At 50.5% G+C, this 57,671-nt stretch carries 38 protein-coding genes (2 of these 38 cut by a window edge); 17 read left to right on the forward strand and 21 right to left on the reverse strand.

Features of this window, described 5'->3' with window-relative positions; all coding sequences use genetic code 11:
- Together MKX42_RS26350 and MKX42_RS26355 are read right to left on the reverse strand one after the other, a co-directional pair.
- Nucleotides 1-317, reverse strand: partial view of a cellulase-like family protein gene (locus tag MKX42_RS26350; RefSeq protein ID WP_340755820.1) — the 5' end (the start) only. 970 nt of this gene lie to the left of the window's left edge; the window shows 317 of its 1,287 coding nt (coding positions 1-317); the start codon lies at nt 315-317; its stop codon lies beyond the left edge, outside the window.
- A gap of 28 nt (nt 318-345) precedes the next feature.
- Nucleotides 346-3,825, reverse strand: coding sequence for a tetratricopeptide repeat protein (locus tag MKX42_RS26355; RefSeq protein ID WP_340755822.1), 3,480 nt, complete (start codon nt 3,823-3,825; stop codon nt 346-348).
- 616 nt (nt 3,826-4,441) lie between these two features.
- Here MKX42_RS26355 and MKX42_RS26360 point away from each other — a divergent pair.
- Nucleotides 4,442-5,338, forward strand: coding sequence for an AraC family transcriptional regulator (locus MKX42_RS26360; protein WP_340755824.1), 897 nt, complete (start codon nt 4,442-4,444; stop codon nt 5,336-5,338).
- A 96-nt stretch (nt 5,339-5,434) separates the two neighbouring features.
- Here the strand turns inward: MKX42_RS26360 and MKX42_RS26365 are convergent, their stop codons facing one another.
- The gene (locus MKX42_RS26365; RefSeq protein ID WP_445669345.1) at nt 5,435-7,150 is read right to left on the reverse strand and encodes an ABC transporter substrate-binding protein; all 1,716 of its coding nucleotides are present in this window, start codon (nt 7,148-7,150) and stop codon (nt 5,435-5,437) included.
- Between the two features lie 129 nt (nt 7,151-7,279).
- On the opposite strand from MKX42_RS26365, the gene MKX42_RS26370 reads away from it, so the two are divergent.
- A complete protein-coding gene (locus MKX42_RS26370; RefSeq protein WP_340755829.1) occupies nt 7,280-8,140 on the forward strand; it encodes a helix-turn-helix domain-containing protein in 861 nt (286 codons plus the stop codon).
- A 174-nt stretch (nt 8,141-8,314) separates the two neighbouring features.
- Here the strand turns inward: MKX42_RS26370 and MKX42_RS26375 are convergent, their stop codons facing one another.
- The 4 genes from MKX42_RS26375 to MKX42_RS26390 all read right to left on the reverse strand — a co-directional run bounded on the left by MKX42_RS26375 (nt 8,315) and on the right by MKX42_RS26390 (nt 13,402).
- Nucleotides 8,315-9,838: a glycoside hydrolase family 43 protein gene (locus MKX42_RS26375; RefSeq protein WP_340755830.1), complete on the reverse strand. Its 1,524-nt coding sequence runs from the start codon at nt 9,836-9,838 to the stop codon at nt 8,315-8,317.
- A 147-nt stretch (nt 9,839-9,985) separates the two neighbouring features.
- Nucleotides 9,986-10,651 (reverse strand): serine/threonine protein kinase, encoded by a 666-nt coding sequence (locus MKX42_RS26380; RefSeq protein ID WP_340755832.1) that lies wholly within the window; start codon nt 10,649-10,651, stop codon nt 9,986-9,988.
- A gap of 179 nt (nt 10,652-10,830) precedes the next feature.
- The gene (locus MKX42_RS26385) at nt 10,831-11,868 is read right to left on the reverse strand and encodes a Gfo/Idh/MocA family protein (RefSeq protein ID WP_340755833.1); all 1,038 of its coding nucleotides are present in this window, start codon (nt 11,866-11,868) and stop codon (nt 10,831-10,833) included.
- Nucleotide 11,869: 1 nt separating this feature from the next.
- The gene (locus MKX42_RS26390; protein WP_340755836.1) at nt 11,870-13,402 is read right to left on the reverse strand and encodes a DUF5605 domain-containing protein; all 1,533 of its coding nucleotides are present in this window, start codon (nt 13,400-13,402) and stop codon (nt 11,870-11,872) included.
- A 263-nt stretch (nt 13,403-13,665) separates the two neighbouring features.
- Between MKX42_RS26390 and MKX42_RS26395 the strand changes: the two genes are divergently transcribed.
- Nucleotides 13,666-14,706 carry a LacI family DNA-binding transcriptional regulator gene (locus MKX42_RS26395; RefSeq protein ID WP_340757833.1) on the forward strand — a complete coding sequence of 347 codons (1,041 nt, stop codon included), beginning with the start codon at nt 13,666-13,668 and terminating at the stop codon, nt 14,704-14,706.
- Between the two features lie 124 nt (nt 14,707-14,830).
- On the opposite strand, the gene MKX42_RS26400 is transcribed toward MKX42_RS26395, so the two are convergent.
- From MKX42_RS26400 to MKX42_RS26415, 4 genes are all read right to left on the reverse strand, one after another.
- Nucleotides 14,831-20,539, reverse strand: coding sequence for a HAMP domain-containing protein (locus MKX42_RS26400; RefSeq protein ID WP_340755838.1), 5,709 nt, complete (start codon nt 20,537-20,539; stop codon nt 14,831-14,833).
- A gap of 21 nt (nt 20,540-20,560) precedes the next feature.
- The gene (locus MKX42_RS26405; protein ID WP_340755840.1) at nt 20,561-21,772 is read right to left on the reverse strand and encodes an ATP-binding protein; all 1,212 of its coding nucleotides are present in this window, start codon (nt 21,770-21,772) and stop codon (nt 20,561-20,563) included.
- A gap of 180 nt (nt 21,773-21,952) precedes the next feature.
- A complete protein-coding gene (locus MKX42_RS26410) occupies nt 21,953-23,386 on the reverse strand; it encodes a PAS domain S-box protein (RefSeq protein WP_340755842.1) in 1,434 nt (477 codons plus the stop codon).
- Nucleotides 23,387-23,464: 78 nt separating this feature from the next.
- Nucleotides 23,465-24,754: a DUF1963 domain-containing protein gene (locus MKX42_RS26415; protein WP_340755843.1), complete on the reverse strand. Its 1,290-nt coding sequence runs from the start codon at nt 24,752-24,754 to the stop codon at nt 23,465-23,467.
- 242 nt (nt 24,755-24,996) lie between these two features.
- On the opposite strand from MKX42_RS26415, the gene MKX42_RS26420 reads away from it, so the two are divergent.
- Complete coding sequence (locus MKX42_RS26420) at nt 24,997-26,919, forward strand: ATP-dependent DNA helicase (RefSeq protein WP_340755844.1); 1,923 nt, start codon at nt 24,997-24,999, stop codon at nt 26,917-26,919.
- Nucleotides 26,920-27,214: 295 nt separating this feature from the next.
- Here the strand turns inward: MKX42_RS26420 and MKX42_RS26425 are convergent, their stop codons facing one another.
- Nucleotides 27,215-28,282 carry an SGNH/GDSL hydrolase family protein gene (locus MKX42_RS26425; RefSeq protein WP_340755846.1) on the reverse strand — a complete coding sequence of 356 codons (1,068 nt, stop codon included), beginning with the start codon at nt 28,280-28,282 and terminating at the stop codon, nt 27,215-27,217.
- A 176-nt stretch (nt 28,283-28,458) separates the two neighbouring features.
- On the opposite strand from MKX42_RS26425, the gene MKX42_RS26430 reads away from it, so the two are divergent.
- The gene (locus MKX42_RS26430) at nt 28,459-29,340 is read left to right on the forward strand and encodes an AraC family transcriptional regulator (RefSeq protein ID WP_340755848.1); all 882 of its coding nucleotides are present in this window, start codon (nt 28,459-28,461) and stop codon (nt 29,338-29,340) included.
- A gap of 109 nt (nt 29,341-29,449) precedes the next feature.
- Nucleotides 29,450-30,730 (forward strand): glycoside hydrolase family 27 protein, encoded by a 1,281-nt coding sequence (locus tag MKX42_RS26435; protein WP_340755850.1) that lies wholly within the window; start codon nt 29,450-29,452, stop codon nt 30,728-30,730.
- A gap of 544 nt (nt 30,731-31,274) precedes the next feature.
- On the opposite strand, the gene MKX42_RS26440 is transcribed toward MKX42_RS26435, so the two are convergent.
- Nucleotides 31,275-34,358, reverse strand: a complete 3,084-nt coding sequence (locus MKX42_RS26440) for a glycoside hydrolase family 2 TIM barrel-domain containing protein (RefSeq protein WP_340755852.1) — start codon at nt 34,356-34,358, stop codon at nt 31,275-31,277.
- Nucleotides 34,359-34,497: 139 nt separating this feature from the next.
- Here MKX42_RS26440 and MKX42_RS26445 point away from each other — a divergent pair, with 139 nt between their 5' ends.
- The 5 genes from MKX42_RS26445 to MKX42_RS26465 all read left to right on the forward strand — a co-directional run bounded on the left by MKX42_RS26445 (nt 34,498) and on the right by MKX42_RS26465 (nt 38,983).
- Nucleotides 34,498-35,346, forward strand: a complete 849-nt coding sequence (locus tag MKX42_RS26445; protein WP_340755854.1) for a helix-turn-helix domain-containing protein — start codon at nt 34,498-34,500, stop codon at nt 35,344-35,346.
- A 108-nt stretch (nt 35,347-35,454) separates the two neighbouring features.
- Nucleotides 35,455-36,150, forward strand: a complete 696-nt coding sequence (locus MKX42_RS26450) for a response regulator transcription factor (RefSeq protein WP_340755857.1) — start codon at nt 35,455-35,457, stop codon at nt 36,148-36,150.
- A gap of 1 nt (nt 36,151) precedes the next feature.
- On the forward strand, nt 36,152-37,195 hold the full coding sequence (locus MKX42_RS26455; RefSeq protein ID WP_340755859.1) for a HAMP domain-containing sensor histidine kinase: 1,044 nt from the start codon (nt 36,152-36,154) through the stop codon (nt 37,193-37,195).
- A gap of 121 nt (nt 37,196-37,316) precedes the next feature.
- On the forward strand, nt 37,317-38,267 hold the full coding sequence (locus tag MKX42_RS26460) for an ABC transporter ATP-binding protein (protein WP_340755861.1): 951 nt from the start codon (nt 37,317-37,319) through the stop codon (nt 38,265-38,267).
- Nucleotides 38,267-38,983 carry an ABC transporter permease gene (locus MKX42_RS26465; protein WP_340755863.1) on the forward strand — a complete coding sequence of 239 codons (717 nt, stop codon included), beginning with the start codon at nt 38,267-38,269 and terminating at the stop codon, nt 38,981-38,983. Before MKX42_RS26460 ends, MKX42_RS26465 begins: the two co-directional genes overlap by 1 nt.
- An 11-nt stretch (nt 38,984-38,994) precedes the next feature.
- Here MKX42_RS26465 and MKX42_RS26470 read toward each other — a convergent pair whose 3' ends face one another.
- Nucleotides 38,995-41,319 (reverse strand): helix-turn-helix domain-containing protein, encoded by a 2,325-nt coding sequence (locus tag MKX42_RS26470; RefSeq protein WP_340755865.1) that lies wholly within the window; start codon nt 41,317-41,319, stop codon nt 38,995-38,997.
- 226 nt (nt 41,320-41,545) lie between these two features.
- Between MKX42_RS26470 and MKX42_RS26475 the strand changes: the two genes are divergently transcribed.
- Genes MKX42_RS26475 through MKX42_RS26495 form a run of 5 tightly spaced genes read left to right on the forward strand, consistent with a single transcriptional unit; the run spans nt 41,546 to nt 47,028 of the window.
- Entirely contained in the window at nt 41,546-42,481 is a 936-nt protein-coding gene (locus MKX42_RS26475; RefSeq protein ID WP_340755867.1) for an ABC transporter permease, read from the forward strand.
- A 24-nt stretch (nt 42,482-42,505) separates the two neighbouring features.
- Nucleotides 42,506-43,378, forward strand: coding sequence for a carbohydrate ABC transporter permease (locus MKX42_RS26480; protein WP_340755869.1), 873 nt, complete (start codon nt 42,506-42,508; stop codon nt 43,376-43,378).
- A gap of 58 nt (nt 43,379-43,436) precedes the next feature.
- Nucleotides 43,437-44,999 (forward strand): extracellular solute-binding protein, encoded by a 1,563-nt coding sequence (locus MKX42_RS26485; RefSeq protein WP_340755871.1) that lies wholly within the window; start codon nt 43,437-43,439, stop codon nt 44,997-44,999.
- A 32-nt stretch (nt 45,000-45,031) separates the two neighbouring features.
- A complete protein-coding gene (locus tag MKX42_RS26490) occupies nt 45,032-45,982 on the forward strand; it encodes an MTP-1 family protein (RefSeq protein ID WP_340755872.1) in 951 nt (316 codons plus the stop codon).
- Between the two features lie 35 nt (nt 45,983-46,017).
- Nucleotides 46,018-47,028, forward strand: a complete 1,011-nt coding sequence (locus MKX42_RS26495; RefSeq protein WP_340755874.1) for a glycoside hydrolase family 130 protein — start codon at nt 46,018-46,020, stop codon at nt 47,026-47,028.
- Between the two features lie 75 nt (nt 47,029-47,103).
- On the opposite strand, the gene MKX42_RS26500 is transcribed toward MKX42_RS26495, so the two are convergent.
- Nucleotides 47,104-47,502: a hypothetical protein gene (locus MKX42_RS26500; RefSeq protein ID WP_340755875.1), complete on the reverse strand. Its 399-nt coding sequence runs from the start codon at nt 47,500-47,502 to the stop codon at nt 47,104-47,106.
- A 413-nt stretch (nt 47,503-47,915) separates the two neighbouring features.
- Here MKX42_RS26500 and MKX42_RS26505 point away from each other — a divergent pair, with 413 nt between their 5' ends.
- Nucleotides 47,916-51,023 (forward strand): amidase family protein, encoded by a 3,108-nt coding sequence (locus tag MKX42_RS26505; protein WP_340755876.1) that lies wholly within the window; start codon nt 47,916-47,918, stop codon nt 51,021-51,023.
- A gap of 89 nt (nt 51,024-51,112) precedes the next feature.
- Here MKX42_RS26505 and MKX42_RS26510 read toward each other — a convergent pair whose 3' ends face one another.
- The 6 genes from MKX42_RS26510 to MKX42_RS26535 form a co-directional block, all read right to left on the reverse strand.
- Nucleotides 51,113-52,168, reverse strand: a complete 1,056-nt coding sequence (locus MKX42_RS26510; RefSeq protein ID WP_340755877.1) for a hypothetical protein — start codon at nt 52,166-52,168, stop codon at nt 51,113-51,115.
- Between the two features lie 18 nt (nt 52,169-52,186).
- A complete protein-coding gene (locus MKX42_RS26515; RefSeq protein ID WP_340755878.1) occupies nt 52,187-53,224 on the reverse strand; it encodes a hypothetical protein in 1,038 nt (345 codons plus the stop codon).
- Between the two features lie 178 nt (nt 53,225-53,402).
- The gene (locus MKX42_RS26520; protein WP_340755880.1) at nt 53,403-53,669 is read right to left on the reverse strand and encodes a hypothetical protein; all 267 of its coding nucleotides are present in this window, start codon (nt 53,667-53,669) and stop codon (nt 53,403-53,405) included.
- A gap of 141 nt (nt 53,670-53,810) precedes the next feature.
- Nucleotides 53,811-54,944, reverse strand: coding sequence for a serine hydrolase domain-containing protein (locus MKX42_RS26525; RefSeq protein WP_340755882.1), 1,134 nt, complete (start codon nt 54,942-54,944; stop codon nt 53,811-53,813).
- 57 nt (nt 54,945-55,001) lie between these two features.
- Entirely contained in the window at nt 55,002-56,681 is a 1,680-nt protein-coding gene (locus MKX42_RS26530; protein WP_340757835.1) for an ABC transporter ATP-binding protein, read from the reverse strand.
- A gap of 2 nt (nt 56,682-56,683) precedes the next feature.
- A protein-coding gene (locus MKX42_RS26535) for an ABC transporter ATP-binding protein (RefSeq protein ID WP_340755884.1) crosses the window boundary here: on the reverse strand, nt 56,684-57,671 show its 3' portion. It continues 776 nt past the right edge of the window; the window shows 988 of its 1,764 coding nt (coding positions 777-1,764); the start codon falls outside the window, past its right edge; its stop codon occupies nt 56,684-56,686.

A 57,671-nucleotide genomic window follows, 5' to 3' on the forward strand; every position in this document is an offset into this window, starting at 1 on the left:
TTGGCCTGTCTGAACAGCTCCAGCAGATGCGCATGCCCGTCCAGCTCGGCACCGCCGCGGCAGTTGTACCAGCGGGTACGCTGGCCCACTTCACCCAGACTGCCGAAGTGCAGCGGTCCGGGACGTTTGCCCTCCGCAGTGAATAGCAGGAACGGCATAGCACAGATTCGGATGGTGTTGTACCCTCTGTCCGCCGCTTCCTTACATCTTGCCGCCAGATCATGATAAGGCTCGCCCGGCAAGGTCATCGTGTACCAGGAGAAATCCCACATGGTGAGGGTAAGCTTGCGCGGTAGCCTGCTCAGTACTGCATCCATTCTTTTCACTCCTTTGGATTAGGTTGAATTACCGGGTCAGGGCACTGCTGGCCATACGTCTGTGAATTCCGGCTCCCTGATGATTAGGGTCCAGGGCAAGAGCTAAATCAAGCTCCGCTGCCGCTGCTTCATACCGGCCCAGCCCGAGAAGTCCGAGACCCCGCATATAGCGGCAATGAATGACATTGCGCCGGTTGAGGTCATCCTCAAACACCAGGAAATCCGGCAGCGATACGGCGAAATAGTCCAGCTTGATATCATCGAAAAGATGACGCTCGGCATAATCGATCAATATATTGAAGCGGCGCTTGGCCTCCTTCGGCTGCCGGAGCCTCAGCCAGGCCAGCCCCTGGTAGAAAATCATCTCCGGCGGCTGGTCATTGTAGAACACCGCACTTGCCGGCTCGGCCAGACCTTGTGAAGCTATGGTGTAGCTGGCGACGGCTTCTTGTTCCCGCTGAAGACCTTCATAGGCTACACCCAAATAATAATAGATATTATTCTCCTGGGCGCCTTCCAGCCTCCCTTCGCCCAGGTTCACCGGATATACCAGCGCTTGCTCCAAGTGCTCAGCTGCTGACTTATAGTTGCCTTCTTGCAGCGCCTGCTTGCCAAGCTCGATATGAGCGAATTTATATTGCCCGGTCACCTTCCCCTCTCCGCCCTCCCAGGGATGGAAGGTACGCGAGCTTAATGCCGTAATTGCTTCGTCATAGCGCTCAAGCTGGTTAAGCATCGTTACATATTCGATATACAGATCATCCCGCTGCTCCACCAGGCTGCGCTGTGCTTCAAGATGATCCAGCCGTTCCCCGGCGGACCACGCGAGCTTCTTGCGCAGCTGATCCAGCTCATACAGAATCCGCGCATCCTGCGGCGCACAGGCGAAGGCCTGCTCCAATGAAGCGAGCGCCGCCTCAGGCTTGTTCTGCTTATTGTAATAGGCCAGAGCCAGATTGCGGTGAACGATGGCGAAACCCCCTCTCAGATCACGTGAACGTTCCCAGCTTGCCGCCGCTTCCTCCGGCCGCTTCTTGTCATAATAGAGATTGCCGAGATAGTAATAGGCCTTATCATCCAGGGGATTCGCCCGGATGGCGCTTAACAGCCATTCAAGCTCGGACAGGGTGTTCGGGAAGCAGTGCAGCGGACGGGCCGCTTGCCCCATGCGGCGGGCCTCCCGCGCCTGCTCATCTTGTCCCGTACGCTCATAACATTCGCCAAGGGCATAATGCAGCATTGGATAGACGGATTCGGGTTCGGAGCTGCTCCGCCGGGCCGCCCTCTCCCCTATAGCAAGAGCTTCCGTGTAGAGTCCGCAGTCCATATAATCCTCCATAAGATTAAGGTAGTTGTGTGCGTCACCACGCATAAGCCGCTCTAATTCTGTCAGCGCCTCTTCTGCCGCAGCAGCGTCCTCCAGTGCTGCAAGAGCCAGGACCAGTTCGTTATATGCGCCAAAATCAGCAGGATCAAGCTGCACAGTCTCACTGGCAAATCCTCTCGCCTGCTGCGGCCGGCCAAGTCTGCGCAGGAGAGCAGACTTGAGGTTCCTCACCTTATAGTTACGCGCATTGCGGATCACCGAACGCTCCGCCAGCTCCAGCGCCTCGTCATACCGTCCCTGCTGGCAGGCAATCTGAGCAAGTGAGAAGTACCCCGCATCCTGCCAGGCTGCTGACCATACCGCTTTGTAATAAGCGGTAAAAGCCTCATCCAGGCGGTTCTGGCCGCGCAGGGCAACCCCCAGCTGATAATAGGCTTCGCTGTCATACGGGTTAGGATTACGCGAGGTCAGACGTTCAATGGCGCGGCGGAACAAGGGCTCACTCTGCGCATATTGGCCGCGGCGGAGCAGCAGCGTTCCATACGCTACATTCAGACGGATATCCCCGCTGTCCCGCTTAAGTCCCTCCAGATAATAAGCCTCCGGCTCAAAGGTGGCATGCCGGTACTGCTCCAAATGCAAGCCGGCCAGATACAGCTCCTCTGCTGAGCGCAGCTCCTCCGGCGCTGCCAGCGGCTTCGCCGCCTCAGGGATGCGCCCGATCTCCGGCCGCTCCGGCTGATAGGCGACCAGCAGCCTGCCCTCTGCACTATGGACCGTCAGCTTGAGGTCATGCTCCTGCTCTCCGCCATTCAGCATGACCTTACGCTCTATAGCCTCTGCGGGGGACAGATCTGCAGTCTCCTGCAGATACTCGCCCACGGTTCCGCTTAAGCGGATAACGGCCCGTTCAAGCCGCGAGGTCACGTATACCTTCACCACTGCCTGAGCTGATCCCGCGTCAACCTCCAGATTGACCGCAGCGTCTACCGAGGCATTTTTCACAAGACCGATGCCCTTATACGGCATGAAATACTGGGTGAAGCTCTTCTCCTCATACGGCTGCAGCCAGGTGAAGTCAGGCTGATTATCGGTGTACACGCCCGTCATGAGTTCAATATAAGGTCCGTCCTCATCAGTCAGCTGGCGGTCCCAGGCCTGCCCGAACTCCCCGTTCCCCCAGGTCCATTGCTTCTTTCCCGGTGAGATATGATGATTAGCCACATGCAGCAGCCCCGCCTGGACACCGTGATCATATCCGCCGACGAAATTATAATCCGACTTATAGGCCATATAGGAGGTCGGAACCGGAATATTCTTGTAGCGGGAGATGTCCACGCCTTCCGAATAATCCTGTTTGTAGTAGGTACCGGTAGCCATAGGGAAACGCGATACATCCCTTTTGCCATGGTCGAAGACGGCTGTAACATCAGGCGGAAAAACAGACTGCGTCTGATCATTGACCGCAACCGCCGGGTTGGCCCACCAGAGGAAGGTCTGCGCCTGCGGCGTCCGGTTATAACACTGGGCTTGGACCTCCAGATAGGCTCTCCCTGGATAAAGTCTGAATGCAGCCGTAACCTTCGTCCCGTACATCCGGTCAATCTCGCCCACCCATACGGTAGCGCTTCCATCCACTGCGGCCTCAAGCTTGTATTCTACAGGCCCGAACGTATTGGGGCGGTGATGCTGCGGCCAGTTGAACTCAATGCCCCCGGAGATCCAGGGACCCGCAAGACCGACCAGCGCAGGCTTGATTACACGGTTATAGTAGACAAAATCATAGTTATTCGTCTTGTCGAGCGCCCGGTAGATCCGCCCTCCAAGCTCCGGCATGATCTCTATGCGCAGATATTCATTCTCCAGAATAATCAGCTTGTACGCCCTATCCTGCTTCACATCCGAGATGCTCTCAATCACGGGATGCGGGTATACACGCCCGGAGCTTCCCTGATAGACTCTTTTCTCCAGAAACATAGGATTTGGATCAGCGGCCCCCGCTTCGTAGGTTGGTATAATCACACTGGTCTCCCGTACCTGCACCCGGTCCGCTCTATCCGCATTATCCCTGTTGTCTGCGTTGCCCGCATTGTACGTGTTGTCCGCATTATCTCCATTGCCAGCGTAGTCTGCGTTACCTCCGGCTGCCTCCGGCATCTTACCGCTACCCGCCTGCTTCATGCCTTCACTGCCTCCCTTAACTTGATAGTTCTACTCTAGCCTCTGGCCGGGAAGGTTCCAATTGACGAAATGCGGGAAGTGATGGATTATATTCTTATTCTGTGCAAGCTTGGATTCCCGGCGTCACTGCGATGAGGATACGATTTCCCGACCGATGGTTGGGGTTGGGATAAATCCTGCCCATAATGCAACATTCCGCTCCTGAATTCAGCCTTAAACCGGAATTGTTGCACAAAAATCAACATCTGTCCTCCTTCCTGAGACCAAACGGGGAAATTCCTGCTTTTTGTGCAGCAATCCGCCCTGGCACCACTGTACCAGAGAATCAAAATTGCAAAATGTGCAACATTTTCATCATCTCAGCATCCCAGCACCGAGCACCGAGCACCCAGCACCGAAGCACCTTAGCATTCCAGCACACAAGCATCTCGCATTCCCTATATTCAGCCTTCTGCGCTCCCAAAAAACTCAATTGCACTTCTTTTGGAAGGGGCTATCCCGTTCTAAGCCTTAGGATGAATACGCTGATGCCTGCGAGAAGAGATTGGAAGGTTACTTGTTGGGCCAGGGTGTCTAACGTTTGGTTTATATACGATCTGTCAGGAGGGGAAGCGGCATGAATCAGGGTCATATCCGTAAGCCGGAAGGATTTGTCGAGGAGAAGCTGTATGTGCTGCCGGAATATTGGATGAAGGAATTGGAGCAGGAGGAGCTGACCGCCTCCTTGTTCATTACGGACATTGGTTATTTCCCGAATGCCCGTTATCATTTCAGGGAACGCCTGGAAGGCAGCCCGTCGCATATCTTGATCTTGTGTGAAGCGGGGGAGGGTTGGGTGGAGATGAATCATGGAGAGCAGATGACCATGCAGCCGGGGGACATGATGATTATTCCTCCACACACCCCGCACCGGTACGGGGCCATGCAGGAAGAGCCATGGAGCATATACTGGTTCCATTTCAAAGGAAATCATGCGGACCGGCTGGTGAAGCTGTTCGGATTGTCGGGCGCTCCCCTCGCCCTGGCCCCGAGCGGCAAGGCCCGGCTCATTGAATGGTTCGTCCCTGCCTATGAGCTGCTGGCTGAGCGGACCTACGCCCTGGCTACCCATGTGCACATCGCCCAGACGGCCAGACAGCTGCTCTCCGGCATCGGCATTACGGCAGGCCCGTCCGCGCAGGAGAAGAAACGCGGGACCTATCTGGAACAGGCGATCCAGTATATGAACGGACGGCTGGGCAGCAACCTCACCCTGCCTGAGTTGGCTAAGCAGGTCGGCGTGTCGAAGCAGCATCTGATCTATATCTTCAACGCCGAGACCGGAGTCTCCCCGATCGGGTATTTCCTGCGGCTCAAAATCCAGCGCGCAGGCCATCTGCTCGATCTTACCGAACTCAGCATTAAGGAGGTCGGATCCGCTATAGGGATCAACGACCCTTATTACTTCTCCAGGCTGTTCAAGAAGATTTCGGGGTTCTCTCCTTCAAGCTACCGGAAGATCCCGAAGGGCTGAATCTGTACTCGAACGAAAAGGGCTTTCCAGGCTAATTTCTCAGCCGCAGAAATGCCCTTTTTTGAATATCTCTGCCGCGTAAGCTAAGCGGCTCTGCTACTCAATCTCCTTCCCGGTAAACAGCGAGACTCTCGCTTTAACCAGCTCTGTATATTCCTTCTCCATTTTCTCTGCACCCGCTTTATTCAGCTCCGCAATGAAATCGTCGTAGATTTTATCGAATTCGGCTGTGCTGGAGAGGATGGCTTCGGGAATCCGTTTGTGGACGATATCCTGCGTCTTTTGATAGATTACCTGATAATCCCCATCTGTCGGCACCGGCATATTATACAGCGCGCCCCATTCCTTGACCGGGAATTCATCCTCCGCCGGGAACAGGTCTTTCCAGGTTGTTGCGTTATACGCAGCCAGGCTCGCCTTCTCCGCACCCGAATATTCGGCCAGAATCTGTTCCGGGAAGTTCGTTGTATAGTAATTGCCTGTAGAATCCTTCACACCGTCCCCGTAGCGGACTCCCAGCGTGGAATACAACCCCACCCCTGTCGCCTTGGTGAAACTTGCTGCATCGTTGACCTTCTGATCTAGAATTTCGGCAGGGATGACGCGCTTCCCGTTCTCTACATTATAATGCTTGCCTTCGATCCCCCAGTTTCTCAGCACCTGGCCTTCTTCCGAGGACAGCCAGTCCAGGAATTTAATCGCGCGGACCGGATCTTTACAAGCCGCGGTGATACTGATCCCGTAGCCGTCCACTCCGACAGACTGCATGGCGTGATCCTTGTACTCCTCACTCAGCGTAACCGGGAAGTGGGCGTACGTATATTCATCTTTGCCCGCAGCCTTCAGGGCGTTCTCCGCATCCTGATACTCCCATTCCACTGAGGTAAGCCCCAGCACCCGGCCGCTGGAGATTTTGGATTTGTACTGGTCATCCTTTTGAACAAAGGATTCCTTGTCGAGCAGCCCTTCATTGAACATATGGTTCAGCCAGCGGAAGTACTCCTTCTCTTCAGGCTTCTTATAATGCAGCTTCGTCTCGTACGTCTCAGGGTTCACATAATATTCGCCGTCATTGGTTCCTCCGGTGGTGATATCGCCCTGGTTAGTCACCGTAATCATGATCTTCCAGCCGTCAGCATTGACGGTCAGCGGTATGGTCGGCTGCCCGTCCGTCGTTGGATGCTTAGCCACATACGCCTTGAGGACATTCTCGAAATCCTTCACCGTCCGGACTTCGGGATATCCAAGCTCTTTCAATACGCGGTGCTGAATCTGAAATCCGTTCGTCGCATCGAAGCTCTGTTGATCAATGCCGACATTCGTCGGGATCGAATAGATCGCCTGATTATCCTTGCTGTATTTCATCCGGTTCATGTTCCCGCCCATGACTTTCTTTATATTGGGAGCATATTTATCAATCAGCTCGGTCAGGTCGATAATGGCTTCGGCATCCACCAGCTTGCCCAGCTCTCCCTTGGCATAGATCATATCAGGATACTCTCCGCTGGCTGCCATCATTGAGATTTTGTCCTGTCCCCCTCCGCTGCCCACATCATATTCCGCATTCAGGGTAACACCTGTTTTGGCAATAATCTCCTTGCCGATATCATCCTCCATCTTGTTCCAATTCGGACTGGCATCGGCGCCAAAGAAGGTAAACGTTACGGGAGCTGTATCATTTGCGCTGTTATTTCCGTTCGTTATATTCTTTGTGTTATTTCCGGCACTGCTGCTGTTGCTGCAGCCTGCCGAAATGAGCAGCATACTTGCCAGCAGACCCATCCCTAATCTTCTTGGCATTTGTTTTTTCATCCATCTCATCCCCTTTGATTGAATGCGTTTACAGTTATATTTTAGCGTCACCTTTGGCGGATAACCTTGATTTTCAAGTCGCAGACTAGCATTATATAGACAAATACGTATTTCTGAGGTGGGAGCTTTGTGAGCAATGTATATTTGAACTGGTTCACGACTGACGAGCATTTTCCTTTCTTTATCCAATATGGCGGGCATGAAGAAGACACCTCCCTCCATCAGCATGCAGACTTCTCCGAGCTTGTCATTGTGTTGAACGGACATGCTGCGCATATCGTCAACGACGAAGAGACTTTTATCAAGAAAGGCAATGTATTCGTGATTAACGGCGGCACTCCCCATGCCTATAAGGACCCGTATGATTTCAGAATTTGCAACATTATGTACAAATCAGGCATGCTTAAGCTGGCCGGACCGGACTTAAGAACGCTGAACGGCTATCAGGCGCTGTTTGTCTTAGAACCCTTTTACCGCAGCATTAACGCCTATAAAAGCAAAATGAACCTCCCCATCGTCAGCCTGGAGGCTGTCTCATCGCTTGTGGCCGGCATGATTACCGAATATGAGCAGAAGCAGCACGGCTATCAGACCATGCTCGCCTCCAAATTCATGGAGCTGGTCGTGTATCTGTCCAGACATTATGACATTCAGGAGAAGGGCGTGGACCACAGCCTGATGCACCTTGCCAGTGCGATCTCCTATATTGAGGATCACTATCATGAACCGGTTACTCTTGATGCCATTGCCGCCAAATCGGACATTTCCGTCCGTCATTTGAACAGGATATTCCAGGCGTATTATCTGACTACACCAATTGCTTATATTCAGCGGCTCCGGCTGGAACATGCTTGCTCACTGCTCAAGCACACCAGACACCCTATTACAGACATTTCCTATAGGTGTGGATTTAATGACAGTAACTACTTCGCCCGTCTCTTCAAAAAAACGTACGGTAAGTCCCCGAAAGCCTACCGCAATCAGCAGTAGTTGTGCAGCAGCCAGGTCCATACGCCGCTTAACCAAGTGGAAACGGCTTTGCCGTCCTTTTAAAGGACGGTACCGTTTCAGCGAGAAATAGAAGGTTAAGTTATCGTGTGAAACATATAAATTCTTATATTTGCAAAAAAGAGCAGCATGTCCCAAGGAACTGCTGCTCACACCTTATACCGCCGGCTGATCCAGCGGCTCATAATCGAACCAGTCATACGCTGCCGGAGCGGCCTGTCCTGTCACGGACGTCGCATACATGGCAACGAATACCCCGGTGAACCCTCCTGAGATTTCGGTGCTGAGATAATGTGTCTCTCCAGACCCCAGCCCGATCCCCCCGGAATCCGGTGCCTCAACCGAGGCTTCTATGCTGCCGGGCAGCGCCTTGATTCTCAGGATGACCGGCCCGTCAGGACACTCCTCCACCTGCTCCACCCGGAGTGAACCGACCGTCCGCCGGAACACGGCGACTCTCCGCCCGCTGGCAGAGCGGATCACCAGCTCATAATGATGCTTCTCGTTCTTGTACACTGTAATTCCGGCTTCTTCCCCTTCATGCTGCGGCTCATAATCCAGCTCTGCTGCTATATTGGCCGTGAAGTGGCTGAGGCGTCGGCCCACAAAGGCAGGTGCGGCGGCTTCATTCAGCGTGGCCTCGTGGCCATGCAGAACGAGATACCCCGGCCGTTCTTCGAGCGACCAGCTTCCTTCTGCCGGATTACGCAGAAAAGTCCAGTCCAGCCCCAGCCGGGTATCTTCGAAATGGTCTCTTACAGGCTTCCCCGGCCAGCGGACTTCCGGCAGTAGCGGCGAGTCCATAGCCGGCTCGATGCGGCCGCCGTTCCCGATAACCGGCCAGCCCTCGGATGTCCAGGTTACGGGAGCCAGGAAGGTCTCTCTGCCCAGATGATGGCCCATCGGATAGGAGACCGGACGGATGCCTAAGCACACCGCCCACCAGTTGCCGTCCTGCGCCTCAACCAGGTCTGCATGGCCTGTAGCTTGTATGCTGATTGCCGTACTTCGGTTGGACAGAATCGGGTTATGGGGGCAAGCTGCATACGGGCCGTAAGGCTGGCGGCTTCTGGCGATGGTCTCCATATGTCCATACTCCGTTCCGCCTTCCGCGATCATCAGATAATACCAGCCGTTCTTCCGGTACAGATGCGGAGCCTCGGGATGAGCGCCGCCCGTTCCTGTCCAGATCAGCACGCTCCCGGTCAGCATTTCCCCGGTCCCGATATCAATCTCACACTGGTAGATTCCGTTCCCCTTCCCGCCGTCCATGGCGGACTGGAAATATACGCGCCCGTCCTCATCGAAGTACAGGGAAGGATCAATGCCGCCCTGTGCAATCAGGTAAGGCTCCGACCAGGGGCCTTCCGGATGCTGTGTTTTGACGAAGAAATTGCCCATCCCGCTTACATTCGTGGTCACCATATAGAACCAGCCGTTATGATAACGGAGGGTCGGCGCGAATATTCCGCCTGAGCTCCACGAATTCTCCAGCGGCAACTGGCTGGGCGTGGTAAGGCAATGGCCGATCTGCCGCCAATGAACAAGATCCCTGCTGTGAAAGACAGGGACGCCCGGATAATATTCAAATGTGCTCGTCACCAGATAATAATCATCCCCTACCCTGCAGATGCTGGGATCAGGATGGAAACCGGATATGATGGGATTGGTATAGTGCATAAAGAGGCGCTCCTGTCCATTTTCAATTGAATTCTAGGTTCTATATCGATTATAAATGGAATCGCTCTGCCAAACCTTCACTTTCAAGTCACGGGAATAGCAAAATCCAGACATGGCCGCGCTTAGTTCGGTGCAGATGTTATATAGTTACCTTTTCAAATGATTGAAGCCTCTCCGCCTCTGCTTCCCCCGACGCCATAACCGGTACCCTCTGCGGACCGTCTCCAGAATCAGGCGCGGAACCGGAAATACCCGGCGGGAAGCCACCGGCTGGTACAACCGGTAATACAGCCGCTTGTAATCCTCCCACATGCTGCAGTCGTCATCCTTCAGGAAATCAGAGACATCTACAATCAGTCCCCGCCCGTCCCGGAGCATCACATTCTTGGCATGGATATCATGCGGACGCAGCCCGCGGGACCTTGCATACTGAAGCGCATTGTCAACGTCTTCAATAGCCTGTCCGGTAATGAGAATGCCGCGTTGCATGGAATCATAGAAGGTGACTCCGCCCAGCCTTTTGAGAACCAGGAAATTCGCTCCGGCATAATAACACTCCGAGAAGGCCGGATGCTGCCCGAGGCGGCGGTATACCTCTGCTTCTTCCTCAATGCCCGGCCTGCCCGGCGCGTAGATCTTCACTGCGAATTCCTCAGCTCCCTGCCGGCAGAAGACAGCTGCATAATTTCCGGTTCCGAGTACCCTCCAGAGCTTCGGTACACGACTGACCTTCACCGGCTCCAGCGGATTCACGCTCTCAATACTAACCTGTCCCAGCAGCTCGCCCGTGATCTGCTCCAGCAGCTTGTCCATCCTTCTCACCCCGCAGCTTAAGTTCAGTAATGACTCTATCCCCCCAGTGTACGCTATTCCCCGGCGATCAGCCAATCTTGCCGGTAAGCATGGCGAAGAACCGGACAACAGCTCTCCGGTTCTTCGTATATTTGAACGTACCTGTACACTCGCCCATCATCCACGCCGCCCCCTGGAAGCTATGCCATATGAATGACCTCATGCTCCTCCGCACTTCGGTAGGTCCCGAATACAAGCTCCAGCGTCTTCAAATTATCTTCGCCGCTCGTCTGGAATTCCTCACCCGTGTTCAGGCATTCAATGAAATGCGACTGCAGGCGGTAATGGCTCTCTTCAAAATCAAGACCGTTGCCTTCCGAAATCGTAGTCTCCAGCCCGTCGTTATCAATCAGGCTGAGGGTACCGCTGCTGTACAGCTTGATCGTTGCCTGATCGCCTTCAATAATCAGCTGTTCCTTATGGTCCGGCAGCACAGGCAGCGTGAGCCTGCCCGGCAGATTCTGCCGGGTGGCCCAGCTCATATCCATCAGGCCCATATAATCTTCGTAGCCGAGGGTAATCAGCCCGGCGTCCTCCCCGGCAATATACGGGCTGACCTTCCGGGTCTCCGCATATAGCCGCTTAGGCTCCCCGAACAGGAAGCGCCACGTATCATACCAGTGAACCCCCATCTCATAGAACAGCAGCTTCGGCATCTCCCGGAAGAACGGCTGCGGCAGCTCATTCTCCGGGGCAAACCGTGGTGAATAATAATCCGTGTGGATATAGCGGATCGTCTGGAGCCGTCCTGCCGCTCCCTCATCCAGCAGCTTGCGGATGGCCTGAATCGGCTGCAGCCAGCGCCAGTTCTCTGTAACCATCAGCCGGACGCCCGCAGCACGGGCCGTTTCCACCATCTCACAGGCTTCCTCCATGGAGCGGGCAAAAGGCTTTTGGCACATGATATGCTTCCCGGCCCGTGCGGCCAGTCCGACCAGCTCAGGATGGGTATCCGGCGCGGTAACAATATCTATAATATCCGGCTCCGCAGAAGACAGCATGTCTTCCAGCGTGGAGTACAGCATGTCCCGGGGAATCCCGTATGCCTCACCCTTACTGTGCAGCTTAACCGAATCCAGGTCACACAGGCCTTGAATCTGAACGCCGGGGATACGCTGCCATGCCTGCAAATGCTTGTCTGACCAATACCCGGCACCCACTATACCAATCTTCCACATCCTATTTAGCCTCCAAGTCATGCTGATCGTACAGGCGCGTCATTCTCACCGCCATATATGTCCGTCCCGGCAGATCGACCCTGAAGGTCCCCTGATAGCTACCCGCAAGCTCCTCCACCGTCATGTTCCAGGTATCCAGCAGCTCCACCTTGTAGCGGAACTCCGGGTTCATCGTGAACTGGCGGAAGCCCGGCCGGTTGAATCCGAAATAGTAGAGAACATATTCATCCTCCACTCCGGCTCTGGGCAGATCCCAATCTGAAGGCAACGGATTCAGTCCCTCTGAAGGCCCTTCCTCCAGCACGCGCCGCAGAAAAGCAATCCGCTCAGGACTCGTGCCATACAACCGGCCGCCCTTGGCCCACCAGAGCTTATCCTCCGGGTGCAGGTAGGTTTCCCCATGTCCGACATATCCTCCACGGACCGCGCCTTCCCAGAAGCGCCGGACCATCTCTTCCCCGGTAATATTTCCCCAGCCATGCTCGACATTTCCCTCGTAGGCACATTCATCAATCACGACAGGCTTATTCCAGCGCCGTCTCCATTCGTCTGTATTCTCGGAGGTCTTGTACGCATCCACACGCTGAATACTGCAATGCGTAACCCAGGGCTGGTTGAAGTCATAGAAGGCAATCCCATTGTGATTAGAGATCAGGTGTCCGTAAGGATCATACGACGTTACAATATGTGCGTACCTCTCCCAGTCGGCCAGCAGCTTGTTGCTCATGAAATCATATTCATTAGCCAGCGACCACCAGATATGGCGGTAAGCCGAGAGTCTGGCTACAAGGTACCGGAGATAGCGGTCATCCGCCTCCTTGCCCATATCTGCGAAGCCCCAGCGGTCATACGGGTGGAACAGAATCAGATCAGCCTCGATGCCCAGCTCCCCAAGGTCTGCAATCCGCTCCTCCAGATGCCGGAAGAACGCCGGGTTGAACCGGCTGTAATCCCACCCCGCCTGGACCGAGCCTTCATAAGGATAGTACTCCGGTTCGTTCTCGTTATAGGAGTAGGATTTCGGGAACACGCACATTCTTATTTTGTTAAAAGAAGACGCTTTCAGCGTATCCAGCGTCTGGCGCTCCATCTCATCCCCCTGATGGGTCCAGGCGTAGCAGGTGGTGCCGACAGGAAGATAGGGCGTTCCGTCCGCATAGGCAAAATGAAAGGTATTCCGCACCCGGACCGGACCATGATTCCCCCCTGCCGCAGCCGTGCATTCCAGTTCCCCCTCAAGTCCATGCAGAGCAGGCGCATTACTGCTGGTCCGGAACGTCCACTTCCCCTGATGCTCCGGCATGAAGCGGATGCGGTACACCCCGTCTCCATCATAGAAACCCAGAACCAGAACCGAACGATCTCTCATCGAAAATTCTGCCTGCAGCGCTACCTCCGTAAACGGATTGCCCCCGGCAGGACCTCCGAGCAGTACAATTTCACATACGCCCCACTGTGAAGTCTGGTCAGGCACCGATACGGAGACCCTCCCCTGGAATGCTTCAGCCTGCCCTGCTTCCTTCGGATTAGCCATAAGTCCTGCTCCCTTCTGTATGAATCCTCAGATATACAAATAACAACACCACTAAACAATAACTAAACAAAATCAGATAAAATAACTTTACGTCTATTCTAAAGTAATCCTACATCACCTTATAATTATCGTCAACGTTATTATTTTAACTAAACATCACTAAACAAAAGGACTCAAAACCTGCTTCATTGCTAAAATCCGCACCTTCCCTTACACTAAACATACTTAAGCTACGATACTGAATGGAGGTCTTGTCATTGAATATGGAGGAGCTTGCCCGGCTGGCCGGGGTCTCCAAAGGGGCCGTCTCGCTGGCGCTGAACGGGAAGCCGGGGGTCGGGCCGGAGACACGCGGGCGAATCCTGCGCCTGGCGGAGACCTATGGTTATACCGGCAGGGGAAGAGCGGCCGCCGCTCAGACGAACCCCACCACCCTGCGATTCCTGGTGTTCACCAATGCCGGACTCGTTCATGAGGAGTACTATCAGCAGCCCTTCTTCCGGGAGCTGATTCATCATATTGAGGAATGCTGCCGGATGGGAGGCTACAGTCTGATATTCTCCGCGATTGAAGAGAAGCACTATGAGCAAGGCATTCAATCGGTGATGGAGGAGCCCACCAGCGGCGTGATACTGCTCGGGACCAGCCTGGATGCGGCCAGAATAGCCGATATCGCGGATAAGCTGCCCGGCCTGATTGTGCTGGACACCTGCTTCGATGCGCTGCCTGTCCATTTTGTCGAGATCAATAATTATATGGGGGCTTATCAGGCGGGCTCCTATCTGACCGGACGCGGACACCAGAGGATCGGTTATATCGCATCCGAGGAGCGGATTCATAACTTCGGGGAACGGCAGCGCGGGTTCATGGACGCCATGGCGGAGGCGCAGGTGGAGATCCCCCGGAGCAATATGCTGGCGGTGCCTCCGACCTTATTTTCCTCGCAGGGGCCGTTACGGGACAAGCTGCAGCGATTGAAGGACAGCGGACAGCCTTTTCCCACCGCCTTCTTCTGCGAATGTGATTACATCGCCATCAGCGCGATCAAAGCACTCGGCGAGCTGGGCTTCTCCATCCCGGAGGATGTATCCGTCATCGGCTTCGATAATATCAATGAATCGCAGATTGTAGCCCCGGAGCTGACCACGGTTCATGTGGAGAAAGAACGGATGGCCGCATGGGCAGTGGATCTGTTCACCGCTTCTCTTCACCGGCAGTCCGCAGTCAGCACCAAGGTCAAAGTCGACACCCTCTTTATCGAGAGAGCTTCCTGCCGGCGGCTCGAACCCTCTGCGGATCAGTAAGCTACATTCACAGCCTATTTGCAAAAAAACAGGAGCCAGCCCTAACCGCCTGATCGCGGCTAAGGGGTTGGCTCCTGTTCCTGTTCCATGGACCTGTTTTAGGGTCCGTCCTATTCGTCCTGCTCTATTGGTCCAGCCAGGTACGCATCATCGATAGCAGCTGTCCGCTGTTCACCGGCTTGGTAATATAATCCGAGCAGCCTGCTTCCAGGCACAGCTCCCGGTCCCCCTTCATCGCCTTGGCTGTAAGCGCAAGTATCGGGAGGTCCCTCCATTCCGGCTTCTCCCGGATTGCCCGGGTTGTCTCATAGCCGTCCATTCCCGGCATCATGATGTCCATCAGGACAATGCCGATATCCGGCGTCTGCTCCAGCAGCGTGATCGCATCCTGGCCATTTTCCGCAGGGATCACCTTCATCTGATGACGCTCCAGAATGGAGGTGAGCGCAAAGATGTTACGGATATCATCATCCACTACAAGCACCTTTTTATACTCGATCATCTCATCCGATTGATACAGCTTCACCAGCTTGTCTCTGGAGAGCGGCGGCAGATTCTCTGCCTTGCGGTGCAGGGCGAGGGTCGATTCATCAATCAGCTGGGCATCCGATTTCACCTCTTTGAGCACCGCCATCTTCGCCAGCTCATCCCATTCGGTTTCTTCCTCCGTCGTCAGCTTCCGGTTCATCTGCACCAGGACGGGGATTCTTTTGTTCCTGGCGTTCTTGTACATCTCCCGGAGGAAGCGGATCAGATTCATGTCCGCCAGGCTGCTGTCCAGCACGATCGCATCGAACGTCTTGCTGTTCAACTGGTTCAAAGCTTTGCGCCCGGTCTCTACAAGAGTGAGTGTAAGATCCGGGTTGTCCAGCAGCTCGGCTACATGCTTGCGCTCCTGTTCATCCTGGACGGCGACCAGCAGATTTGCCGTGGTATGATCCGCGAACCGGTTCAACCGCTCCAGCGCATTCTCCAGCTCCTCATTGGTCACGGGCTTGCGGAAATAATCGTAAGCACCCTTCTGCAGCAGCAGCACCTCGTCTTCATCCACAGTCATCACGCAGACCGGAATATGCCGCACCCCGATATCGTTCTTGAGTTGCTGAAGCACCAGCCAGCCGTCCGTATCTCCGCCAAGATGCAGATCCAGCGTGATGGCCGACGGCTGGTATTTCTGAACCAGCTCCAGGACATCCCAGCCGCTGGTGGCGATAACCGCTTTGATTCCTTTTTTGTGGAGCATCCCCAGAATGATCTCGTTGAACTTCTGATCGTCCTCAACGATCAGGAACACCCGGTCTCCAGGTTCAATCCCATCGCGGTCATCCGCGAAGGGCTCCTCTTCCGGCTTGACAAGGCTGCTTCTGCGTTTGGCCGGGGTGATATCAATGACCTCGGGAACATGAGCCTTCGGAGGCTCCGGTTCTGTGAATTCCGCTTCTGTCGGCAGGTACAGGTTAAATACGCTTCCCTTGCCTACTTCACTGTATAAGCTAATCTCCCCGCCGAGCATTTCGGCAATCTCGCGGGAGATGGCAAGCCCAAGACCCGTTCCGCCGTATTCCCGGTTCGTACTGCCATCCGCCTGCTGGAACGCTTCGAAGATAATCTGCTGCTTCTCCGCCGGAATGCCGATCCCCGTGTCACTTACCGAGAAGCAGATTACGGTTGTCGCCCGTTCAAGCGATTCATTATCCGGATGCCAACCGTCGGCCGCTTTGCGGATTTGCAGCATAATTTGCCCCTGCTCGGTGAACTTGAAGGCGTTCGACAGCAGGTTCTTCAGGATTTGCAGCAGACGCTTGGAATCCGTAGCGATGCTGGCCGGTACACCGGGATCAATCTTGATCCGGTAGTCGAGCTTCTTGGCATCCACCATATGGCGGAAAGAACGGTCCAGCCCGTCCGTCAGCTCCGCCAGCGAGACTTCGCTGAAATCCGGCGTGATCGTGCCGGATTCGATTTTGGACAGATCGAGGATATCATTAATCAGGTTCAGCAGTTCCAGCCCGGAGTCCTGAATCGTCTTGGCGAATTTCACCTGCAGCTCATGCAGATTCTCATCCGGGTTCTCGGCCAGCTGTTCTGCCAGGAGCAGCAAGGAATTCAACGGCGTGCGCAGCTCATGGGACATATTGGCCAGGAATTCGGATTTGTATTTGGAGGTCAGGGCAAGCTGCTCTGCCTTCTCCTCCAGGTAACGCTTGGCAACCTCAACCTCATGGTTCTTGCTCTCCACTTCTGCCTTCTGGAGTACAAGCAGCTTCGCCTTATCCTCAAGCTCGTCATTCGTGCTCCGCAGCTCCATCTGCTGCTTCTGGAGCTCCTCGGTAAGCGATTGGGACTGAATCAGCAGCTCCTCCGTCCGCTGGTTCGCCTGCATCGTGTTGATCACACTGCCGATGGATTCAGTAAGCTGATCCAGGAAAGCGATGTCGATATCGCTGTAAGGCCGGAAGGTCGCCAGCTCCAGAATCGCTAGCACCTGATCCTCGAAGATGATCGGCAGCAGAATGATATTCAGCGGGGTCGCTTCTCCCAGTGCGGACGAGATCATCACATAATCGCCCGGAACATTGGTCAGCAGAATCCGCTGCTTCTCAATCAGGCACTGGCCGACCAGCCCCTGCCCCGCCCGGAATTCATTCGCCAGATGCTTGCGGTTCTGATACGCATAGCTGGCGAACAGCTTCAGGACCGCTTCCCCGCCGGAGGGTTCATTAATATAGAAGACGCCATGCTGCATCGATACCAGCGGAGCCAGCTCGGACAGAATCATCCGGCTGACTGCATACAGGTCGCGCTGCCCCTGAAGCATCCGCGAGAACTTGGCCAGATTGGTCTTCAGCCAGTCCTGCTCGGTGTTGATGCGGGTCGTCTCCTTCAGGTTACGGATCATCTCGTTGATGTTATCCTTGAGCGTGGCAACCTCCCCGGAGGCGGACACATCAATCGCCCGTGACAGATCGCCGTTAGTCACCGCTGTCGCCACATTGGTGATGGCCCGCACCTGTGTGGTCAGCGTACTCGCCATGTAATTGACGTTGTCGGTCAGATCACGCCAGGTACCCGCAGCCCCCGGCACACTAGCCTGTCCGCCCAGCTTCCCTTCGGCTCCAACCTCGCGTGCTACAGTAGTCACCTGATCAGCGAAGGTGGCCAGCGTCTCGATCATGTTATTGATCGTATCCGTCAGCTCGGCAATCTCGCCTTTAGCCTCAACGGTCAGCTTCTGCTTCAGGTTACCGTTCGCCACCGCCGTCACGACCTTGGCGATGCCGCGCACCTGATCGGTCAGATTGGTCGCCATGATATTCACGTTGTCAGTCAGATCCTTCCAGATGCCTCCGACACCGCGCACCTGGGCTTGTCCGCCCAGCTTGCCGTCCGTGCCAACCTCGCTCGCTACCCGCGTCACCTCGGAGGCGAACGAATTCAGCTGATCCACCATCGTGTTGATCGTGTTCTTCAGCTCAAGTAATTCGCCTTTGACATCCACCGTAATCTTCTTGGACAGATCCCCGTTCGCTACCGCCGTGGTTACACCGGCAATGTTGCGCATCTGAATCGTCAGGTTGCTCGCCATGAAGTTCACCGTATCGGTCAGATCCTTCCAGGTGCCGGAGACATCCTTCACCTCGGCCTGCGCGCCCAGCTTGCCGTCCGTACCCACCTCGCGCGCTACACGCGTCACCTCAGAGGCGAAGATCGAGAGCTGGTCCACCATCGTGTTGATCGTATTTTTCAGCTCCAGAATCTCGCCCTTGACGTCTACGGTAATCTTCTTGGACAGGTCGCCCTTGGCTACCGCCGTGGTCACATCTGCAATATTACGCACCTGATCCGTCAGATTGCGGGCCATGTTATTTACGCCTTCGGTCAAGTCCTTCCAGGTGCCGCCGACTCCCTTCACCTGCGCCTGTCCGCCCAGCTTACCGTCTGTACCGACCTCGCGTGCGACGCGCGTCACCTCGGAAGAGAACATGGAGAGCTGGTCCACCATCGTATTAATCGTGTTTTTCAGCTCCAGAATTTCACCTTGCACATCCGCAGTGATTTTCTTGGACAGATCGCCGTTCGCCACCGCTGTCGTTACTACCGCAATGTTGCGCACCTGATTCGTCAGGTTGGACGCCATATAGTTCACGCTCTCGGTCAAATCGCGCCAGGTTCCGGCTACGCCCTTCACCTGCGCCTGTCCGCCCAGCATTCCTTCAGTGCCGACCTCGCGCGCCACGCGCGTCACCTCGGAGGCGAAGATCGATAGCTGCTCCACCATGGTGTTAATGGTGTTCTTCAGCTCCAGAATCTCGCCGGTCGCATTCACCGTAATCTGCTTGGACAGATCCCCCTTCGCTACGGCAGTCGTCACTTCAGCGATATTACGCACCTGATCCGTCAGCGTGCCGGCCATGAAGTTCACGCTGTCGGTCAGATCCTTCCAGGTCCCGGAGACGCCCTTCACATCGGCCTGTCCCCCGAGAATCCCTTCCGTAGATACCTCGCGCGCCACGCGTGTGACCTCGGAGGCGAAGTTGCTGAGCTGGTCCACCATGATGTTAATGGTGCTTTTCAGCTCCAGAATCTCGCCCTTCGCATCGACGGTAATCGTCTTCGACAAGTCGCCCTTGGCTACCGCCGTGGTCACTTCCGCGATATTGCGTACCTGATTCGTTAAGTTGGACGCCATATAATTGACGCTCTCGGTCAAATCCCGCCAGGTGCCGGACACGCCCTTGACGTCCGCCTGCCCGCCGAGAATCCCTTCCGTACCCACCTCACGCGCCATCCGGGTCACCTCGGAAGCAAAGGTCGATAACTGATCTACCATCGTATTGATCGTGTTCTTCAGCTCCAGAATTTCACCCTGCACATCGGCCGTAATCTTCTTCGACAGATCGCCGTTGGCAACCGCCGTAGTCACCACCGCGATGTTCCGCACCTGATTGGTCAGGTTGGACGCCATGTAGTTCACGCTCTCGGTCAAATCCCGCCAGGTGCCGGAGACATCCTTCACATCGGCTTGTCCGCCGAGCTTGCCTTCGGTCCCGACCTCACGCGCCACCCGGGTCACCTCAGAAGCGAACATGGAGAGCTGATCCACCATCGTGTTGATCGTATTCTTCAGCTCCATGATTTCGCCACGCGCATTGACCGTAATCTGCTTCGACAGATCGCCGTTCGCTACGGCAGTGGTCACTGCCGCGATATTGCGCACCTGATCCGTAAGATTCGTCGCCATATAATTGACGCTGTCGGTCAGATCCTTCCAGGTGCCGGAGACCCCCTTCACATCAGCCTGTCCGCCCAAAATACCTTCGGTACCCACCTCACGCGCTACGCGTGTAACTTCGGAGGCGAACGTACTGAGCTGATTCACCATCATATTAATATTGCTTGCCGTTCGCTGGAACTCGCCGGTAAGCGGCCGTCCTTCAATCGCCAGCTCCACCTGCTGGGACAGATCGCCCTTGGCTACCGCGTTAATGACCCGGACCATCTCGCTGGTCGGCTGAATCAGGTCAATGACCAGACCGTTCAAGGAATCGGTCACCGTCTCCCAGGACCCGCCCAGATTCTTCTGTGTGAACCTTCTGGACAGATTGCCTTCCTTCCCAACTACGCGGGCTACGGTCTCGACTTCATGTACCATGCTCTCCTGAATATCCATAATCTCGTTGAACGTATCCGCTACCTTACCGGCGATTCCCGTCCGGTCATAAGGCATCCGGTGGGAGAAATTGCCCTTCTTCATCGCCATTAAGGCGCTCAGCAGTTCACCGGCATCTATTCCATTACCCTGGTTTTCTTTGATTTGGTTGTCATCGCTCATAGTATCAACCCTGCCCCTTATTCAGCACATATTTTTCTCCAATCCAAGATACTCACGAACGGCAATTGTAAAAACAAACGTAGCCCCAGGTTCCTCCGATGGCTCGACCCGGATGCTTCCGCCCATCAGCTCCACCAGAGCTTTGCTGATCGATAAGCCAAGTCCCGTGCCTTCGAATCTGCGTGTGGTAGAGGCATCGAGCTGGGAGAAGGGCTGGAACAGCTCCCCGATTTTATCCGGCGGAATCCCGATTCCTGTGTCTCTGATTGTGAATTCTAGCGTAAGCTTCCCCGGCGGTCCATCCAGCTTGTTAACCATTATGTATATACTGCCTGCATGGGTGAACTTCACAGCGTTGCCCACGAGATTATTCAGCACCTGGCGGAGACGGTTCACATCTCCCACCAGATCAGGCGGCACAGCAGGATCTATCTCCACCACCATATCAAGCTTCCGCTCACGGATCCTCGCGGTGAATAGGGCAACCGTCTCGCTAAGGCAGTCTTGCAGGGAGAACGGTGCCTCTTCCACCACCAGCTTCCCGGCTTCCAGCTTGGAATAATCGAGAATCGGATTGATCACCGACAGAAGGGCATTGCTGCTCGTGTGGATAATCCCTGCCATCTCACAATATTCCTCCGGCAGATCAGAGGCCAGCAGCAGATCAGACATCCCGATGATCCCGTTCAGCGGCGTGCGGATTTCATGGCTCATCATCGCCAGGAATTCCGATTTCACCTTGGAGGCAATTTCTGCGGCTTCCTTGGCTTCCCTCAGCTCCTGATTCGTCCTCTCCAGCTGCCGGGCCTGCTGCTTCAGCATCTCGCTCTGGAGCTGCAGCTTCTTATTCGCTTCATACATGCTGACGTAACCCTCAATCTTCGACTTGAACAGCTGCGGGACGAAGGGCTTCGTCATGTAATCCATCGCACCGACAGAGTAACCCGCGAAGATATCCTCCATCGTCGTACTGTTAGCGGACATGAAAATAATCGGCACCACATGATTCTTCTCCCGGGTACGGATAAGGCGCGCCGTCTCCAGCCCGTCCATGCCCGGCATTTGCACATCCATCACAATGACGGCGAATTCCTCCTCCAGCAGACAGCGTAAAGCTTCAACCCCGGAATAGGCCCGAAACAACTGGTAAGGCTCTCCGCGGAGAACGGCCTCAAGGGCAAGCAGGTTCTCGGGATGATCGTCTACAAGCAGGATATTGACTGGAAAATCCATGAGAACCCTCGCTTTCCAGGTTGTAGCATGCCTTGCGTTTATATTTCGAAAATATAGCTTATATACCCAAAATTTCAAATAACGAAACCCCGTTATTCTTAGTGTGAACTTTCCCTGAGCGCAGATAATCAAAAGAGCAGCGGGGTCTGGTCTGACCTCACTGCTCCGTTTGGATACCGCTTATGTATGTTGTAATTCATGAAGCAAAGGCAGCGTAATCTCAACTATTGTTCCCGTCGGCTGGTTGGTTTTGAACTGTAGAGTCCCCTTATGATTATGGATAATTTTCTTACTGATCATAACACCTAGTCCATTCCCTCCGGATTTGGTCGTGAAGAACGGAGCACCGATCTGCTGCAGAAGCTCTGCCGGTATGCCCGGCCCGGTGTCGATGATGCGTATAATGGCTGCATGCTCCTCATGTTTCAGCTCCAGCGTAATTTCTGCTCCGTGCGGGCTTGCTTCTATCGCATTTTTCAGCACATTGATGAACACCTGCTTCAGCTTGTTAACCGCGCACCGGACAGGCAGGCTGTCGAGATCCGTGTGCATGACAATTTCGTTATCTGTCATATGCGCCTGCGCATTCAGCAGGACAATCACCTGTCCGAGCAGCCGGACCAGGTTACAGTCTGCCAGCTCGGACGGCATTTCCTTGCCCAGCAGCAGCAGCTCGCTGATGATGGAATTGATCCGGTCCACCTCTGACAGGATGATCTCGTGCAGCTCCCTGTTCATCTTGGAGCGGGAATACAGCAGCTGGACGAACCCGCGGATGCTGGTCAATGGATTGCGGATTTCATGGGCAATGCCTGCGGACAGCTCACCGATCATGGACAGGCTCTCGCTATACCTCAGGAACTCTTCCGTTTTTTTTCGTTCGGTCATATCGCGGGTAATCGAGATTACCAGCTGGCGGCCATTCAGCCTGAACGGCTTCGCACTGATCTCCACCGGAATTTCCCTTCCGTCCTTAGTGACCTGAACCCATTCGACGAACATTCCTTCTCCGCTAAGAATGGACCCGAACATCTTATTCACCTCCGGCACCAGAGCTTCTGCGGCAATAGAGCGCGGGGTCTTGTCCAGCAGCTCATGGCGTGTGTAGCCCAGCATCCGGCAGCCCGCCTCGTTCACATCCAGGAACTTCGAAGGCTTGCCCTCCTCATCCTGCTCATAAATGAAAATGGGATCGTTCGCTTCATTAAACAGCTTGTAATATTTCAGCTCTGAGAACTTGATCTCCGTTACATCCCGTAGTACACATACATATGCTGTAATGTGTCCTTCCGGATCTTTTACAGGGGATATAGTTATCTTGACACTGATCAGCTCTCCGTTCCGCTTAATCCGGAAGGTATCGAGGGCAAACAGAGGCATCCCCCGATCGATGAAATTATACATCTGGTAAAGCTCGTCCCTGAGCTCCGGGGGAACATGGGGGAAATCATGGAGGTTCAATTCCTCTGTTGACCAGCCGTACAGCTCCACGAATTTGGAATTGGCGTAACTCACTTTTTTGTCCATACCCAGAATGTAAATCGGGTCCGGGCTGTGCTCGGCAAAAGAATACAGTGAATAATGCATCATCTGATGAACTGAGAAACGACTCATATATCAGCTCCCGCAGCCAGTTTATTTTTCATTCCATGGTAGCACTTTACGAGTAACTTATCTGTGACAAAAGCAGGCTCAGGTCTGCTGGTAATTCACCGCTGTAATCAGGCACTCCCGGCACAGAAAAGCATAATAAATTCCCTCGTCCTCCGCCACCTGGCCCATATCCGCCTGCGCCGCAAAAGTCATCGTCTGTGCGCAGCAGGGACAGGCCGGATAGTCCGCATCCTGAATCCAGGCCGGATGTCCTCCGATCTGCGAGGCCGGCGCCTCCAGCACCCAGTGTGCACTCTCATAAGTGCCTGCCGGCTGTTCCGACAGCTGCATTACATGCCATGTGTTGAACGCCAATGCTCCTCCAGTATTGTCAGGCAGATATCCAGGAACAACATTATATTCACTCCATGCATACCCGCCCTCCAGATCAGCCTTCATATATACAGTGCCATAACAGTTGCAGTGCATACAGGCTGCAATTCTTAGTCGCTTGCCGGGAAGCTCCATGAACCTAACCTGCGGATGCTGCAAATCGTAATCAAATAAAACAATTAGCGCACCTCCGCACCAAGGACAGGCGTGCGTTCCTGTCTGGAGCATTTGAACAGCCGCCGGAGCACCGGGCGCTTCCAGAGTGTCTTCCCTGCTTACCAGGAAGGGGTAACATTCAGGATGATACAGCTGCCTTTTGCCGCCTCCGGCATCCAGCTCCCAGCCCGCTTCACGGGCATACATCTCGGGTGCCTGATATAACGCTGCTGCCCACTCCGGCGGGGACTGCCGCCATGCCGCGAACAGCCTGACCACCTCTTCATCGCCAATCCAGGCCAGCGCCAGCAGCAGCAGATTACGGTTAACCGGATCGGACTCCACCTGAGCAATGAGCCGGTCCCTGACCTGCGCGTCAGCATCCTTGAAGAGGATCGCGGGCGCATAATTCCCTGTGTGGAGGAGCATTTCCAGACCTGGCCCAAGCCGTGTATCCGTGAAGCAGAGGAGTGACACCAGAACCATCTCCGCCTGGTCTATATCCTCTTCTTCCAATAAATGAACGGCGTAGCTCTCCATCCGTCCTCTCTCTTCCTCCGTCAGTCCGTGGTACAGCTCCTGTGCGGTCCGGGGGTACGGGACTTCCTTGATTAGCGGATCAGGCTTCCGCGGGCTGTGCATCATGGTGAGAATTTCAACCGGATCATGGATACCGGCATACCTGTTCACCTCTTTGCGGTTCTGTTCAATATAAGCCTGTCTTCCCCTCGCTCTCTTCTGCTGGTAGCAGGGCATGCAGATGCCTCCGGTCTTCAGTGCGGTTGCAGGAAGAATCGTTCCCGTGCAGCCGGGGGTCTGACAAGGCAGACGTTCGCTCATATGTTCTCTCTCCCTTCATGATCAGTACGCAGATTATGCCCTCATTATAATAGATATTACCCTTGACTGTTCGCCCGTCATCTAAGATAATAACAACCTCTGCCGTAATCCATGCAGGATAAGACTAACATTGACAAAGAAAAGGGGCGGTCGTTATCAACTGGTTAAATGATCTCTACAAATTACAGAAGCAGGAGCCGGCCAAAAACGCCGAGCCTGCCCTGGTCAATGCCATCTTCCGCATGTATGACCGGTTCAAACGGCTCGGTCTCACCGAACGGCTCGGCCAGCAGGATATGTCGCTGGATATTGCCAACGCTTATGTCCATGGCCGAAATGCCATGATTGAAGCCGGAGTCGGCATCGGCAAATCCTTCGCCTACCTGATTCCCGGCCTGCTCATTAACCAGCTCTCCCGGCAGCCGGTCATTATCGCCACCTCGTCCATCCAGCTCTCCGAACAGATCCATAAGGATCTGCGGTTCATCGGCAGCCGGCTCGGCTTCTCCATGATCCGCTCTGTAGTCGGCAAGGGCATGGGGCAGTATGCCTGCCGGTATCGGGCAGCAGACCTGTTCCCGTCCGGGGAGTCCGGCTCACCGCTCACGGTAATGGCAGAACGTATCCTGAATGCAGAAATCAACGAGCGGGCAGATCTGAAGGGCGGAGTCAGTGATGCCTTATGGTCTAACGTGTGTGTGACAGATTGTAAGTTCGAGCACTGTCACTACAAGCATACCTGCGCCTTCTACGACATGCGGGCTAAGATCAACGCCGGCCCGGGCGAGATGGATATCATCATCGTGAACCAGGACCTGCTGATCCGAGACCTGATCAAGAAAAAGGAAGGGACCAAAGGCCTGATCACCGAGCGGCCTGCTCTGATCATTATAGATGAAGCGCATAATCTGGAAGCCAAGGTCAGGGATGCCCAGACTCTTGAATTCACCTTCCGGCAGATCTCCCGGGTGCTGGAGGATGCCATGCAGCTTCTGTTCAAGCAGTCGGCGGACCGCAGCCTGATGAAGTCCTGCCAGTTCGTTCGGCGATGTGCCAAAGAGCTGTTCAGACAGATCGAAGCGGACCTGCTGCACTCGGCCAAGCAGGACACTGACCGGATTAAAGTATCGGCGATTACTGGAGTCCCGCTGCAGCAGGCCGTGCAGATTTTGCAGGAGTTCCGCCTCAGTCTCTCGGTGCTGACTTCCCGGCATGAGCGGGAGATCGACAATATCTTCGAAGCGGTTAACGGAATGATTGACCTCTTCCAGGTGCTTGCCGGGACGGAGGACAACTATCTGCTCTGGGCCAGCCAGCCCAGGGGAGAAGCTGCCGTCAGCATCTGCCCCAAGGGGATCAGCCAATTCCTGAAATACAGTCTATTTAGCGGCAAGACCTCTGTCATCCTGACCTCCGCAACCCTCAGCCAGTCCGGCGGTACGCTGGAGGAGCAATACGCTTATCTGTCCCGTTCACTGGGCTACAGGGGGGAGTATATGGAGCGTCAGGCTTCACCGTTCGATTACGACAACCACACGATGATGTATATTGCCAAAGACGTTCCTTACTATAACCACCATAACCGGGAAGCTTATCTGGAAGCGGCGTATAAGGAGCTGCTGCGGCTGTGCAATGTAACGGACGGGCGGACGCTGGTGCTTTTTTCGGCCAAAGAGGATATGAAGTACATTCACAAGAAGCTGAGTGCGGAGAAGCTGAACTGGGCGCTGCATATGCAGCGGGAAGGCTCGTCGCAGGACGGGGTGATCGCTGAGTTCCGGGCGAGTAAGGGCGTGCTGCTGAGTACCGGTGTATTCTGGGAAGGGGTGAATATCGAGGGTGCAGATCTTTCGCATCTGATCGTCTTCCGGCTGCCGTTCCCGGTTCCGGCTGATCCTGTCTACGAATACAAGGCTGCGCAGGCGGCGAATCCGCTTATGGAGGTCTACGTGCCGGACATGCTGCTCCGCCTGCGGCAAGGCACCGGGCGTCTGATCCGCAGCGAGACAGACCTCGGCGTGCTCAGCATTCTGGATTCCCGCCTGTCGGCCGCAGCCCGCAACCCGTACCGGGAGCAGGTCCTTGCCGCCCTGCCGTTCACCAAGGTGACGGAGGAGTTCGGGGTGCTGGAGAGGTTTGTGCGTGAGAAGGGAATTCATCGGTGATGAGGGACAGAATGGCAGGTTGGAGTGCTGAGACGTATGTGCCTATTGTACTTTGTACATTAGATCGAGCTATAAAACTAACTTTCTAGCCTTTCTACTGTATTATGTACAGCAGAATTTAGAGATTTTGCCCATATTGGGCCTCTCTCCAGTATTCTACTGTACTAAATACAATCGGCATCGTTTTTAGGGGTGTTTTTATGAAATTCTACTGCACATAGTGCAATCACCACTTGATTAGCCGCTCGTTTCTTCACCAGCCAGCCCCCTACCCGCCAGCCTCAATCTGCCCGGATCACCAATTCATCAGCCTGCGGATTTCTGACGCTAGTCTATCCGCCGCTTTGCGATGCGTTACCTGCGAAGGATGATAATCGACGGCGTAGCCGTCCGCCTCTAGCTGCACCTCGAGTTTCATCACCGAGATTCTGCTGTCGCCGGTTTCCCCGGTATAGCGGCTCACCGCCTGCTCCAGGACAGGGTAGAGCCTGTCCCCCATGATCCCCAACGTACATAGAATGGTGGAAGCGGGATTATTCCGTCTGACCTTTTGGAGAAAAGCGACATAGTTCTCTGCATAATCCGCCTGCTTGGCGGGGTCCTCCTTGGTGTAAGAATCGTCGTTAGTCCCCAGATTAATGACGATCAGCTCCGGCGTGAATCTGCTAAACTCCCAAGGTATCTCCTGAGGCAGCAGATTGCCGCCGAACCTCCCTTCCGACTTACCCACCTTCTCGTAGTAATCGGGCAGAAGATGCGTGGTCAGCTTCTGGTCGTTCTCCGTATAGCCGGTAATAATGCCGTATCCGCTGTAACACACCATACTGTAATCCGCACCAAGCTGCTCTGCGCTCAGGTAGGCGTAGGCCTTCATTACATCTTCTGTAGCCGTAGAAAAAGTATGCAGCGCCTCTTCATCATCCACACCATACCCGCAGGTAATGGAATCGCCGATGAATTCAATCGTATGCTGCGGAGATGGAGTCGGCTTAATCCCTTCCTCAGCCTGCACCGCGATCTCCGCAATGCCAACCGTTGACATGGCCGCTTCAGACAGCTTCGTAATTCTTACAGTAATCTCTTGCTCGGTGTCGCTTTCGAACACTGTATATGTTTTGCGCGGGAGATCCACCTGATCGTCTATCACCCGCCGGCCGTTAACGCTGATTCCGATCCGGGCCAGATTGTTGCCGGTTGCAGCGATATCATCGCCTTGCAGAGTGATCCGGGCTGCCCGTCCGTAGAATGAGAATTCCACCCCGCCGCCGGAGAGCGCCAGCCACAGCACCTCCCCCATCCAGTGGGTCCGTCCAATGATTCTGACATGATTAGCTGCCGGTTTGTACGTTTGCATCTGGGACATTCCATAACCTTCCTTCTCTCGTTTCTATTCGTAACAGTAGCAAAGGCGCTTTATATTAGCAATGAAGATTGTTGAGTAGTGCTTTTCATATAGTTGCTTAGGTAGTGTGGTAAGATACTAAGTACTTGTCAAGTGGGAACATATAAATTCTATATTTTGAAAAAAGGAGCATATCCATGGACATCCCCCGAGGGACTTATGGCTTTCGCTTTGCCGAAGATAAGGAGCTGCAGCTGTGCGTATTGTTCGCAGCCGGTTATGATTCCGTCTCCGATCCCGCTTACCGCTGGGACGGCATGGAGCGCAGCGACGGCCCGCTGCTGCTGTTCCAGTATACGCTCTCCGGTGAGGGCGTGTTCGAGTCAGAGAACCGGACCTACCGGGTCCGGGCCGGACAGGCTCTGCTGGCGGAAATCCCGGGGCCGCACCGGTATTACTATCCGCCGGATGCGGCAGAGCCTTGGGAGTTCCTGTTCCTCCTGCTGCGTCCAAGCCTGATCCTGCCCCACTGGCGCAGATTCCTGCGCGAAGCGGGCGAGGTGCCCCGGCTGCCCGCAGATTGCGCCCCTGTCCGGCTGGCGCGGATGATTGTTATGGATGCCGGAGCGGGCAGAATCTCCGATCCGCTGATCGCCTCGTCCAGCGTCTACCAATTCATGACCGAATTGACACGAATGCAGGCAGCTACGCTGCGCGACAGGGACAACTGGTCAGAGAATATCAAGCGCGCCGCTGCATTCATCGAGCAGCATTACCCGCAAATGATCAGCATCGACCAGCTGTCGGAGCATGTCTGCCTGTCCAAGTATCATCTCATCCGCCGCTTCTCGGCCAGCACCGGACATACGCCCGGTGCTTATCTGACCCGGGTCCGCACGGAGAAAGCGATGGAGCTGCTCCGGGGGACGAGCTTAAGCATTGAAGCCATTGCGCAGCAGATCGGCTACTCTAGCGGAAGCTACTTTATCAAGGCGTTCCGCAGCCTGACCGGTCTGACGCCGGGCGATTTTCGCAGCGGGGATGAGAGTCTGACTTACCGCCGCCTGTTTTTCGATTAAGCGCAATATAGTGCTATTCCACTCGTAAGATTACTATAGATATTAGAATTCTCCTTGATTATGATGGACTTATGAAGAGCAATAATCCATCTGACAAGGAGATTATACAATGAACCATAAGCTTGCAGCACCTGTCCCCCCGCTGGGCTGGAACAGCTGGGATTGCTACGGCGCAGCCGTAACAGAAGCGGAAATCCGCGGCAATGCGGAATATATGGCCGAGCATCTCAAAGACTTCGGCTGGAGTTATATTACCGTTGATATTCAGTGGTATGAGCCTGGTGCCGTGTCCTCTCTGTACCGCCCCTTCGTCCCTCTGATCATGGATGAATACTCCCGGTTGATGCCTGCCGAGAACCGCTTCCCTTCGGCAGCGGGGGGCCAAGGCTTTAGGCCGCTGGCTGACTATGTTCACAGCCTGGGACTGAAATTCGGTATTCATATTATGCGCGGCATTCCACGTCAGGCCGCCCATGCAGGCACCGCTGTTCTGGGGACGGAGGCAACTGCCCGCGAGATCGCGCACACGAACTCCATCTGTCCGTGGAATACAGATATGTACGGTGTCGATGCATCTAAGGAAGGCGCTCAGGCCTACTACAATTCACTCTTTGAACTGTATGCTCAGTGGGGTGTCGATCTGGTCAAGGTGGATGACATCGCCGCTTCCAGACTATACGATACCCATCAGCCGGAGATTGCCCTGATCTCGCAGGCGATCGAGAACTGCGGCCGTCCAATGGTGCTAAGCCTCTCGCCCGGCCCTGCTCCGGTAGAATACGCACAACATTTCACCGAACATGCCAATATGTGGCGCATCACGGATGATTTCTGGGACCGCTGGGAGCTGCTGCTGGACATGTTCAGCCGCTGCCGCAGCTGGCAGGGCATCCCGCAGGCCGGCTCCTGGCCGGATTGCGATATGCTGCCGCTCGGCCACATCGGCGTCCGCTCCGTCGACGGCGGCGGGGATGACCGCTGGACCCGCTTCACCCGGGACGAGCAGCTGACGATGATGTCGCTGTGGAGTATATTCCGTTCCCCGCTGATCTTCGGCGGCGAGCTGCGGGACAATGACGACTGGACGCTGTCGCTGCTCACCAACCGCGAGGTACTGCGCATGCAGCGCGAGAGCCATGGCGCCAGGGAGGCCCTGTACCGAGATGAGCTAATCGTCTGGACCGCTGCTCATGACGACGGCACCCGGTATGCAGCCGTCTTCAACACCAGCAACAGTCCGCTGCCGGTTGACATCAGCCTCGAAGAGATCGGCCTCGGCGGCGCAGCCGCTGGTACGGAGCTGTGGAGCCAGACGCCTGCTGAGCTTAGCGGCGGCGTGCTGCAAACCACCGTGCCTCCGCACGGGGTACGGTTGTATAGCTTTTTATAGTAGAAGCCAGTAGCAAGCCGGGAGTCCAGCATGTCAGGACTCCCGGCTTTTTTTAGTTCCCCGTATGGTTCATCAGCCTCCGCTGCGGTTATCGTTACAGAAATCGGTCGAGAAAGCCCACTCTGCAATCCACATCATGCGTCAACCTGTGGCAGATGGTAACAGCCTGCCAGCCCAGATAGCTATACGCTCTGATCTAGGATGGGCGAAACCTTAACTTAGCAGTAGGGCAAAGCGGAAACGGATGCGCCCGCTAACTAGCTAAGAATCCCACCCTTTTAAGGGTGGAACATTGCGCAATGATATCCGACTAAAGCGTTTGCCCGGACGGTATCCCGTTTAATGAATGGGAAGATTTCAAACCAGAGGAGGCGGATCGCAGACAGGCGTCTCCCTCTATGCACCTACGACAGGCGTACTGCTGCTCCCTTGGGGACAGGATTATGCAGGTCCCATTGCCAAAACCGTAACGGATCTGGCTATTATGCACCGGACCTCCTTCACCATCCATCCCTTACTCAGCCGGTCAAAAGTTTGTTTTGTCTTAAGAAATGATTTCTATAGTTACCCTATAAACATAAATACCTTTCTTAATTTGATAGGGATCGTGAATATTTTTGGTCCAGCCGGTATCTCCGCCAAGACCTGCATGTTTGTAATCAATATTAAGATAAACAGAATCTGAATGTCCCAGTTCGTCTTCATAGGCGGCGTTGTCATATTGCTCAATACTGTGCCCATGAATATCAAAATGGAAATGTCCCGCTGCCGATACTTTTACTGCTTGTTCTTCGGATGACAAATATAAATACCGCACATCCTCCTTACCACCGCATTCTACCGGTAAGATATAGGGAACGTGCTGCTGTTCTACAGTGCTCTCATAGACTCCAACGAATGCGGCAGATTTACGATCCGCGTAGTTTTCCCATGGCCCGCGGCCATACCATTTCATCTTCTTCCAGGCATCAGAAAACTTAAAGCTTAGTCCAATTCTTGGGAGAGTGTCGACCTTGGCATTGTTCACAACGGTATTTGTGATTTCTATCCCTTTGCCGCCGACGGTATAATTGGTTTTGGTTTCAATGCATCCATGATATATACCATGAACTTGAATGATAACAGCAGCCGGTGCTGCAAATACCCGAATATTCTTGATTTCTTTCTCATTGGAATGGAGCCCGAGAGCTTGCCATTCATCTGCATAATTGGACGATTCAAGATGAATACCTCCATCAATGCCTGTTGGAGGGCGATAGAAGTTATTTGTTCCTCCCGTGAAATAATTCTTGTGATTGTATTTTACAGAGATGAACTCTGCCGTTTCTTTCGAGAAAAGAACTGTTGTATTTTCATTATAGATACGAATTTCATTTGTCGTTTCATCATACTTCAAGCTATCCTTTTCAATATCTCCGGTATGCACTTTATTAACAGAATCCTTAATCTCTATCTGGCAGGCATAAATACAGGTTCCCTTCTCAGAATAAAAGGTGTCCTCGTCCAAATAAGCATAGAAGTTAAGAAAAGCTTCCCCGGAGACTTTAGACGAATCGTATGGCGCTTGAAGCTTATCAACGGAACCGGGTGCTGTGTGATATTTAGGCAAACTACCGCTCTCAATCACATTGCCATCGCAAACCAGCTCCCAAACTATATTCAAATGGCTTAAATCCCGATGCGTGTAATGATTATAAATTCGATAGCCATCATTCCCAGGCATGTAATCCATTTGGATAGGAGATTGTACATTTTTGATTTCATTCGCAGCCGGCTTTAGCGTGAGATCTGGGAAAACAATACCATTCAGGCACATATCAGGTGCAGGATCTGTAACTTCTTCCTGGAATGCCCCGCCATAGACATACTTTTTATTTCCGTCTTTATCATGCTTAACCAGCGCTTTATCCTGAAAATCCCAAATAAATCCTCCTTGAAACCGCGGGAATTTATGAATGAGATCCCAAAATTCCTTAAAGTTTCCGTTACTGTTACTTTTCGCGTACGCATATTCACACATAATAAAAGGACGCAAATCCTCGCTTTCAGCCATGACATCCAGGATCCAATCTTTCTGAGGATACATAGGCGCCATAATATCGGAGATGTTTGCCGGAGGATTCAGAGACTCATACTGAACGTACCTTGTTTTGTCATACTCCTTAATCCAGCCATACATCGCAGCATGATTCGCTCCATAGCCGGATTCATTACCCAGAGACCAGAGAATAATGGATGGATGATTTTTATCTCTCAGAACCATCCGTGTAGCCCGTTCCATATACGCATTTGTCCATTCGGGGGATGCGCTTAACTGGCCGCCAAGACCGTGTGTTTCAATATTGGCCTCATCCACCAGGTAAATGCCCAGTTCATCACACAAGTCATACCATTCGATTGCGTGCGGATAGTGACTAGTTCTTACCGCATTGATATTCAGCGATTTCATGACCTTGATTTGCTCGCGCATATATTCTGTTGTTACGGCTCGTCCTGTTTCAGGACAAAAGGCGTGAAGATTGGTTCCTCGTATAATGAGACGCTTCCCATTAATTCTCAGGACCCCTTTTCGATCGATATTCACTTCACGGAAGCCGACATTCGCGCTCTCAATATCAACTACATTTCCAGACAAATCAATCATTTCTAACACCAATTTATAGAGATAAGGGCTCTCGTCGCTCCACAATTGAGGATTTGAAATGGTTTTCGTAACCTTTGCTACATATTTTTCCCGCAGGTAGAAATCACAATCCGCAAACTTTGGCGTTTCAAACTCAGTAACCAATTGCTGTTCGCTATCATACAGGGACAACCGCACATGGGCCTCACCATAACCATTCACTTGATTATTAGGTGCAACCGTCACTTTTAATTCGGCATTGTTGTAATTCCCTGAAAAGAGGGTTTCGATCTTATAATCATGAATGCGCATACGTGGTTTTGCATAAATGAGAACATCCCGGTAGATCCCCGAGAGATGCCAGTAATCCTGATCCTCCAGATAAGTACCGGCTCCAAACCGCATCACCTGAACCGCTATACGGTTTTGTCCCTTTTGAATGTAATCCGTGATATCAAAAGAGGCGTTAAGCTTACTGTCCTGAGAATAACCAACCATTTTGCCGTTTAACCAAAGATAAAAACACGATTCTACTCCTCCAAAATCGATAAATATATCCCTTTCGTTAAAATGTTCATCAACTTCAAACGTTAGAACGTAACAACCGGTAAGGTTACTATCTGGCACATGAGGCGGATTCAAAATGTATTCATTATTCCTGAGTTGGATTTCGTGACTTGAACCCTCCCCTTTTTGAACAAAGGGATACAACATATTGGTGTATACAGGTTTTCCATACCCCGAAAGCTCCCAATTGGAAGGAACAGGAATATGATCCCAATGGGAAACATCATATTCAGGACTATAGAATTCATCCGTTACTTCATCGGGAGATCCGAACATTTTAAACTTCCACACTCCATTCAGGCATTTTACGTATTTAGACTTTCTCCGGTCTCCGCTTAAAGCCTGTTCTAAGGTTTCGTATACTCCGTAGGGCTCATGCATGGGATAACGGTTTTTTTGAGTAACATATTGATTCTCCCAATCTCTGCTTAGCTTCATTGGCTTAAATAACACTCCCATCCATTGTTCTAATTGGTTGATCTTTCAATGTAGATACCCCTATAATACAAGGAAAATCCCTTATATTAAATGTTGAGTATGGTATTTCATTTATCCATTTTGGTAGGAGTGTGAATACATGAATTTTGAAGACATTAATGAAAATGATGTAATCTACCGTTGTATCGGCAAAGATTTTAATCAGGGTATTTTATCTTGCGGCTTTATGCGGAAAAGATCAGCAGAGCGTTCTCAATATGATTTTAAGATAGGCTATTACAGCTGTTTTGTAGTATTGCAAGGCAGTGGAACGTTTATTTCCATGGACGGTACCGTTACTCCTATGCAAGCAGGTGATCTTGTTCAACGTCTACCTGAACGTATGCACTCTACTACTATTGAACCAGATGGTCATTGGATCGAGTTTTATATCAGTGTCGGGTATCCTGTCTATTCCTACTTAAAGACACTTGGAATTATTCATTCCGATAAGGAAGTCCAATCGGCACTTCATACGAATGATTTTTTCTTTGATTTTGTTTCCTTGCTGAAAGCCTTGAAAAGTGCAACAGATGAAAGTCTTCCCTCCCTGCTAATGAAGTCTCAGGATCTAATTATCAGATTACACAGTAGCATTCATAATGCTCATAGCAATGAAAATGATAGTAAAATAACAAAAGCCTGCGAGCTGATTAGTGTCTCCAATGATATTCACTTTGATATTCAGGAAGTGGCATCTGCCGTGAATATGGGCTATGAGAACTTTCGAAAATTTTTCAAAGAGACTACAGGGATTTCCCCTAAGCGATACCACACTGAACATTTAATGAGACAGGCAAAAATGATGCTGTTGTCCGGACTTCCCATCAAACAGGTAGCCGTCAGTCTTGGTTACGGGGATATATATTCATTCACCAAACAATTCACGAAGTCAGAAGGGGTATCTCCAGGACGTTATATTCGTAAAACAAAACCTGTTCAAAATTAATTCCCCGCCATTCCTCATTAGTGTTATCATTTCGCCAAGGTTTGCAACAACAAGATCAAGCAATTAAGATTAACCTCATAATGGTTAGCGCCCCGGGAGGTAAGTCAAATGTCAAAAACAATATTGGTTGTAGACGATGATGAAGAAATCGTGAAACTCATCACCAAGACGCTAAGGTATGAGCAATTCGCCGTCATTACAGCCAGCTCCGGGCGAGAAGCCCTATCTGCGGTGGATGATCACCCCATCGATTTCATTGTTCTGGATATCGTCATGCCTGATATGAATGGACTGGATGTCTGTAGAACGATCCGGTCCTCTTATAATGTTCCCATTCTGTTATTAAGTGCGCGGGATCAGGACATTGATAAAATTGTCGGTCTGGAAATCGGCGCGGATGATTACATGACCAAGCCGTTCAGTATTCAGGAGCTGGCCTCCCGAATCAAGGCTCATTTCCGCAAGGTGGACAGGCTGCACAAAGAGTGGGGCGAGCTTAGTCCTGCCAAAGACAAGGCGGATGCTCCACTCATTTTGAATGACAAAACGTATGAAGCCTTCCTCTACAGCCGGAAGCTCGACTTATCCGCGAAGGAATTCCAAATTCTGTCTGTCCTGATGCGTCACCCCAACCAGGTACTGAGCCGGGAGCAGATCTATGAGAACGTCTGGGGAGACGAATACGGCGAGATCAATACCGTAACCGTTCATATCAAGAATATCCGCAAGAAGCTGGGTCCTGAGCAACACTTCATCAAAACTATTTGGGGCATAGGCTACAAATACACAGAAAGAGAGCAATAAGATGAAACTGAAAATCAAGCTTCCCCTGTTATTCCTGCTGATGCTGCTGGTTCTGATGTTCTCGATTGGTTTGTATTTAAAGTTTATCTTTGCCGTATATTCCCCAATACGCACCACTTTGCTGGACTCACCATATGTAGTATTACTGCTGCCCATCTTCGTCATCGCCGGCTGCATATTTTCCATTCTGATCATCTATATTCACTTCCGCATTGAGCAGCCCATCCGGCGTCTGAATGCCCGGCTGGAGGAAGTCAATGTGGTCCATCCCTTGCCTCCGCTGGCTTTGAAGCGTAAGGATGAGATTGGAGAGCTCTATAAGCATTTCAATAAAATGGAGCATCGGCTTCAGCTCGCCCACAGAGAACAGACCGATATGATTGCAGCCATCGCCCACGATTTGAAGACACCCCTGACCTCGATTAACGGCTTCACTGAACTGCTGGCTACACACCAGGACTTACCCGAAGCTGAAAAGCAGGAATATTATGAGCTGATTCAGCGGAAGTCAGCCTATATGGTTGAGCTTCTCAATGATTTCTCCAGCTTCACCAAAGAAAAATCGGAGCTCGAATCTATGTCTGCTAAGCCTGTAAAGGCGACAGAATTGTTTGAAGAGATTGCTTTTGAATATGAATATGAGCTGGCGGGACTTGATATTGAACTGACTTGCCGCCATTCCTTCACGGACAGTATATGGCTGACGGTCAATGAACCGATGCTACGCCGGGTGTTCGGCAACCTCTTCAGTAATGCTGTAAGATACGGCGGGAAGCCTGAGCTGAAGGTGTACATGACCGGATATCTGCGGGAGCATCATGCCTATTTTCAGATTGAGGATAATGGCATTGGTGTGCCGGAAAAGGATATGTCTTCGCTGTTCCTCAAATTCTTCACGGTGGACCCGTCGCGGCAGATCCGTAAGGGCGGACTTGGGCTGGGACTGGCAAGCTGTAAATCTATTATTGAGCACCATGGAGGCGAGATTGTGGCCTTCTCCTCCGAATATGGCGGTCTCGGAATCAGATTCAGCCTGCCTTTATAGTTTTTTATATTCTCTTCAGATTTATTTATTTTTCCTTTAAAGAAGCTTCATGTTTGGATGTGACAATAAGTTGTAGCAGGATGCAACAATCACTGGAACCAAGCAGGAGGTCGGAGGAAAAATGAGTATTTTATCCAAGAAAAGAATCGGCAGCACGCCCGCCATACACATTGACGGAGTGCACAAAAGGTTTGGCGACTATACCGTATTAAACAATCTTTCGCTGGAGGTCACCCGGGGCGAGATCTTCGGATTCCTGGGACTGAACGGCGCCGGGAAGACAACGACGATTAAGATGCTCCTGGCGATGCTCAAGCCTACTTCCGGCAAGCTCTACATGTTAGGTGAGAAGGTCGATGCCGGAAACTCTAAATTATGGAGTAACGTCGGATATTTGGAGGAGGCTACCTTTTATCCGGATCTGACTGTAACGGAGAATCTTGACATCGCACGGCGGATGCAAGGAGTCCCGGACAAGGATGCCGTATCTCAGGTGATCTACAAGCTGGGGCTTACGCCGCACAAAAAGAAAAAAGCAAAACATCTCTCCCTCGGGAACAAGCAGCGCCTGGGACTGGCCAAAGCAATGATTCACAACCCGGAGATTCTAATCCTGGACGAACCGATCAACGGCCTTGATCCCGCAGGCGTAGCGGAAATACGGAATATGTTATATAATCTGGCGCACAATTTCGGTATCACGGTATTTATATCCAGCCATCTGTTAGAGGAACTCTCGAAGGTGTCCACACGGATTGGCATTATTCACGGCGGCCAGTTGGTGAAAGAAGTCGCAATGGACAAGCTAGAGCAGTCCTTAGAAAAAAGCCTGGTCGTGAACGGCCGGAACAAGCCCGCCTTAAAGAAGGTGCTGGAAGAGCATGGCTATGACTTCGTGGATACGGCGGACGGCTCTATTAAACTAACCAATGAACATGCGGAAGATCATCCTGAACGGCTGGCCGAACTGCTCGTTACCTGCAATCAGCCGCCAACGTCGCTCCGGGTAGTTACAGAGGACCTGGAAGGCTATTTTCTCCGCACCATCGGGGTTAACAGGGGGATTAAATAATGAATATTCTATCGGTGTTACATTGTGAGCTTCGCAAGATTATCCGCTCGAATGTGTTCTGGATCATGTTTCTGGTTTTAGGCTTCGGGCCCATCATGATGGGCGTTGGAAATGTATTATCCAGTGACGCCGGCGGTGTAACCTGGGAAGCGTATTTAAACGGATTGCTGGAGACGCTTGCCCCGCTGGGACTGATCGGCTACACCTTTGTGGCGGCATGGGTATTCGGACGGGAGTTTTCGGATCGGACCATCAAAGATTTACTGGCCAAGCCCATTTCCCGAGCGAAAATTGTATTGTCCAAGTTCCTGGTCATTTTAGCATGGTGTTTGTTACTTTCCATCTATATGTTCGCAGTAGGTCTTGCCGTAGGAGCTATCTTGGGTGTTGCAGGCGGGACCGCCACTTTCATTTGGAGCTTGTTCCTTAAATTTCTGATTACCTCCCTGCTGTACATTTTGGTGACCGCACCAAGCATTCTTTTGGCTAATGTAACCAAAGGCTATCTTGCCCCCTTGGGGCTCATCCTGATCATCGTCATTCTATCCAATGTGCTGGCCTCCTTCGGATTTGCACCCTATTTCCCATGGACGATCCCATCGGTATTTCAAAGCACCGGTTCGCTGCAGCTGAGCAGTATCATCATTGTTGCCTATACCGGGATTGTCGGAATCGCCGGAACCTTCGCCTGGTGGAGATATGCGGAGCAGCCTTAAGCGGGAAATGCTCACTCCTCATCACCTGCGGCGCTCTTCATCGCCTCCTGTTCCCGGAAGGCCGAAGGGGTCAGCCCGTACTTTTTCTTGAACAAGGTGGAGAAGTAAGTGATATTGTAGATCCCTACCGCTTCGCTGATCTTAGCCGCCGTGTCATACGTTGAGGCAAGCAGCTCCTTCGCTTTGTCCAGCCGGGTGTTGTTCAGGTATTCACTGAAGGATTGCCCGGTCGCTCCCTTGAACAGCTTGCCCAGATAGCTGGGTGACAGTCCGGCGATTTTGGACACCAGATCGAGAGAGATGTTAGGCTCGGCATAATGCTCATGGACATAATTCTGCACTTTTTCAATGAGACTATTATGCTTCTTAGCATTCATCCAGTGATTCTTGTCTTCAATTAACTTGCAGATGGTGGAGCAATAGCGGCCAAACAGGTTACGGATCTCCGCCAAATCCTCAGCACCTTCAATCTCGGTTACCGCCTGCAGGTAATCATTGAAATTAGAATCCGGCACATGCTGTAAATAATCAAAAGCTTTTAGTAAAGACAACATGAGCTGAGTGCTGAAGGTAATGATCTGATGAACAGAACCGCCGGATAGGGTATCGATAAATTCTTCTATCGCGCTAACAATAGGCTCCGGCTTGCCCTGCTGGACGGCATCAATCAGCTTCTTCTCGCAGGCTGCGGGATAGCTTAAGACCTTCAACACATGGTGCCGTGTCGCTGCCGCGTCCAGAATCGCTTCCTTCCCATAGATTAAGCGGTATTTCACATACTGCTGGGCTGATGTATACGAGGACGGAATATTCCCCTTGCCAAAGGAGATATCTCCTACACCTATCGATACAGTGACCTTGAAGTAACGGCTCAGGAAGCTCTGAACATTACGCAAGGCAGGCACCAGTTCCTCCGGCAGCTGATTTTTCGTGTATTGAAGGATGGTGGAAGCTTCGTTTCCTCCCATAATGAGCACATCACACGGGCCGATATGCTCCAGCAGCTCTTTGGCGATATTCCCAAGTGCGAAGCGCAGCAAAGACTGCTGTTTCCCCTCTACCCTCTCCCCTGCAGGCTCAAGCTCATTAATCTTGAATACCAGCACGCCGAAGAATGGTCCCGCAACCTCCTCGCCGATCTCCTTAATCATTTCGCTTGAGACAGAGTCCTCCAGGGAATGACCACGCAGCAAAGCATGAAGATAATGCTCACGAACCGTCCGGGAAGAATGGCTGATGACGAACTGCATCGATTTCTCACGTTCATGATAGGATTGGAAGACCTCAGTCACCATCTTGTATTCATCAATCAGTGCCAAGCCGGTTGCGGGTTTGGCCGGGGCAGGCATAACTTTTTCCAGCAGCGCCGATAAGGGTTTATTCATGTTCGAGGTCAACAGGATAGAACTCAACAGAGCTGCGAGTACAATTCCGGCTGTAACCAGCAGCGTAATCCCCCGGAGCTGGTCAATGTCAGTGATGAGCTCAGAATACGGTGAAACGCTTACAAAATACCAGTCCAGTTCCTCTGATTTCACATAAGTGACCAGATTCTTTTGGTTTGCGATGGTTGTGGTGAAGCTGTTCTCCGGTTGGTTCTCGATTAATAGGGTCCGCACATACTCTTCCCCGGATAAATCATCCAGGAACAGATTGGAATCGGTATGAGATAATACTTTACCTTCATTATTGATCACGAAGACATTATTGGCAGCGTCCGCTTTGCCGATCTTGCGGATCGTCGTCAGAATCGACTGCTCCTCCACATTGATATAGATCAGCGGACTGCCTGCGGTCTGGTATGCGAAATTCGGGTACAGCAAAAAGGTCAGGAACTGTAAGGGTCTGCCGTTGTTGCGGCTGGCAACCTTTAGGCTGCGCGGATTGAACTCCATATACTGCTTCGCGCTGAGCGAGGTAAGCGATACGTCGAACGGAAGTCCGGCTGTATCGACTGTCGTTCCTGTAGAAGGCCGGTGGATTCCGATACTGTGGATATAAGGGTTCAAATTGGCAATTTGTTCGATCTGCTGAAAAATATGATAATTGCTTACCTTGTTCTCCACCGTCTCATCCAGAAACGAAAGGATCTCCGGTTGAGTCAGCAGTGTATTTCCAATCGTCATGACCTGATTATAGACTACATCCGAAGCGTACGTGATCTGGGATAACATCGCCCGGGAATTGCGTTCGATTTCCTTAATGGCGCTTCTGGAGAACAGGGAGAAGAGTACACTGGACAGCAGGCTTACGGTTAGAAGCACGAGAAGGAAATATGAAATTGTGAGTTTTTGAAAGGCCTTGTATCGAACAAGCCGGTTGATGGTTGCCCGCATGTTGTATTCCTCCCCAAGCTGCACGTTATCATTTCTAAATATAGTACATTCTTGACTGAAAAGGTACCGGATCAGGCGAAAATGAAAGCCATTCCGTTTTTTTGAAAGCCTTATGAGCGAATTCGAAAGCGTTTGCCGGGTTTTAAAATAGACTCTTACTGCGGCTATAGCTAAGCTGAAATCAAGGCAACAGTCATCTATAACAAACCAATAGGGGGAACAGGAATTGAAGAAAAAACGGCGTCCAGGGCTCAGCATACTGTCAGACATCCGCAGGAATGGTACGTCCTATTTGTTGGCTTTGCCGGCCATGGCATACACGTTTATTTTCGGCTATCTGACCTATCCTTATATGGTTATTGCTTTCCAGCGCTTCAATTATACAAAGGGAATCTTCCATAGTGAATGGGTGGGCTTCAAAAACTTTGAATTTTTCTTCCGTTCTAATAAAGCGCTTACAGTCACCTTTAATACCATTTACCTCAATTTACTGTTTATTATTTTCGGCACGCTGATGGCGCTGGCCATTTCACTGGTACTGAATGAGCTGCGCAAGAAGCTGTTTGTGAAGATCAGCCAGTCGCTGATGTTATTCCCGAACTTCATCTCATGGATCGTCATCAGCTATGTGCTGTATGCACTGTTCTCCATGGATATGGGCGTGATGAACAGAATCCTGAACCAATTCGGAATGGCCTCCGTGAACTGGTATACCGAAGCCCAGTCCTGGCCGGCGATTCTAACCATCATGCATGTCTGGAAGGGCGCCGGTATGAGCGCTATCATCTACCTGGCGACCATTACCGGCATCGATGAAACGTTGTATGAAGCAGCAGAAATTGACGGGGCGAACCGCCTGCAAATGTGCTTCCGGATCACGCTTCCGCTAATGATGCCAACAGTTATAATTCTGACCATGCTCTCTGTCGGCAAAATTATGTACGGCGATTTCGGGATGATCTACGCGCTCATCGGGGACAACGGCACCCTGTATTCGACTACGGATATTATTGATACTTACGTATTCCGTTCCTTACGCCAGATCGGCGACCCTTCCGAAGCCATGGCCGTAGGACTGTTCCAGTCCGTTATCGGATTTATCCTTGTCTTTGGTACCAATGCCATTACCCGCAAGTACTTCAAAGATGGTGCATTATATTAAATCCAGAAAGGAGGAGGAGTATCAATGAAAAGAACTTCAATCAGCAGAACGGTCATGTACACGCTGACTGCGGTCTATTCAGCACTGTGTCTCCTTCCGATGCTGCTTGTACTGATGATCTCCATCACGGATGAGGATGCCATTCTTAAGAACGGCTACAGCCTGTTTCCGGAGAAATTCTCCCTGTATGCCTATAAGCTGATCTTCACTAGCGGCTCCCAGGTCATTCAGAGCTATGGCATTTCGATCTTTGTCACTCTCGCCGGTACCACGCTGGCCTTGCTGATTACTTCTATGGCGGGCTATACCCTGGCGAACAAAAATGTGAGGCACCGCAATCTGCTGGCCCTGTACTTCTTCATCACCATGATTTTCTCAGCCGGCATTGTGCCCTGGTATCTGATGAACCGCGCACTCGGATTAACAAATAATATTCTTGCTCTGATTATTCCGTCGCTCCTGTTCAGCCCGTTCAACCTCTTCCTGGTGCGCAATTTCATGAACGGCATTCCTGACTCGCTGCGGGAATCCGCCACCATAGACGGGGCCAGTGATATTGTCATTGCCTTCAAAATTTATCTTCCGTTATGTAAACCGGTACTGGCGACGATCGCCCTCTTCTATGGACTGGATTATTGGAACAACTGGTGGAATGCGATCATGCTGATTGACACGAAAGATTTATACCCGCTGCAATTTATGCTTCTGCAGATGCAATCGGAGATCAGTATGCTGAACGATATGGCCATGCTGGCCGGTACAAGCGACGTTACGCTTCCTTCGGAGTCGGTCAAGATGGCAACAGCTATCGTAACTATCGGGCCGATCATTTTCCTGTATCCTTACTTACAGAAGTACTTCGTGAAAGGGCTCGTGATCGGTTCGGTGAAAGGCTGATGTCATCCCTTAGGGGTTAACATATAGAAGACAACATAAGAGGAGGTCCGTATTATTCATGAGAAAATCCTATGCAACCCTGTTAGCTGTGGTGCTTGCCCTGTCCACCCTAGTTGGATGCGGCAAGGCCGATAATGCCAGCCCTGGCGCAAATGGAGAAAGCAATGCTTCATCCCCGAATTCAGAGAATGCCAATGCCTCTGAGGTCGTCAAGATCAAATACGTGGTTCCCGGCACCGAGCCCAAAGACTACCAGAAGGTGTTCGAGAAGGTCAATGAGAAGCTGGCTGCAGATGGTGTCGGCGTTGCCGTGGAGAAAACCTTCATCCCCTGGGATGCTTGGGACCAGAAGCTGAACCTGATGCTGTCCACCGGTGAAGAGTTCGATCTGTTTCATGTCATGCAGGACCGCACTCCTTTTTCCAATTACTATACCCGGGGTGCACTGGCAGATATCTCGGAAGAGATTGAGAAGTACGGAGCTAACCTGAAAAAGAATATTCCGGAGGATATCTTTAGCGGCGCCACCATCGGCGGGAAATATTATATCGTCCCCTCCTACTGGGTTGAAATGGCCAGCGAAGGCCAGTTCAATATCCGCCGCGACATTCTCCGCGAGAACAATTTGCAGGAGCCCACAACTCCGGCTGAGCTGATCAGCGCCTGGGAGACGGTGATGAAGAACTGGAAGGGAAAGAACAAGCCTTACTTAGGCACCCGGGCCGATTTTGACCCGATCAATCTGCATACCTCCATCCTGCACCGGACCTATGACACCTTCCCGTTCACGGTGAAGGATAAGTTCTTCTATGTCAACCAGAACGGAGAGGTCAAATCCTGGATTGAGACTGATGAATTCAAGAAGGATGCCGCCTTCATGCACGAGCTGTACACCAAGGGAATTACGAATCCTGACATCCTGGTCATGAAGCAGGAGCAGGTAGATGCCCAGCTCGACAGCGGGGAGTGGTTCGTACGCCTGGGAACCGGCGGAAGCTTGAACGGACTCCAGAAATATAACCCGGATGCTACAGTGGACGATATCGGCGTCGTATGGTTTAACCCGGAGAAAGAGTATCTGCGCCCCCTCTCCTTCAAGAACGGAAATGCCGTGCCGGCGAACAGTAAACATCCCGAGGCTGCCGTTAAATTTATGGATTGGATGCTGGCCAGCCAGGATAACTACGATCTGGTTCAATATGGCATCGAGGGTGAGCACTACACCAAAGATGGCGACAAAGGCTTAAAGCCGATCAAAGACCCGAACAACAATAATAATCCGCGGTACAGAGGCTCTGATTCGCAGAACGGGAATGTGAACTTTATGCGCTTCGACCCGGAGAGCAGTATTCCTGAGAATAACAAAGTCTTATTCGAGCCAAATCCTAATGCGGTCAACAGTATTGCAGCTAACTTTATTTTTGACCCGACGAATGTAAGAACCGAATATACCAATATTCTCTCGGAAGCTTCAGCCAGCATCACTCCAATCTATATGGGTGTACTGGACTACGACAAGGCATTCCCGGAAGCTCTGGATAAAATGAAGAAAGCAGGTCTGGACAAGGTCGTTGCGGAATACCAAAAGCAGTTCAAGGAATATCAAGCTTCTCTTCAATAAAAGAGCTGCTAGAATAAAGGAGTGGGAAAATTTTGAGCCTGTATCAGCAAAAACAAGAATTTGAAGCGACCAAAACCGTTTATGAAAGCGCAACCCTGGTTTTTAAAAACGTGGACGGATTTGATGTCTATAATATTTCGATTCCTTTTGAACGGGCTGGCAAACGCTACTTGTTCGGCCGGGTAGAACGCCGGGAGGAATGGGCCCGCTCCTGGGTCCGGCTGTTCGAGCAGACAGGCCAGGATGAATGGACCCTGGTGGAAAACAGCATGATCTACACGCTGGAGGACCCGTTTATCAGCGAAATAGGAGATGAACTTGTATTGGGCGGAACGCATGTGCAATATCAAAGCGGCAAATACAGCACGTTTTTCGGATATTTTTACCGGGGGACGGACCTCCACGATTTGTACTACTTCACTACCGGTCCTAACAAAATGAAGGATATCCGTCTGGTTGCTCTGGCGGACGGCAGAATCGGCGTCTTCTCGCGTCCGCGGGGCCATGAGGTGAAGGGCCAATATGGCAGTGAATCCATGATCGGCTTCACGGTGATTGACAAGCTGGAGGATTTGACTGCTGAAGTCATTGAGAATGCACCTTACATTGATGGTATCTTCGGAGCAGGCGAATGGGGAGGCGTCAATCAGGCTTACCTGCTGAGCAGCGGCAAAATCGGAATCATCGGCCATATCTGTTATTCGCATAAGGATGAGAATGGGCAGGAAATCAAGGTATATTTGAACATGGCCTTCGTCTTTGATCCCGTGACCCGGGAATCCCATGACCTGCATCTGATCGGAAGCCGTTCCTGCTACCCGCCCGGACCTGCCAAGTTACCCTATTTGACGGACTGCGTCTTCTCTTCGGGGATCGTGATGCGCGAAGACGGCAAGGCCGATCTGTACAGCGGGGTTGGCGACTGCCAGGCCGGGCGGATTACGATTGACTATCCGTTCGAACGCTATGGACGCATTGTCTAGAACACAGTTCGTACTCACAAGGAGGAAATTCAACGATGAGTTATAACAATACACCCGTCATTGGGGCTTTGGCTTCCAGTCCGCTCATCCGCCGTCATCCGGCTAACCCTGTGCTGGATGCGGCGCGGGTCCCTTATCCCACCGCACTTGTGTTCAACGCGGGAGTCGTTAAGTTTGGCGGCCGGTATGTAATGGTATTCCGCAATGACTACGGCTCTCTTGAGAAGCAGACCCTTGAGCCGTCTCATACAACGGATCTCGGTATCGCTTTCAGTGAAGACGGGATTCACTGGACGGCCGGCCCCAAGCCGGTATTCAAGCTGCATGACGAAGAGTTTGTGCGCGGATATGATCCGCGTCTGACGGTGATCGGCGGCCGTTGCTATATGTGCTTCGCTGTAGATACGCGGCATGGTATCCGAGGCGGGATTGCAGTCACGGATGACTTCGAATCCTTTGAAATCTTGAGCTTGTCTACGCCGGACCTGCGGAATATGGTGCTGTTCCCGGAGAAGATCAACGGCAACTTTGTGCGGCTGGAGCGGCCGTTCACCGTATACAGCCGCGGAGGCAAGGACCGGTTCGACACCTGGATTGCGGAGTCGCCGGATCTGATCTACTGGGGACGTTCCGACCTGTTACTGGCGGTGGAGCAGGTCCCGTTCGCCAATGACAAAATCGGTCCGGCAGCACCGCCGGTGAAGACGGATAAGGGCTGGCTGACCACCTTCCATGCGGTGGATGTCGATCCCGCCAGAGGGAAGAACGGCTGGGAGCCATCCTGGAAGAAGCGGTATACGGCAGGCATTATGCTGCTTGACCTGAACAATCCGAAGAAAATCCTCGGAATGAGCGCCTCGCCACTGCTCGCCCCGGAAGCCCCCTACGAAGTGGGCGGAGGCTTCCGCAATGATGTCATCTTCCCCGGCGGCATGATCCTGGAGGACGATGGCGAAGTCAAAATCTATTACGGTGCTGCTGACACTGTGGAATGTTTGGCGACCGCGCATGTCGATGATCTGATCAGGCTTTGTTTGGGAGAGTAAAGACAGGCAGCCACTCTGGCCACCTAACAGAAGCGGGTATCATCCTTGAATGAGGATGGTACCCGTTTTTTCAAACTATGCTTCAACCGCTTGCGGCAATGTTCTTTCGTACTCCTTATATAACGCATAACGCTGGACGCCTCTCGAAGCCTCTACTGCGAGCAGAGCTGATCTCATCCATTGCTTCCTAATGGACTCAAGATGTTCCCGCGCCTGTGTACTTTTCCCTTCCTCCAACAGCAGAACCACTTCATAGTACGCCCGGTAATCAGCATGGCGGATATACGGCACGGCTTCCTGAACAGCAGCCATGTCTTTGCAGTACAGTCCGTAGCCCGCCTTGAATGTTGCCTGTAATGCTACCCTTTTATGCTTGCTCATCTGCTGCTCCATAACCGTTCCCGCTTCATCCTCAAGCCTGTTCGCAAGAACATACTGAATATAAAGGGCTGGATTACTTTTTTGGCTGCGCAAAAAAGACTCCACGCGGTCCACACGCTTTTCCAAAACTGCCGGGTAATAGAATTGGATTGTAAAAACAATGAGACAAGCCGCCACAGCCCCCATAACGATCAGGATGGGTGAAATGTCATCCTATACAAGCAAAAATTTCATTTAAAATATTGTAGCACATTCCATAATCTATCAGCGAAAAAGTAGAATTATGAAAACCCAAGCACTATATCTGTCATTAATATAACGTTAAATGTTATTTAAAACACCTTTATATTATTTTTTATGCACTTTTCAATAAATGCACTGCTCTCCCTTTGTTAAAATCTCTAAAAATAGTTCAATTTCATATTATTCATTGACTGAATTAATATACAATGTTATATTTTCTAACACAAATAATAATATACATAGAGGAAAGGGAGATTGCCTACATGAGTAAGTTAAAACGTCTGCGTAGAACCAAGAGGCAAGTTATAGCTACTTCCATTGCGTTATCTGTTATTGCTTCGGGAGTCATTCCGTTTCAAACGGCTGATGCTTTAACCAGGGTTACTTCATCAAGTGGCACCGTATGGGAGATTCACGATGCTTTTGCCCCCAGCTTGGACACTGGAAGCTTGCGTACCGTTGGTACTACCCAAGTGCAAGGGTTCGGCAACATTTTTGTGAAGGTATCCTCGCCTACAGCTTCCCTGATGAATGGACAAATGATGCGCGGGTTTGACCTCAAGTACGATGGTGTTAATAGATTCACTTCGTCTCAATCTGTCAATCTGGGAAATGTAACGGTTACTCGTGATGTGTATGTGGACACTATCAATAACCGGACGAGATTCTTTGATACTTTTACCAATAAGAATGATATGGCTGTAAAGGTTGACGTATCCTTCGGAGGCTCCTTAGGATATGGCACAGCGGCCAATGCTTCAGTCGTCAAGGCAACCTACTCCAATGATCTGGAGGTCACTACGGATGATTCATGGATTGTGGTCGATAGCAGTGCCAGAAACAATAAACCTCTAGGTATTGCAGTCGGGTCTCCACATCCATTTAGTAATGGATTAACCGCTCTTGGGAATCAGCAGCAGAATCCATTCACTACACCTCTCGCCAAGTCCGGTAATGAGGCGAACTTCTATGGCTTCATTAATACCTTGAATCTTGAACCGGGCCAGTCGAAATCCCTGGTCAATTTTGTACAAGTTGGAGAAGCTGGGGAAGCTGGGCTGAACAATCTGATTGCTACGCTTAACGGATTTAATCAGCAGTTGGATGTGTCCGGCTTAACCCCTGCACAGATCCGCTCCATCAGTAACTGGGATATCTCAGGTATAGAGGGACTTAATACCGGAGATATCCTGTTCATTCCAGAGGCTCCTGCAGCGCAAAGCTTCATCACTTCCTCCCCCTACGATGTTGTGAATAAATCCATTGCACAGATGCAGCAGGATATGATTAGCGGTACAACGACTTCTGTCCAAATTACTCAAGCGTATCTGGATCGAATTAAGGCTTACGATATGGGCCAACTCGGCTTCCATGCCTTCCTCCATGTATCCGAAACTGCGCTGGCCCAAGCCAAAGCAGCTGACGATGCCCGTGCACAAGGCGCCAAGGGTGATCTGCTGGGAATTCCGATTGCGATCAAAGATATCTATGACACCAAGGATATGCCGACTACAGGCGGCAGTAAAGCACTTGAAGGCTGGCGGCCGGAATCGGATGCCTTCCAGGTGAATAAGCTGCGGGAAGCCGGCGCTGTCATTATTGGCAAAGTCAATACTTCGGAGTTCGCGAACAGCGGAAGCTTCAGTGAAAGCGGCTGGATGCAGACATGGAATGCGCTCTATCCATCCAAAACCTCTTTTGGCTCCAGCGGCGGATCAGCAGTATCGGTTGCAGCTGATTTCGCAGCGGCAGCTATGGGATCGCAGACAGGGGTATCCCTTTATGCCCCTACGACAGGTGCCAGCCTAAAAAGCTTCCGTGGTACAGACGGCATGGCGAGTACGACAGGTGTGCTGCCGCTCACTTGGGGACAGGATTATGCGGGGCCTATTGCCAAAACCGTAACAGACCTGGCTATTATGCTGAACGCTACAACGGGTACAGATCCGCAGGATATTTTCACCGTAACTGCAGATGCAGATCATAAACGTCCGGAGAACTGGAAGGAAGCCCTGGATGCCGGCGCATTGAAAGGAAAGAAAATCGGCTATATCCCCGCATCCTTTGTCTCCAGCTACGCAGATGATGATACCGGACAAGCGGTAATGAATAAGTTCTCAGAGCTTCAGGCCGCAGGCGCGACAATGGTTGAGATGTCAACAATGCCATCAGCCCCTACCCGCCCTCAGGGCATCAACGGCTCTACAGAAGGTTGGGCGCGCTACATCGAGCTTCACAAAGCTTTCCCTTATGCGGATGGAGCAAGTGTGCTCGCCTCAGATAAGGTGCTTATCTATAATCAGAGAGGGTATACCGCGCCTACGCGGATGACAGAACAGGCTGTACAGGATTACATCAAGTACAGAACTGATTATAAGGAAGTTATCAAAGGCTGGATGGACGAGAATGGCGTGGATGCTATTGTATATGCAGGTTTCATTAGTGACGTATATAACAATGATGCATCAGCCTCTCAGTTAAGCTCGGACCGGGGCACAGGCGTATTAACGTCGAATGTCGGTCTCCCTACAGTAGTGGTTCCTGTAGGAACGAACGACAGCGGATATTCGATCTCGATGCAGCTTGTGGGCAGAGCGTGGGACGATGCCAAAGTTCTAGGTATGGGTTATGCGCTTGAGCAGCACAGTCAAGCCAGACTGCTTACCGCCTTTGCTCCAGCACTTCCATACGTCTCAAACCCTACTACTCCTGATCCAACAGATAATGAACCAAGCAATCCAAGCCCTGGAGGAGGTACCGTAACTCCACCGGCAACACCAACACCAACGCCAGTACCTACTGCTACACCAGCTCCAGCAGAAACAACAACACCAACACCTAAGCCGGAAGTGGTCAGTTTCACAGATACACTGAATCATTGGGCAAAGGCAAGCATTGACCTGCTGATTTCCAAAGGATTACTAACAGGGTATTCCGATGGCAGCTTCCGCCCGGATTCAGGTCTGACCCGTGCCGAGGCCATTAAGGTCATTACAACGTACATGGGACTTGAAGGACAAGCAAGCAGCTTCACGGATGTATCTGGAGCGCATTGGGCGAACAAATATATCGGCGCAGCGGCCAGTGCAGGCCTGATGAACGGTTACAGTGATGGCACCTTCCGCCCCAATACGAAGATTAGCCGCAGTGAATTAGCAACACTAATCACCAGAGCGTTCAAGCTGACAGGTACCGGAAGCACATCGTTCAAAGATGTTAAAAAAGAGGCCTGGTATTATAACTCCATTGATGCACTCGCATCGAATAAAATTATTACTGGATACGAAGACAGTACCTTTAAGCCTGCAAAGGATATTACCCGGGCAGAGTTTGCTACTATGGTGGCGAGGTTGCTGGAGAGTGGGAAATAAAAGAAGTTAAAAGTGTAAAGGAAAGGCCATCCCCAAAGGGATGGCCTTTAACTTGATCTAAGAGCGTGGTGAACCCTATTCACACACTCTTATACAATTACAAAACGCATATTTTTAATGCTTTCACGTTCTAAGAAAATGATCCTTTGAAGGTATTCTTTAAGTAAAGATATATCATTACTGTTTTTCTTCAACCTGCATTTGAGAGTAGAGTTTCTAAATACTTCCCATTCGTTACTCAAATTCCTGCTTTGTTCTGCAAGTTCTAATATACTCATATTATTATAACCTTCAGAAGCATATAAATGATTGAAAATCGACTCATTTTTTTTATGATTTTGTATGAATGATGTTGTTCTAAGCGCAAATATACTTTCATCATTCAATGTGGAGGTTATCTCTTCAAATTCATCAAAATAATCTTCCAATGCACTTATACCTACTTGGTAGTAAAGATCAACCTCGCCATTATAAACAATCTCATCCTTCGCTATATTATTCCTAATATCCAATAAGATTGATTTAGAATAATCTATTGTATAATCATTAACTTTTTGTTCATTCAAAGATACTGTCATAAAGCGTACATTTTGTCCTGAATCAATTAAGTACTTAGTCGATCTATAAATAACTTCAAAGTTAATATTATAGTAATGCATTCGACCAGGTGATAAACAATCTTCAATTGCTTCATAATTATTATCTAATTCATACATATCAGAAATATTATGAATAAAAATCGGATGGATAAAGTGGATTTTATTGGACTCCCTCCCATTGGGATAAAAGAAACGATCAATACTTAAGAAAATAAACTTCTGCTGAGATAATGTATCCCGAATTAGTTCATTCAGACTGTCTAAATCTGATGACGTAATGTCAATCTCAGTAATCTCAAAAAAGGAGTACAAAATCTCATTGGTATATACAACCTTAGGTAAAAATAATCCTTGTTCTAATAAACTCTTGTAAGTTTCCTGAGAATCGAATTTTTGTAAAGTTAGTTTCTTCCAATATTGAGACTTAAATGCGAAGGGTAATGTACTTAAAGAATCATTGTAGCTGATAAGAATTGACATTAGATTATTTTTGACACAATCTAACCATAGAGAGTTATAAGGAAGTAATTTACTAGTCTGAGACACTTTTTTCACCTCTTTAATTTATGGTAGATCGTTTTGATTCACAGGACTCGATTCAACTTTGATAAGCTGCAAGAACCTGTCTAAATAATCTAATTCCAGTAAATATACCCGCTCAAGAATTTCAATAATTTTAATTATATTTTTTTTATCATTAGTTAATTGCAATCTCGTATTTAAGTTAACTGCAATTTGCAAATCATTTATTATAATTTTCAAACAATTAATTATTCTTGTCTGTTCTTCTCCTATATTTCCCAGAATAGATTCCACACGAGTTTTCATAATTCTTTTATGTTCAAGCAAGACATATAAGTTTTTCGTCAATAACTGTATATTGTCGTTTTGTATAGCTAATTGATAGTACTTTATTAGTACACGGTATACTGATATGCCAAAATAAGTATCACAATTTGAATAATAATCCTTAACAAAATTCTTTTGTGTGTTTATCGAAGTTGTATATTCATTAATCAGACCAATCAATAAATCTTTATTTAAAGAATGTTCAACTGACTTAGGTTTTAACATAAATATTTTTTTGAGATATTCATCATCATTATGCTCGAAATAATCTGATAATTTATCATAAGATTCACTCAATTGAGAATATCTTATCAAGTTAAACGATAGTTTATTATTAAGGTCATAGCCTGCTATATTAAAAGTACAATCATTCTCATTATAACCATGTATCATAACTCCATGTCCGAACTGCCGCTTCATATAAGATGATGTAAATGGAAGATAGAACTCATCAACATGTAGAAAAATATAAAATCCCTTTTCAATATATTTAATTACAAAATCTACAATGTTTTCAGTTATCTCGTTTCTTTTAAGTAAATAACTGCTCTCTTTCAATTGTGTAAAAGATAAAAAATCATCTTCGCAATAGTCCAGTACGACAACCTCATTTTTATATTCGTCTATTTTCAATTGAAAGTACCTATCCAATATAATCCATTCTATGGGGTTACCAACTTCTAAAATTGACATTATATATGAATGGTGAGGCAAGGAATCTATTCTCGAATGAACAAGAGGGAGCAGCTTCATATTGAGAACCTCCATAGTTATTTAGCATCAAAAAAAAGCCAACCGAATGCCGGATGACTCATCATAAAATCATATGTAAACTTAGCTTAGTTAGATTGTTGTATCTGATCCTCTTCAGAATTCATTGATCCACAGAGGACCAGACAATGATGATGCACTTGCAGTTTAAATAAAAGTCTTATTTTCCACCAGACACAAGGCTTTCCTTGATCTTAAAAAACTCTTTTTCATGGTGTCTTCGGAATGCCAATGTCTTAGTGTCAACTGCTTTAGCAATTCTTTCAGCGGTCGCACCTTTACAATTTTTACATACTTTAAGTTGCTTACCTTCTGAATTACTCACAGTATATAGAACTTTAATTCTTGTTGAAAGACATACCGGGCATACACCGCGACCTCTGGAAGGCACTTTCAAAAGTCCCTTACCCCTTGTTGTTTTTGCCAAACAAATTACTCCTCTCAAGATGAAAATATTTACATCTAACTATACCAAATCTCCTCACCCGATGTCAAGTTTTAGGATTTGTTACATTTAGTTTCTTTAATTTAAAATTTTATATTTACAATTTTTATAGCATATTACCTGCTATCGGGTCAAATGAAGTCCTTTACGATCATAGCACAATATTTGCATGGCGTTTATTATCTTGCTCTGTTGCTTCATTTTTATACCTTCGGGATAACTGTTAATATTCTCTCCAACAATGTCCAGAACCCATTCACGCAGCAAACGGTTGATGATATGGCTTCCATTTACACTGTTTGTCAACAGGGCTATTCCAGCTCCCTGCTCTGGAAAGACCGCAAAAGAGCTGTTGAATCCGATATTGGTTCCGTGATGAAAAAGCATTTTCTTATTTTGCGGAAAGGTTACTATATGATACCCCAAGCCGTAATTTACTTTGCGGAAAATTCTTGTCCTCAGTTTGGTTTGAGACTCTGGAGACAAGAAGCCCGAGTTATCCGAATCGTTCATATGAGCGCTTAAAAACCTAGAGATATCGCTAATCGAGCTGTACATACCTGCAGCAGCATGCTCTGCATAATACCTTTTCGGCATAACGAATCCATATCCGCCGAATGATTGCGATATTCTGGGCTCTACCCGTTCGGTAATAAGAAATGTGCTCTCCACCATTCCTAAGGGTTCAAAAACGTTCTTCTTCATATAATGATCAAACTTCATTCCTGTTACTTCCTCAATAACATGCTGCACTAAGCTATATCCGCCACCAGAATATTTAAAGCCTTGTTGAGGCTCATAAATAACTTTAAGTCCATTCTCCCGCTCAAAAGTCCGTGTGCGTAGCAAATCAGTATTCACCTGATCCTCCGGATATCCGAGATACCCGGTGATATTCATCCCGCCCGTATGACTCAAGAGTGACTGAAGGGTGATTTTACTGTGATCAAAGCTGGATGAGGGAAGCTTCCATTTATTCAAATAAGTATCGACCGGAGCCTCCAAATCCAGAATTTTTTCTTCAACCAATTTCATAACTCCCCAGGCTGTCAAGGTTTTCGAGATGGAACCCAACTGAAACACAGAATTCTCTCCGGTTGCCATACGCCTTTGGTGATCTGTGAAACCATATCCCTCTAGATGCACCCTTTTGCCATTGTGCCAAAGAGCGAGCGCCACACCAGGAATTGTATTCTTTTTCATTAGTGCTGCAATACTTTCATTCAGAGCTTCTTTATCAGCAAAAAGTGAAGGCATAATTACACTCCATTTCCATGATATTGAGAATACCTTGGGTATTGCACCGCCTTCATTCTATAATCTCTCCACTTTGCCTTGCCGTAGCGTGAAAACATGTGAGAACCCGGTATATGCGGTAGGACGATGTGAAATCATCAGCACGGTTTGCTTGCCCTTCAACTTGTTCAGCGATTGGATAATTCGTTTCTCCGTCTCGAAATCCAGCGCCGAGGTAGCTTCATCCAACAGCAGTACAGGCGCCGTTTTAATGAAGGCTCTGGCGAGAGCAATCCGCTGTCTTTGCCCTCCAGATAAGTTAGTGCTGTTTTCACTGATTATCGTGCCATATCCTTCCGGCAGCTCCATAATGAACTCATGAGCACACGCTCTTTCAGCGACCGTGGCGATTTCTTCATCACTGGCCTCTGGTTTGCCGAACCGGATATTCTCTGCAATACTCCCTTCAAACAAAAAGCTATTCTGAGGTACATATGCGATATTGCTTCTCCAGAGCTCTAAATCGGACTCTGCTAGCGATTGTCCTGCGGCGGAAATGTCACCCTTCAATGGTTCATAGAAACCCATCAGCAGTTTTATTACGGTACTCTTGCCCTCTCCACTGGGTCCAATCAATGCGGCAAGCTCTCCTTGCTCGACAGACAGACTCGCTTGATCCAGCACTTTTTTACCGTTTCTGTGTGTGAAGCCTATGTTATCCAGTTTTATGCCTCTTTTTTCATTCACCGCCTGGGGAAGACTGCCGGTTCCGTCCGCTACTTCAGCGCCGCTTCTCTCCGTTCGCTCTTCCATTAACTCCAGTACCCGGTTTACTGCCGGTTCAGAAGCCTTAAAATCCATCATAAATCTGCCGATATTATTCAACATAAAGTTAACTCCGTAAAGCAGTTGTCCAATAGCCAGCAGTTCTCCAAGCTGAGATTTCCCATCCAGTAGAAGTAAGCAGCCGATAACAATAAGAGAGACTTGGACAATCCAACTAAATATATAATTTGTGCTGTCCAACAACGCATATTTGAAATTATTATCCAGATCCGCACTAGTAGCCTTCAGGTTATTCTCCGAGTATTCCCGAACCATCCATTTTTTCATCTGGTACATTTTTATGGTGTTGGCTCCATTGATTGTATCGGTCATTTTCTCCGTCATTTTCCCTATATGCTGCTGCAACCGGCTTGCCGTTGAATGAACGCCTTGCGACATCCGACTGTTCAACCACGACAATATGACTCCAAAAAAGGAAAAGACCAGGGCATATCGCCAGTTCAGAATCAGCATGACGGTTAAAGATCCCAAGCCGAACACAAGGGCATAGATCAAAGAATATAGACTGCTGGTAAATACTCTGTGGATCACCCCAACATCGTTGATAACTCGGGAAAGTACCTCTCCACTATGCTTATTCTTTAAGGTATCTTCGGGAAAATGAAGAACTTTCTGAAACAATGACATTTTTATATGTCCAATTGAATGATAAACTACCCGATTATACAGAAAATGTGCACTGAACATAACCAGTGCGCACAAAAACGTCTGCAGAAACGCTATCCACAGCGCCTGTATTAGCGAGTCTCTGCTGTTATTCACTGCGGCGTTTACTACATTCCGGATGACTAAACCAACAGCAATGTATAATCCTGCTTCGCCGGCGCTTTTAAATATGATGGATACCGCGTATAAAAATTTATCTTTATGAATTAGGGCAAACAGCTTAAGCCATAAATTGGATTTCTGCATAATCAATGGGCAACCTCCTCATTGGAGAATAGGTCGGCCTCATACTCCCCTCCCTTTTGTGACTGGTGGATGTACAATTGATAGTAGAGACCGCCAGAATTCATTAATTCTGCGTGTGTCCCTCTTTGAACGATCCGCCCCTTTTCCATCACAAGAATGAGGTTCGCATCTTTGGCTGAAGCTAATCTGTGGGTCACTGCAATAGTACAACGGTTGTTCCTGTTCCATGCTCCCTGCTTCTCAATAAAATTGGCTTCTGATGCTGCATCAAGCGCAGATGTGGCTTCATCCAAAAGCAGGATCGGAGCATCTTTATAGAGCGCCCTAGCTATAGCAACCCGCTGGCGCTGCCCGCCGGATAACAATTGACCTCCCTCACCAGCCAAGCTATCGAGTGGGATATCCAGGCCCGCCACTTCCGAAGACTGAGTCAGCCTTTGGGAATCGGCTTCCTGGAAACAACAAATATTCTCACCAATAGTTCCCGGGAATAAAAAGGAGTCCTGAGAAACAAGCGCTACACCTTTGCGCAATGCTCTGCCTCCCAACTCCCCGAGCTCCACTTCCGAAATCATGATCCGGCCGGCCTGAGGTGTATAGAAACCGCACAACAATTTGAGCAGTGTGCTCTTCCCGCTGCCGCTAGGTCCTACAACCGCAACCAGTTCTCCAGGCTGCACATAGAAGCTTACATCCTGAAGAACCGGTATCCCTCCATAGGAAAAGGAAACTTCGTCAAAATGAATGGCCGGGGTCAATGCCACTGTAGTATCCGTCCCAAACTCCGGTTCAACGCTCTCCTCCAGAAGCTCAAACAAATAATTAGAGGTGTCTCTTAATTTACGGATCTCGCCCATTAAGCCAGGCAACATATTGAGTGCTTCGTTTAAATAATTCTGCATTTGAATGAACGCCATTAACTCCCCTACCGAAATCTGGTCATTATATGCCAAATACCCGCCATATACCGCACAGAACATCAAAGGAACC

It is taken from the genome of Paenibacillus sp. FSL R7-0204 (genome assembly GCF_038002225.1).
Classification (GTDB): Bacteria; Bacillota; Bacilli; order Paenibacillales; family Paenibacillaceae; genus Paenibacillus_AQ.

What these genes read in the sequence shown, in the direction of transcription:
- MKX42_RS26390 (WP_340755836.1), bottom strand. Translation starts at nt 13,402, where the DNA reads ATGGCTAATCCGAAGGAAGCAGGGCAGGCTGAAGCATTCCAGGGGAGG.
- MKX42_RS26405 (WP_340755840.1), bottom strand. Translation starts at nt 21,772, where the DNA reads ATGGATTTTCCAGTCAATATCCTGCTTGTAGACGATCATCCCGAGAAC.
- MKX42_RS26420 (WP_340755844.1), top strand. Translation starts at nt 24,997, where the DNA reads ATGTATGACCGGTTCAAACGGCTCGGTCTCACCGAACGGCTCGGCCAG.
- MKX42_RS26515 (WP_340755878.1), bottom strand. Translation starts at nt 53,224, where the DNA reads ATGAAGCTGCTCCCTCTTGTTCATTCGAGAATAGATTCCTTGCCTCAC.
- MKX42_RS26470 (WP_340755865.1), bottom strand. Translation starts at nt 41,319, where the DNA reads ATGCGGGCAACCATCAACCGGCTTGTTCGATACAAGGCCTTTCAAAAA.
- MKX42_RS26440 (WP_340755852.1), bottom strand. Translation starts at nt 34,358, where the DNA reads ATGAAGCTAAGCAGAGATTGGGAGAATCAATATGTTACTCAAAAAAAC.
- MKX42_RS26485 (WP_340755871.1), top strand. Translation starts at nt 43,437, where the DNA reads ATGAGAAAATCCTATGCAACCCTGTTAGCTGTGGTGCTTGCCCTGTCC.
- MKX42_RS26495 (WP_340755874.1), top strand. Translation starts at nt 46,018, where the DNA reads ATGAGTTATAACAATACACCCGTCATTGGGGCTTTGGCTTCCAGTCCG.
- MKX42_RS26460 (WP_340755861.1), top strand. Translation starts at nt 37,317, where the DNA reads ATGAGTATTTTATCCAAGAAAAGAATCGGCAGCACGCCCGCCATACAC.
- MKX42_RS26465 (WP_340755863.1), top strand. Translation starts at nt 38,267, where the DNA reads ATGAATATTCTATCGGTGTTACATTGTGAGCTTCGCAAGATTATCCGC.
- MKX42_RS26525 (WP_340755882.1), bottom strand. Translation starts at nt 54,944, where the DNA reads ATGCCTTCACTTTTTGCTGATAAAGAAGCTCTGAATGAAAGTATTGCA.
- MKX42_RS26385 (WP_340755833.1), bottom strand. Translation starts at nt 11,868, where the DNA reads ATGTGGAAGATTGGTATAGTGGGTGCCGGGTATTGGTCAGACAAGCAT.
- MKX42_RS26415 (WP_340755843.1), bottom strand. Translation starts at nt 24,754, where the DNA reads ATGAGCGAACGTCTGCCTTGTCAGACCCCCGGCTGCACGGGAACGATT.
- MKX42_RS26355 (WP_340755822.1), bottom strand. Translation starts at nt 3,825, where the DNA reads ATGAAGCAGGCGGGTAGCGGTAAGATGCCGGAGGCAGCCGGAGGTAAC.
- MKX42_RS26450 (WP_340755857.1), top strand. Translation starts at nt 35,455, where the DNA reads ATGTCAAAAACAATATTGGTTGTAGACGATGATGAAGAAATCGTGAAA.
- MKX42_RS26530 (WP_340757835.1), bottom strand. Translation starts at nt 56,681, where the DNA reads ATGCAGAAATCCAATTTATGGCTTAAGCTGTTTGCCCTAATTCATAAA.
- MKX42_RS26360 (WP_340755824.1), top strand. Translation starts at nt 4,442, where the DNA reads ATGAATCAGGGTCATATCCGTAAGCCGGAAGGATTTGTCGAGGAGAAG.
- MKX42_RS26435 (WP_340755850.1), top strand. Translation starts at nt 29,450, where the DNA reads ATGAACCATAAGCTTGCAGCACCTGTCCCCCCGCTGGGCTGGAACAGC.
- MKX42_RS26375 (WP_340755830.1), bottom strand. Translation starts at nt 9,838, where the DNA reads ATGCACTATACCAATCCCATCATATCCGGTTTCCATCCTGATCCCAGC.
- MKX42_RS26455 (WP_340755859.1), top strand. Translation starts at nt 36,152, where the DNA reads ATGAAACTGAAAATCAAGCTTCCCCTGTTATTCCTGCTGATGCTGCTG.
- MKX42_RS26480 (WP_340755869.1), top strand. Translation starts at nt 42,506, where the DNA reads ATGAAAAGAACTTCAATCAGCAGAACGGTCATGTACACGCTGACTGCG.
- MKX42_RS26445 (WP_340755854.1), top strand. Translation starts at nt 34,498, where the DNA reads ATGAATTTTGAAGACATTAATGAAAATGATGTAATCTACCGTTGTATC.
- MKX42_RS26505 (WP_340755876.1), top strand. Translation starts at nt 47,916, where the DNA reads ATGAGTAAGTTAAAACGTCTGCGTAGAACCAAGAGGCAAGTTATAGCT.
- MKX42_RS26400 (WP_340755838.1), bottom strand. Translation starts at nt 20,539, where the DNA reads ATGAGCGATGACAACCAAATCAAAGAAAACCAGGGTAATGGAATAGAT.
- MKX42_RS26380 (WP_340755832.1), bottom strand. Translation starts at nt 10,651, where the DNA reads ATGGACAAGCTGCTGGAGCAGATCACGGGCGAGCTGCTGGGACAGGTT.
- MKX42_RS26425 (WP_340755846.1), bottom strand. Translation starts at nt 28,282, where the DNA reads ATGTCCCAGATGCAAACGTACAAACCGGCAGCTAATCATGTCAGAATC.
- MKX42_RS26410 (WP_340755842.1), bottom strand. Translation starts at nt 23,386, where the DNA reads ATGAGTCGTTTCTCAGTTCATCAGATGATGCATTATTCACTGTATTCT.
- MKX42_RS26395 (WP_340757833.1), top strand. Translation starts at nt 13,666, where the DNA reads ATGGAGGAGCTTGCCCGGCTGGCCGGGGTCTCCAAAGGGGCCGTCTCG.
- MKX42_RS26430 (WP_340755848.1), top strand. Translation starts at nt 28,459, where the DNA reads ATGGACATCCCCCGAGGGACTTATGGCTTTCGCTTTGCCGAAGATAAG.
- MKX42_RS26365 (WP_445669345.1), bottom strand. Translation starts at nt 7,150, where the DNA reads ATGAAAAAACAAATGCCAAGAAGATTAGGGATGGGTCTGCTGGCAAGT.